A 52935-nucleotide genomic window follows, 5' to 3' on the forward strand; every position below is an offset into this window, starting at 1 on the left:
CCACCCCCCCCCACCACCCCCCCCCCCCCCACCCCCCCCCCCCCCCCCCCCCCCCCCCCCCCCCCCCCCCCCCCCCCCCCCCCCCCCCCCCCCCCCGCTTCGTCTGTCCCCGCGAGCGCGGCGGACCTCGGCATCACGGATTCCGCGAAGATGTACAACTTCGGTCGCAGTGGCTGTTGTTCGAGTAGAGAGGGGAGCCTGAAGCGCCGTTCGTCATCGTCTTCCAGTAGGACGCGAGTACACCTCAATCGCACTAGTCTCGCTTGCTCAAGCCGAACATCTTGTGGGATGGAGAGCATATGAACGGCAGGACGAAGAGGCTTGGCGGCATGGCTTCGGCGGTGGGTCTGCTGGCGGCCGGTGTGATGCTGGGCGTCGCTCCGACGGCGAACGCGGCGGTCGGGCCTTCGGGATGCAGCGCGTATGTGTCGCACACCAACGAACATGTGGCCGTGGGCTGGTGTTCGCACGGCAACGGAACCTGGTACGTACAGGCCAAGTGCGGCGGCCCCGGCAGGGTGAACGGCCCGTACAAGGGGGACCAGGGGTACCGCAAGCTCAGCAGGGAGAAGGCGTCGACGCTCAACTGCGGCACGTCCGGCTACCCGCTGGAGATGAAGGTCGTCGACGTCAAGGCGTGAGGCGACGGCCCGGGCCCGACCGGGAGCCCCCGCGTGTGCCGCCGGATCGCGGCACACGCGGGATTCTCTCTCACGAACTCAGGAGGTCTCGGGTCTCCCTGTCTGGGCGTCGGTGCGGAGGGTGGCCGCTCCCGGCGTGGCGAGTCGGGTCCAGCCTTCGTCCCAGACGAAGGTCGTGCCATTGGTGTCGCCGTGGGTCTGGTAGACCCTGCCCGCTGTGGTGACCACCTTGATCCAGGTGTCGTTGCCCTGCGACGAGATGGAGATCGCACAGGCGTTGGCGGGGTATCTGGGGTTGTCGGCGTCGGTCAGGTCCTGCCAGACGATCGCGCCTCCCGGGGGAGCCTGCCGGCCGGCGAACGCCTTCCCGTTGACGAGCGCCGCGCTGAAGTGCTCGGAGTTCGAGGGGGCGTTGCTGTCGATGTCGGAGCACGGCCCGGCGTCGCCCTTCGGGCCGGGTGGGCCCTTGGGGCCCTGTGGCCCGGGGGGACCCTGCCTGCAGCCGTCGTCGCCCCCGGCGGCCGCGCCGGGATCCGCGGCCTTCTTGTCGGGTCCGCGCGATGAGTCGCAGTGGTCGTCCCCGCCTTGCCCGGGATACGTCACCCGGGTTCCGGCTCCCTGCGTCTCGGCAGCCATCGCCGGGCCGGACGCACCGGCCAGCAGCAGGACGAGGGAGGCGGCGGCGCTTCCGGCGAGCCACTTGCCTCGGCGGGGCAGCGGACCGAGCGGAGAGACCGGCCTGTGTTCAGAGTTCATGTTGTTTGCTTCCTCTTCGAGGAGGTCTGGTGCGTTCTGTCAACGCATTCGCATGCCTTCCCGTTTTGCTCGGGATCGTTTGCACTCAGGCCGGTAAACACGCCCGACATTCGCCGGATCGGACCAGTCGCGCCACCCGGTTGGGTCACCCGCCGTCACCCCAACCGCTCAATCGCCACCATCGCGGCGTCGTCCCCCAGGCAGTGCCCCGCCGCATGGGTGAGCAGGTCGTCGCAGAGGTGGTCGAGCAGGGCGTGGGGGCCCGTGCCCGACCAGGCGGCCAGGCGCTCCGCCAGGGGATAGAACGTCCCCGTCTTGTCGCGTGCCTCGATGACGCCGTCCGTGTAGAGCAGCATGATGTCGCCCTCCTCGAAGGCGAAGGTCTCCGCGGCGAAGGTCTGCGCCGCGATGCCGGACCCGATGAGCTCCGAGAGGCCGAGCGGCGGTGCCGGATGGGCCACGTCGAGGCGGATGACCCGGCCGCCGCGCAGGAGCAGGGGCGGCGGGTGCCCGCAGCTGACCAGGCCGAGCGTCTGCCGGTCGTCGGGTACGTCGAGCACCGCCGCGGTGATGAACGCCTCGCCCGGGTCGTCGGCGCGGTCGGCGTCGCCCACGGAGACGTCGTCCAGGTCCGGGGTGACGGCGCCTTCCAGATAGGCCACGAGGCCGGACAGTTCGGCCTCCTGGTGGGCCGAGGCCCGGAAGGCGCCCAGGACGACGGCCGCGTCCCCCACGGCCTGCAGGCCCTTGCCGCGTACGTCCCCGATGAGCAGCCGGGTCCCGTGGGCGGTGCGGGCGGCGGCGTAGAGGTCACCGCCGATCTGCGCCTCCGCTTCCGCCGCCAGGTACACCGACGCCATGAGCAGCGGGCCGATCCGCTCCCGCAGCGGGCGCAGCACCACCTGCTGGGCGGCCTCCGCCACCGAGCGCAGCTGGACGAGCTCCTTCTCGCGCACCTCGCGCAGATGGGCGAAGAGCGTCACGAACACCGAGATCAGGATCAGCGAGACGATCTGGACCGAGTGGTTGAGGTCGGTGGCGCTGCTGCGCACCACCGCCACCGCGACCTGCGCGACGACGGCGACGGCACCGACGAACCCCGTGGTCCGGGGCCCGGCGAAGGATGCGGTGAGGGCGGGCGCGGCCACCAGGAACGGCCCGAGGTGGACATCGGGCGGAGCCCGGATGTCGCCCACCGTGACGAACGCGATCAGCGCGAACGGCGCCGCGAGCAGTGCGTGGCGCAGTCGGCGGTACGGGTAGCGCCGCGCGCTCAGTGCCCGGAGATCCATGACTCCTGCTTACACCGCACCGCTGCCCGGATCTCCCAAGCCCGGCCGACGCGACCGGGAAGTCCTGCGAGGGAGAAGTGGATGCGAAGGGGGCGGGCACCGTACGTACCGCGTCGCTCCCTCACACCACGAGACCCTCTCGCGCCGGACGTCACCAGCGCGTGGCCTCCCCGATGAAGTCGGGGATCTCGACGGCGCTGCCCCGGCGCCGGGCTTCGCCGAGGAGGTGGTGGCCGACCGCCAGGTCGAGTATGCCGAGGCCGAAGGGGGAGAAGACGGTGGGCTTGGCAGGCGCGAGCGTCACCTCGCCCTGGAGGAGCGCCCCGAGCGTTCCCGTGATGAAGTCGCGCCCGCCGGTGAGCTGTTCGGTCAGGTGCGGCGACGTCTGCGCCTTGAGGCAGTGGTCGACGTCGTCCACCACGTTGTTGCTCTTCAGCAGCAGCTCGGGCGCCAGGTCGCGCAGCGACACATTGAGCAGGACCTGGCCGGGGCGCAGCGGGGTGTCGCCGCTCACATAGGGCGTGGCGGCCGTGGTGGCGAAGACGACGAGGTCCCGGGTGAGGGCCTCCTGCAGGCTGCCCGTGGCGACCGGGACGCCGAGGCGCTCGGCGGTGTGCGCGGTGAGGTGGCCCGCGCTGGTGGCGTCCAGGTCGTGGACGAGGACGTCCGCGACGGTGACGTCGTTCGCGTGGAGGTAGTCGAGGATGGTGCGGGCGATGACTCCGGCCCCTACGAAGGAGACCCGTACGGGCTGCTCGGCGGCGACCAGTGCGGCGGCGGCGACCGCGGCGGACGCGGCGGTACGGGCCGCGCTGATACTGGCGGCTTCGAGGCAGGCCACCGGGTACCCGGTGGAGTAGTCGTTGAGCAGCAGGGTGGCCGAGGCGCGCGGCAGCCCCTGTTGGAGGTTGTCGGGGAAACTGGCGATCCACTTGATGCCGATGGTGTCCACCTTGCCGCCGAGGTAGGAAGGCAGCGCGATGACACGGGCGTTGGGCTTCTCGGGGAAGCGCAGGAAGCAGCCGTCCGGGTTGACCGACTGGCCCTGCTCGTGGGCGATGTAGGTTTCGGCGACGATGCGCAGGACGTCCTTGTGCGAGTCGGCGAGGATGGCGGACACTGCGGCGCCGGGTACGACGGTGAAGCCGGCCATGGGGTGTCTCCTGTTCTGAGGGTGCGACTGCGGTGGACTGTGGGTGGGGCGCCGGGTGTGTCGCATGGTCGTGATCCGTTGGTCGCGATCCGTCCGAGCGCGGCCAGGTCGGGGTTCTCGGTGTAGCGCTCGACTTCTTCCAGCCCGGTGTCCAACGCTGACGTCACCTGAGACTTCCCCCGTGGCCATCTCGTTGGGTGCGCCCACGCCACAGGAGGGCATGCCAGACGAGGGGATGCCGCCGAGCCGAGATTTCCCGGTGGGATCCCTGGGATCGCGCTGTGGAAGGAGTCGGTCAGCGCCGTCCGGCGCACCACTCCAGAACGGCCATCGCCGCGTACATCTTGTTCTCCGCCTGATCGAAGGCGAGGCTGTGCGGCCCGTCGAGGACCTCGGCCGTGACGTCCTCGCCGCGGTGCGCCGGGAGGTCGTGCAGGAAGACGGCGTCCGGGCTGCTGTCCCACAGAGCGGTGCTGATCTGGAAGGGCGCGAAGATCCGGCGCCAGTCGGGGTCCGGCTTGCTGGTGCCGGTCGTCTGCCAGCGCGTCGTGTAGATGACGTCGAAGCCCTGCGGGCGGCTGTCCATGGAGTGCAGCTCCACCACGCTCGCCCCACTGGCGGCGGCGTTGGCGGCCACACGCTTGAGAGTGGCGGGATCCAGGCCGTAACCGGGGGGCGTCCGCAGCTCCAGGTGGACGCCCTTGAAGCGGCTCAGCGTCAGCGCCAGCGCGGCCGCCGTGTTGTTGCCCTCGCCGATGTAGCAGATCTGTAGATCCTCGATCCGGCCGAAGCGGCACAGGATCGTGGTCAGGTCGGCGATCGCCTGAGTGGGGTGCTCGTCGGCGGTCATCGCGTTGACCACGGCCATGCGCGGCTGCGACGCGAAGGTGCGCAGGTCGGCCGGGTCTCCGGCGGAGCGCACCACGAGGATGTCGAGCATCCGCGACAGGACCTCGGCGGTGTCCTCCAGCGTCTCGCCGGTGTTGGTCTGGAGGTCGTCCGGCCCAAGCGAGATGATTTTCGCGCCGAGCCGCAGGGCGGCGGCGGAGAACGACGTACGGGTCCGCGTGGAGGTCTTGAGGAAGTGGATGCCGGCGACCAGGCCGGTCAGCTGCTCACCGGAGCGGACCGATCCGTTCGAGAACTCCGCACCCCGTTCGACGAGGGCTCTGAGCTCGGCGTCGGTCAGGTCGTTCGTGGAAATCAGATGCCGTACGGCACCCGTGCCGGTCCCGTCCGTCGCGGTCGCACGTGGTTCGCGGCTGGCTTCGGTTCTCAACGTGCACTCCCCTCGCTGATGGATCACGCAAGCGGTCGCGGCCGCCTCCCTCGGCGGCCCGTCAGTCGACGGCGGCGTCCATGCGGCGGCGAAGCCCGGCCGGGCGTATGTCGGTCCACCCCCTTCGCCCCGTGCCGCGCACTCCTGCAGGGTCCCTTCGAACCCTTCGGCGCGCCAGCCCGCGGGGAGTTCCAGATCGGCCGGCCATCGAGTACTGAGCCTCGTCATTGCACCACCGGCAGCGTCGCCGAGGCCGCCACGGCGAACAGGCCGCCCGCAGGATCCGGTTGCGGCGCTCCCCAGTAGACGATCAGCCCGGTCAGGACGAGCGGCCCGGTCAACTCGGCGACCGTCGTGCCGGCCGGCACGCGAGGCGGTCCGGGCGGGGGGACCAGGCCCTTGATCTCGTTTCTCCTTGCGGCCCGTACACGCGGGCCGCGTTCGCAGGAAGGCGGCAGGGCCGCGAAAGGGAGGGCACGGGCCGTCCGTGGCAGGTGGGTTCGGGCGCCGGAGGGTGGGTTCGCGCGTCGGCGGTGAGGGAGTCGGGCGCCGCGGCCCGACGGCTCCGGCCGTCGGCCCCTCCGGTGCGGCGGCGCGAACCGGGCGCGTCCGCTGTGGCGGCATACCGTGCCACGGGCGCCGCGAGGCCATATGTGATCACCTCGGAGGGCAACAAGGTGCTCTCGGCGTCGGCTTGGCGTGATTCCCCCTGGTCCTCGCTTCCCCGTGGGTGAAGTGGCGTACAGACCTTGACAGTTGATATTGCTACGGAAAAGATCATCGAGGAGAGGGGTTGCCGTGACGGAACACGTGTTGGTGTTCGGCGCCGGGTACGACATACCGGCCCGCATGCGCGCGTTCGGCGAGACGGCCGGACGGAAGGTCACCACGTCCGTCATGTGCTGGCCCGAACACCTCGCGAAGACGGACGACACCGAGGAGCACAGCCGGATCGTCGTCCTGAGCCCCGACGCCTCCGACGAGGAGTGGATCGCGATGGCTCGGGCCATCGACGCCGTCCAGCCGGTGACCCGGATCGGTTCCTTCTACGACGACTGCCGGCCGCAGGCGGCCCTGGTCGCCGAGGTCCTCGGACTCGACACGCACACCCCCGAGATCGTCGAACTCGTCATGAACAAGTACGCGATGAGGCAGCGGCTCGCGCAGGCCGGTGTCGAGGCCACGGCCTGCGCTGTCGTCGACAGCCCCGCCCAGCTGCACTCCTTCGCCGAGGCACACGGCTATCCCTGTGTGGTCAGACCGCTCACGGACGCGGCCGGCAAGGGTGTCTCCGTCGTCGCCGGGGCCGCCGAGGCGGAGTCGGCACTGGAACGCGCCGGCGGTACGGGCGCCGACCCGCGGGCCACCGTCGAGGACTTCCTCGTGGGTGCCCGGTACAGCGTGGAGGCCTTCTCGGAGCGGGGCGAGCACGTGGTCGTCGCCATCACCCGCACGTACTCCGACCCCGTCAGCCTGGTCGAGCTGGGCCATGTGATGCCCGCGCCGCTGGAGTCCGGGCAGACGGAGGCCGTCACCCGGCACGTGATCGCCACGCTGGACGCGCTGGGCGTCGAGTTCGGGCCCACCCACACCGAGGTCGTCCTCACCGAGCGAGGGCCGCGCGTCATCGAGACGCGTCTGCGCACCGGCGGCGACGAACTCTGGAGCATGGTGACCGACGCGACGGGCGTGGACCTGATCGAGTCGCAGCTCCAGCAGGTCCTCGGCGAGAAGGTGCTGCCCGCAATCCGCGCCACGCTCGACGCCCCGGACCGGGCCGGCCGCAGCGAGGCCATCTGGTTCGCGGGCGCACCCGCCCAGGGGACCCTCGTCGAGGTGTCCGGCGCCGACGCCGAGCGCTCCGACGCGGTGACGCTCAACGTCCTGGGGTCACCGGGCACCGAACTGCATGGCCTCCAGAACGGCTTCTCCCGGCTGGCCTGGGCCCGTGCCCACGCCACCACCGCCGAGGAAGCGGTCGCTCTCGCCAGGGAGGCGATCGACGGGCTCGCGTTCATCACGCGCGTACCCGCCGCACACGGCGAACTCCTGTAGCGCGCAAGGAGTTCCTGGCAGGGGCGACATCAGGCCACACCCGCTGGACAATTCCCTTGCGGCGCGCCATACCCGGTGATATCCCACCGGGTATGGAATGTCTCGTGACAGCACGGCTCGTACTCCACCCGATGAGCGTCGCGGAAGCCGTGGTGCTGACCTCGGACGAGCCGGGCAGGAACGCGCGCTGGGCGCCCGGATACCCCACCGAGGCCGACACCGCGGGGGCCCGGCGCTACCTTGAGACCTGCGAGAGCGCCGGAGACCCGCAGCCGTTCGGGACGTACGAGATCCGCCGCCGCGAGGACGGCCGCGCCATCGGCGGTCTCGGCTTCCACGGCGCTCCCGACCTCGACGGCACCGTCACCATCGGCTACGGCCTGGTGCCGGCGGTCCAGGGAAACGGATACGCCACCGAAGCCCTGCGCGCCCTGCTGCTGTTCGCCCGCGCCGAGGGCATCAGCCGCGTCAAGGGCGACACGTCCCACGACAACATCGCTTCCCAGCGGGTGATGACCGCGGCGGGCATGAGCCTCGTCGCGCAGGACGAGCGGCTGAAGTACTACGCGGTGGAGTGGACGGAGGACGGGACGGAGGAGTGGGCGGGCGGTCTGTGAGGCGACGCCCGCGCCCACCCGCGGTGACTCGGCTGACTCAGCCCTTGAGCACTGTCCGTACCACCTCCGCGAACTCCAGGGGCTGCCCGAGGAAACCGCCGTGGTCGCCCGGGAACTCGACCGGCCGCACCGCGAGCCGCTCGGCCAGGGCCATCGAGGTGCGATAGGTGACCAGACCGCCCGAGGCGGCTCCGATGCCGACGACGGTACGGGTCGTGGCGGTCTTCAGTGCGGCGATGTCGGGTACGTAGGCGGCGGTGCCGCGCAGTTCGTGGGCGAAGAAGCGGACGCCGTTGGCGATGTCCCGGGGCGAGGGCTCGAACGCGGGCGGGGCGGTGGCGGCTTCGGCCTGGCCGTCGCCGTCGCCGGAGCACTGGTCGGAGGGCTGGTCGAAGCCGGCGTTGGCCATGAACTTCATCCACGCCGCGGGCTGCCCCTCGCGGTGGAACGTCTCGATGATGTCCTCGGTCGCGGCGCGCTGTTCGGTCGCGTCCGGGAGCAGCTCCATCACGGGAGGCTCGTGCGCGATGAGCGTCCCCACCCGCCCGGGGTGCCGTGCGACCAGCGCGAGCCCGGTCACCGCGCCGCCGCTGCTGCCGAACACGTCGGCGGTCTCGGCCCCCAGGGCGTCGAGCAGGGCGGCGACGTCGTCGGCCCGCAGCTCGGGGGTGGAGTCCTGCCCGGGGTCGTCGAGGGTGCTGCCCGAGATGCCGCGCGGGTCATGGGTGACGACGGTGTAGGTGCTCGCGAGCGCGTCGGCCAGGGGCGCGAACGCACCGGCGTCCATCGGCGCCCCCATGACGAGCAGGAGCGGCCCCGAGCCGCGCACCTCGTAGTGCAGGCGCGCGCCGGGGACGTCGAGGGTGTGGGTGGTGGTCATACGCGGTGGCCCTTCCGTCCGAGTCGTCCGCGGGTGCGGTGACGGAGGGCAGACCGCTGCCCGGGCGGAAACTCATCGCTCGCGGAGGACTTGCGGAGGACTTGCCGAGGAAGGGAGTTGCCGGACCGCCCCCACCTCAAGGAACGTCGTCACCGTCCGCGTGAAACCCTGCGGGTCGTCGAGCCAGGGGTGGTGGCCGGAGCATGGCAGGACGGTGAGTTCCGCCTTCGGGAACAGCTCGGCGATGTCGGCCGCGACGCGGGGAAGCGGGCCGCTGTCCAGTTCGCCCGTGAGCAGCAGGACCGGTGCGTCCAGTGTCTCCATGACGGCGCGCGCAGCGGCAGGCGAGAAGGCGCCGGACGACGCGTACACCTCCGCGGCCTCGGCGTTGGTCTGCTCCACGTCGGCCGCGGCGTGTGCCCGCGCCGCCGCGTCCCAACGGCCGTAGAAGAAGGGGGCGATGGCGTCCCAGTCGGCGTCGGCGTCGGAGCCGGCCCAGATCCGTTCGTAGGCGTCGTACGCGGCTTCGAACCACGGCTCGGCCGTGCGCAGGGCGGCTGCCTCCCGGCGGTGCTCCTCGGTGAAGTCGACGCCGAGGGCACGCGCGCGGGCGGTGACCAGGGTGAGCGTACGGACGCGGCGCGGATGCCGGGCCGCGTACAGCAGGGCGAGATCGCCGCCCGCCGAGTGCGCGAGAAGGTCGACGCGGTCGAGCCCCAGATGGTCGCGGAGGGCTTCGACGTCCGCCACCTGCCGGTCGCAGCGGTACGTCGCCGGGTCGGCGGGGACGCCCGAGTCGCCGGTCCCGCGCAGATCGAGCAGGATCAGCCGGCGCCGCGCCGCCAGCCCGCCGAGGTCCCCCAGGTAGGCGGAGGCGCGCATGGGCCCGCCCGGTACGCAGAGCAGAGGCTCGCCCTCGCCGCGGACGTGGTAGGCGAGTTCGGTCCCGTCGGGCGTGGTGAACGTAGGCATGACGCCATCCTCACGGCCCCACGACGATCACGGCAAGGGAGTTCCCTCAGTGCGCCACGGCCAACTGCACCCGGGTGTGCCCCGGCTCGTCGATCTCGTCCAGTACGGCGAGCGCCAGGTCGGGGTGCGAGATGCGCCCGGGGCCGTCGAGGACGGTGCCGACCGCTGTGCGGTACCGGCCGGTGCGCGGGCCCTCGGCGTCCAGATCGAGGGGCGGCACCACCATCAGCCAGTCGAGCTCGGGCCCCGCCGTGCTCAGCGTCGCGAACTCGGCCACGTGCCCCTGCGAGAACACCCGGTACTGCTCCGGGAACTCCGGCGCGTCCATGATCCGTACGCCCGGCGCCGTCTCCAGCGTCGTGGCGATGCCGAGCACCACGAGCCGGCCCACCCCGGCCGCCGCGAGGCCGCCGGTCATGGCCTCGGCGGCGGAGACGAAGTACTCCTCCGAGGGCACGTCAAGGCGCACCGAGGCGTTCACCGCCGCGTCATGGCCGGCCGCCGCGGCGGCCACCGAGGCGGCGTCGGTGGCGTCGCCGCGTAGGACGGTCACGGCGTCGGAGCCGAGGCCGGGATACTTCGCGGGGTCGCGCACCACGGCCGTCACGGAGTGGCCGCGTGCCACCGCCTCGGCCACCACGGCCCGCCCCACCCGCCCGCCCGCGCCGAAAACGGCGATGCGCTTGGGAGAGTTGGCGGAGTCGGTGGAGCGGGCGGGGTTCACGGAGGGCGCGGAATTCGCGTTCGGCGAGGTCATGACGGGAACGTTAGGACGGGCACCCCTGGTTACCGCAAAGGTACTGGGCTAGCGTCGGCCCCATGAGCGACCGCCCCACCCCCGCACCCCTGCCCGCCGACCTCTTCGACCGCCCCGACTGTGCGGGCGGTCTGGTGCCCTTCCGCGTCGGCGACAAATGGACCGGTGTGGTCCTGCGCTGCCTGGAGGACGGCCCGCGCAGGTTCTCCGAACTGCGGGTGCCGCTGCACTGGATCAGCGCGAAGGTGCTGACCGAGACCTTGCGCGCGATGGAGCGCGACGGCTTCCTCACTCGTACCGCGTACGACGAGAACCCACCCCGTGTCGAGTACGAACTCACCGCGCTCGGACGCTCGTTGATCGATCCCCTCAACGCCACGTGCGAGTGGTCCCGGACGCACTTGGCCGAGGTCACGGACGCCCGCGAGCAGTACACGGGCCGGTAGCCGGACGCGTGGGAACGTACGGCGGCGAGGCCGGGCCCGCGCGTGCCCGGCCTGCCGGATGCAGGGTGGTCAGTGGCTACCGCGGCGGGGCGTCAGTGGTTGGTGCCCGACGCCCACACGGCCCGGCTGCCGTCGTAGACGACCACGTTGCCGTCGTCCTGGACGGCGAGGCGCGAGCCCGGGTGGCCGTCGGTGTTGGAGGCCCACACCGGGCGGTTGGAGCGGGTGTAGACGACGAAGTTGCCGTCCGTCTGCAAGCGGGCGGTCCAGCCCCGGCCGACGGTGTTCGAGGCCCAGCGGGCCCGGTTGAACTCGTCGTAGATGACGAGGTTGCCGTCGGACTGCATGACCAGCCGCGCCGTGTTCGAGCTCACCGACTGGTTGTGGTTGAGGGTGAACGGCGCATACCGCGTCTGGGTCGAATCCACGCGCGCCGCCGCCGACTTGGCGGTGGTGGGCGACGGGGTGTGGTGCGAGGGTGTCGCGCTCGCCTGCCCGACGAGGGCCATGGTGGCGAGGGTGGCGGTGGCCAGAAGTGTGGTGACTCTCTTCCCCACGGGAAAACTCCTTGGGTCAGGTAGTTCATCCATGGGCGCCCGGTCCGGGCGCCGCACTCGGACTCTGACACCACGGCCGCACCGGAAGGGCCCCCTCCGGCCCGGGTGACGTGTTTCCTGTCCCTCTTCGACCTGAAACGACAGGGCCAAACGTCAGGGTTGCACCAGACAAGTGATCCCTACACGAGTCACCTCTGGTTCACTGCCCGGCGTAGAGCAGATCCACGTTCCGCTCGGCCCAGTCGCGCATCTGCGCCAGCGGCTCGGCGGCGCTGTGGCCGAGCTCGGTGAGGGCGTACTCGACGTGCGGGGGCACGGCGGGGTAGACCGTGCGGGAGACCAGTCCCGCCTCCTCCAGGCGGCGCAGGGTCTGGGTGAGGACCTTGGGGCTGACACCCTGGAGTACGCGCTGCAGCGCCCCGAACCGTACGGGACCGTCCTCCATGGCGCCTATCGCCAGCGCGCTCCACTTGTTCGCCAGGAGTTCGAGCACGTTCCGGCAGGGGCACAGGGCCGCGTAGACGTCGTGCTTGTCGTGGCTGCCGGTGGTGCAGTTCCTGCTCATGTGCGGTTCCTCGGCGATTCCTCCGCGCGGGGGAGCGCGGTCGAGTAGATACTATCCAAAAGATAGTAGGTGCCCTTGCGGGTTACTACTACCCTTCCCATAGCTTGGCCGCATCGTTCACCGCGCGGGCGCAGCCGCCCCGCATTCGAGGAGTAACGCATGTCTCACACCACCCCCACGATGCGCGCCGTCACCCAGTCCGCCTTCGGCGGCCCGGAGGTCCTCCGGGTCACCGAGGCGCCGCGCCCCGTGCCGCTGCCGACGGAGGTCCTGGTACGGGTCGTCTCCGCCGGGGTCAACCCGGTCGACGTGAAGACGCGTGAGGGCCACGGGATGGCGGGCGTCCTCGGGGAGCCGCCGTTCGTCCTCGGGTGGGATGTCGCCGGAGTGGTCGAAGAGCTCGGCTTCGGCGTGCACACCCTGGAGGTGGGGGACGAGGTGTACGGCATGCCGTGGTTCCCCCGCGCCGCCGGGGGTTACGCCGAGTACGTCACCGCTCCCGCCCGGCAGTTCGCCCGCAAGCCCGCGTCCCTGAACCACGACGAGGCCGCGGCCGTCCCGCTCGCCGCGCTCACCGCCTGGCAGATCCTGGTGGACACGGCCGATGTGCGCCCGGGGCAGCGCGTGCTCGTCCACGCCGCCGCGGGTGGCGTCGGTCACTTCGCCGTCCAGATCGCCAAGCACCTCGGGGCCCACGTCATCGCCACCGCCAGCGCGGGCAAGCACGCCTGGCTGCGGGAGCTCGGCGCCGACGAGGTCGTCGACTACACCGCCACCCGCTTCGAGAAGGAGCTGTCCGGCGTCGATGTGGTCGTCGACCTCGTCGGTGACGAGATCGACAGCACCAGCACGCGCTCCCTCGCCGTGCTGCGCCCGGGAGGCCTGCTCGTCGCCGTCCCCTCCGGTGTGTCGGACGAGCTCGCCGCGAAGGCCGCCGCGGCCGGTGTGCGGGCCAGGCCGTTCCTGGTGGAGCCGGACGGTACCGCCCTGACCGCCCTGGCCGGTCTGATCGACGCCGGCGCGATCAAGGTCGAGGTGGCTGCGGTGCTGCCGCTGGAGCAGGCCGCCGAGGCCCACCGCCGGCAGGCCTCGGGCCGCACCCGGGGCAAGATCGTCCTGCGGGTGGCCGAGTGATGCGGGAGGGGTAGGGGCGGTGCGGCCCCGGTGTCACGGCGTCCCGTCCCCGGTCCCGGCCGGGGGCGGGGCGTCCGGCGTGAACAGCCGGCCGTACCCCGTGATCGCGGCGGTGTCGCTCCGGGCCGCGCGCAGTGCCGCCCACAGCAGCACCTGATTGGCGGTCAGTACGGGCCGCCCGAGGGTGGCTTCGAGGCTCTCCACCATCCCCACGGCCCGGAAGCCGTTGCCTCCCACGACGACGGCCTCCGCCTCCTCGGGGATGCGAGGGGCCACCCAGTCGTGCAGCTCGCCCGGCCGGATGAGGGCCTGCCCGCTGGGGAGGTCGCAGGGTGCGGAGAACCGTACGTCGAATCCGGCGGCCTCGTAGTAGGCCCGGCCGAGGTCGTTGAGCGCGGTGTCGAACCACGGCGGATCGACCAGGCAGATCCGGGTGGCGCCCACGGCGTGCAGGGCCTCCACCGTCGAGGCGCAGGTGGCGACCACCGGCAGGCCGTGGGCGCGGGCCGAGAGGCGGGTGAGCATCGCCGCCTCCTCGTCCGCGCCGATGACGTACGCGGAGCTGGTGAACGCGTAGGCGAGGGCCGCCACGGGCGCGGCGGCGAGCTGCGCGGCGGCCTCGTCGACGTACGGAGGCTCGGCGAAGGCCCGCACGGGGGCGAGCGGGATCGTGGAGTCCATGGCTCCGCCCCGGCGCATGGCCCCGAACGGCACCCGGGCGGCGTGCACGCCCACGTCGGGCGGCGCCATCGCGCGGAACTCCGACTCGGGGCCCACATCGGCGTGCGGGGTGAGCACGCCGATGCGCACCCGTACGTCCCAGCCATCAGGTCGCCACATCGCTCTCGCACCTCCACGCGGACGGTTCCTCTGCGGACTGGTTACTTCCGCTTGTCCATCGTGCGTGCTCAACGTCACCCCCGCGACAGGCCGACGCCATCCGGGTGTGCCCGGCCGCGACCGCTGTGACCTGCGCTCTTCGCTCTCCGGCGAGTTGAGCGCCGCACGACCAACACCTGTGCACTATGCCGCAGTTGACCGGTGTCCTTGGATCGAACGACCTCACCATGGCTATCTTCCCGATGTGAGGAACGACAACCAGCAGCCAACCGCCCCTTTCCCCGGAAGTCGTTCCGTACCGCCCGCGGGACCGCTCGGTCAAGACGACAGGAGAGTGTTGGTATGAGGAGTGGCGTTCCCAGGACGCTGTGCATAGTCGGCGCCGGACCGCGCGGTCTGTCGGTGCTGGAGCGGCTGTGTGCCAACGAGCGTGCGCAGCCGACGCACTCCGCGGTGACCGTGCACGTCGTCGAGCCGTGCGAGCCCGGCGCCGGTGCGGTGTGGCGCACCGACCAGTCCCGTCTGCTGCTGATGAACACGGTGTCGTCCCAGATCACGGTCCACACCGACGACAGTTCGTGCATCGACGGGCCCATCGAGCCCGGCCCGACCCTGGAGGAGTGGGCCAGGGAGCTCGCCGCGTCCGGCGGGCGCGCCGGGCACGACGAGCAGACGCTCGCCGAGGCCCGCGACCTGGGGCCGAACACCTATCCCACACGCGCGTTCTACGGCAGCTACCTCTCCGCGATGTTCCAGCAGGTCGTCCGGGGCGCCCCCGCGCACGTCACGATCGAGGTCCACCGCTCGCGCGCCGTCGCCCTCACGGACAGCCACGGAGAGGCCGACTGCGAGCAGGCCGTCGGCCTCTCCGACGGCACCTGGCTCAGCGGTCTGGACGCCGTCGTCCTCGCCCAGGGCCACGTCCCGGTGCGGCCGACCGCCCACGAGGAGCGGACCGCCAGCCTCGCCCGGGTGCACGGCCTGCGCTACCTCCAGCCCGCGAACCCCGCTGACCTCGACCTGAGCGTGGTCAAGGCGGGCGAGCCGGTCCTGCTGCGCGGCCTCGGCCTCAACTTCTTCGACCACATGACCCTGCTCACCCAGGGGCGCGGCGGTTCCTTCGAGCGCGTCGACGGCCGCTTGGTGTACCGGCCCTCGGGCCAGGAGCCGGTGATGTACGCCACCTCCCGCCGAGGCGTTCCGTACCACGCACGCGGCGAGAACGAGAAGGGCGCCTCGGAGCGCTACTACCCCCGTCTGCTCACCCCCGAGCACGTCGAGACCCTGCGCAAGCGGGCCGACGACGGCGAACGGATCGGTCTGCGCGACGAGCTGTGGCCGCTGATCACCCGCGAGGTGGAGAGCGTCTACTACGGCACCTGGCTCACCGCCCACGGCCGCGACGCCGAGCGCATGGACCTGGTGGACCGCTTCCTGGCCTGCGAGAGCGCCGAGGACCGGAGCGGGCTGCTCGACGCGGCCGGCATACCCGAGGCGGAGCGCTGGAGTTGGGAGCGGCTGTCGCGCCCGTACGGAGACCAGGAGTTCGGCGACCGGGCCGCGTTCCGCGACTGGCTGCTCCAGTACCTGCGCGACGACGTGCGCGAGGCCAAGCACGGCAACCTCAGCGGCCCGCTCAAGTCCGCCCTCGACGTCCTGCGCGACCTGCGCAACGAGATCCGGCTCGCGGTCGACCACAGCGGTCTGCACGGCGACTCGCACCGCGACGAACTCGACGGCTGGTACACGCCGTTGAACGCCTTCCTCTCCATCGGCCCGCCCACCTCGCGCATCGAGGAGATGATCGCGCTCATCGAGGCGGGCATCCTCGAACTCACCGGCCCGCAGACCGAGATACGCATCGACACCGTCAACCCCGCCTTCGTCGCCCAGTCCCGGGCCGTACCCGGGCCGCCCCTGCGGGCCCACGTACTGATCGAGGCGCGACTGCCCGAGGCGGATCTGCGGCGCGCCGCCGACCCGCTGCTCCAGCACCTGGTCGCCACCGGGCAGGCCGTGAACCACCGGGTGCCGAACGCGGGCAGGGCCGGGTACGAGACCGGCGGCCTCGCCGTCGCCGAGCGCCCCTACCGCGTCCGCGACGCCCGGGGCCGGGCGCACCCGCGCCGGTTCGCCTACGGTGTGCCCACGGAGGCCGTGCACTGGGTGACCGCGGCCGGGATCCGGCCGGGGGTGGACTCGGTGACCCTGGCCGACTCCGACGCCATCGCCCGTGCGGTGCTGGCCCTCGCACCCCGCCCCACCACCTCGGTCGCCGCCCCCGACCGGCTGCAAGGAGCACTCGTATGACCAGCCGCCCCGACAGCCTGCTCGACTCCGGCCTGCTCTCGCCGGTCCGCGCCGGCACTCCCGTCGAGGAGGCCGTCGGCGACCTGGCGTGGCTGCAGGGGATGCTCGACGCCGAGGCCGCCCTCGCCCGGGCGCAGGCCCGGCTCGGCACCCTGCCGCAGCGGGCCGCCGAGGTCATCGGCGCACAGGCCCGCGCCGAGCACCTCGACCTGAGGGAGCTGGCGCTGGCCTCGCGGGAGACCGCCAACCCGGTCGTGGGCCTGGTGCGGGCGTTGAGCCGGCGCGTCGCCGCCGTGGACCCGGCGGCCGCCGAGTATGTGCACCGCGGCTCCACCAGCCAGGACATCTTCGACACCGGCGCGATGCTCGTCGCCCAGCGGGCGCTGCGGCTGATGCGCGCCGACCTCGCCAGGTCCGCCGACGCCCTGGCCGCTCTCGCCCGGCGGCACCGCGACACCACCATGGCGGGCCGCACCCTGGCCCTGCACGCCGTCCCCACCACGTTCGGGCTGAAGGCGGCGGGCTGGCGCAAGCTGGTGCTCGACGCCGACCTGCGCCTGGAGCGCGTCCTGGACGGGGGGCTGCCCGTCTCCCTCGGAGGGGCGGCGGGAACGCTCGCCGGATATCTGGAGTACGCACGGTTCGACGGCGAAGGCCCACTGGACCCGGGCGAGTACGCGGCACGGCTCACCGACACGTTCGCGCAGGAGACGGATCTTGCCACGGCGGAACTGCCCTGGCACACCCTGCGTACGCCCATCGCCGACCTCGCCGCCGCCCTCGCCTTCACGGCCGCAGCCCTCGGCAAGATCGCGGTGGACGTGCAGTCGCTGACCCGCACCGAGGTCGCGGAGGTCGCGGAGCCCGCGGTCACCGGGCGCGGCAGCTCCTCGGCCATGCCGCACAAGCGCAACCCGGTCCTGGCGACGCTGCTGCGCAGCGCGGCCCTCCAGGTGCCCGTCCTGGCCGCGGGCGTCACCCAGTGCATGCTCTCCGAGGACGAGCGCTCCGCCGGGGCCTGGCACGCGGAGTGGCAGCTGTTGCGCGAGTGTCTGCGGCTGACCGGCGGCGCCACCCACACCCTGGTCGAACTGGCCGAGGGGCTCGAAGTGCGGCCGGAGCGGATGGCCGAGAACCTGGCGCTGACCGGCGGCCAGATCGTCTCCGAGCGCATCGCCGCCGTACTGGCACCGCGGCTCGGCAAGGCCGAGGCCAAGCAGGCGCTCACCAGGGCCTCGCACACCGCACAGCGGTCCGGCCGCCCGCTCGGGGAGGTGCTCGCCGCGTCCGAGGAGCTGCGCGGCCACTTCACCGCCGGGGAACTGGCCGAGCTCTGCGACCCGGCCCGGTACACGGGCGGGGCGGCGGCGCTCGTGGACCGGGCGGTGGGCGAGCCGCACTGAGGTCGCGCCCTGCCGGTCCGGGGATACCCCCGATCGGCCCTGCCGTCTGCGTGGCTGACGATCACTCAGCGCCAAAGGTGCTGCCCTGTGACAGGGGGTCACGCGACGACAGGAGATTCATGCGTACCGCACTGCTGCGCAACGGGGTCAGGACGGCGGCTGCCGCCCTGGCCTTCGCCACCGCCCTCGCCGGCGCCACCACCGCCGGCGCCACCGTCCGCGGGGAGTACGGCCGCCACGGCCGCCACCCCGTAGAGGTGGCGATCGGGCGCTCGGGCATTCACGCACCGGCCACCGCCCAGGCCGGTCTGGTCGCCTTCCATGTGAAGACCGACGACCCGAACGGCCGTTTCCTCCAGGCCTTCCGGCCGCACCGCGGTGTCACCGTGCGCAAGGTGCTCGCCGACCTGGCCAAGGCCGTCGACAGGAACGTGCCCGCCACTGCCGCGCAGGGCATCTCGGCGGTGCGTGACGAGGCGGACGCGCTCGGTGGCGCCCAGGTCACCCCGTCCGTGTCGGAGACCTTCACCACCCCGATCGGCGCGGGCCCCGTCGTCCTCCTGGACTTCACCGCCTTCCTGGCCGACCCGGCCCATCCGGTCACCCGTGCGCTCAACCTGCGCGGGAGCAGGCGCGGCGGCTCGTCCGAGGACCTCGCGGCCTTCCCCGACAGCATCGTGATCACCCGCGAGACGTCGGCCGGCCCCCGCTTCGACGTCAACGGCCTGCACAAGGCCGCGGACAACATCCTGGTCCACAACGCCTCGGACGAGCTCCACGAGATGGAGCTCCAGCCCGTCAAGCGCGGGACCACCGACGCCCAGATCCAGGCGTTCTTCGGCGGCACCGCCTCCTGGCCGCCGCCCTTCTTCACCGGCCCCTCCCTCGGCCTCGGCGTCGTCTCCCCGGGCCGCACCGCGCTGCTTGAGACCCACCACCTGCCGCCGGGCACGTACGCGCTGCTCTGCTTCGTACCGGACGACAAGACCGGGCGTCCGCACGTCGCCGAGGGCATGCACAAGGTCGTGGTGCTGACCTGACGCTTCGAGTCGCCCGTCGGGCCGGTGTGCGGCAGCTCCACCGCCGCCGCCGGCCCGACGGCGTCGAGGAGAGGCAGTCGGCCAAATCCGGCCTGCCGGGCCGGGAAACGGCCGGAAAACACCGCACCTCGGACCAGTCCAACCGGTGCGGAACGGCAGCAAAAGGATCTTCGCGTTCGGGCGATTGTGACAGGCTGTTGGTCTGTCACATGTGTAAGAGCGAACGAGAAGAGAGACGTTCATGACCACAGTGCTCGGAACCTCCGTGGACATCCCCACGCAGGACGGCACCGCCGACGCCTATCTCGTCCACCCCGACGACAACTCCCCGCACCCCGCGGTCCTGTTCTACATGGACGCCTTCGGGCTCCGCCCCCACCTCAGGGGGATGGCCGACCGCATCGCGGCGGCCGGTTACACCGTCCTGGTCCCCAATGTGTTCTACCGCGTGGGGCGGGCGCCGATCGTCGAGCTGCCGGACTTCATCGACCCCCAGCAGCGGCCGGACATCTTCGAGGCCATCGGCCCGCACATATTCGCCCTCACCTCCGAGCTGGTCGTGCGTGACGCCGACGCGTATCTGCGCTGGCTGGCCGACTCCCCGCTGGTCACGGACGGCCCGGTGGGCGTGACGGGCTACTGCATGGGCGCGGGCCTGGCCCTGCGCACCGCCGGGTCGTTCCCGGAGCGGGTCGCGGCAGCGGCCGGCTTCCACGGCGGCCGGATGGCGACCGACGCCCCGGACAGCCCCCACCTGCTCGCCGAACACATCACCGCGGAGCTGTACTTCGGCCACGCCGACCAGGACGCGGGCATGCCCCCCGAGCAGATCGACCGCCTGAACAAGGCCCTCTCGGCAGCCGGGGTCCGCCACGAGACCGAGGTCTACGCGGGCGCCCAGCACGGTTTCACCCAGGCCGACACCGCCGCGTACAACGCCGAAGGTGACGCCCGTCACTGGGAGGCCCTGCTCGCCCTGCTGAACCGCACGCTCTGACGGCGTGCGCGCGCGTACACAAAGGAAGAGGCCCGCATCCCAGGGGATGCGGGCCTCTTCGTACAGTAGCGGGGACAGGATTTGAACCTGCGACCTCTGGGTTATGAGCCCAGCGAGCTACCGAGCTGCTCCACCCCGCGTCGGTGAAAACAACTGTACGCCACTTCGCGGACCCCATTGACCAACCGTCCCCGCCACCCCTCCAGACGCCAGGTCGTGCCGCCCGCCATCGCCGGCGCGGGCCGGAGGTGGACGAACACGTCGTTGTGGGGCGGGGGATTGTCGCCCCACCGGCCCTTGCAGGACTCGTCCTGCCACGGCCCGCGCCGGGGCCGAACATGTTGCGGCCCATGATGGTCGCGCCGATCTTCCGCTCGCTGCGCTCGATGAAGTCGACGTCGATCCCCGCCCTGGCGTCGGCGCGATCCCGCATGGCGGCGAGCATCCACTTTGTGCAGGCCGTCGATGCCGTCCCCGAAAGGCGCTTCAAGACGCTGGTGGGGACCGGCGGCGAAGCCGTCCAGGGAGGTGGTCGGACTGTGTACGCGAAGCTTGGCCACGGCGGTCCCGTAGTGCGCATCGACGGCGGCCGACACGAGTGCCCGAGGCGGGTGTGCGCGGCCGGAGTGCGGGGTCGATCCCGCCCTCATCCGTACGTCGAACCGGGATCCGGCGGGATCGACACCTGCTCCGGAAAATCTTGAGCGCATCGGCCGGGGCGGCCACCGGGGCAGCCGTCCGGCCGCCCCGGTGCGGGGTTCAGCCCGCGTACAGCTGCGACGCCGGGACCACCTGCTGGTCCTGGCCCGGGCTGGACCACAGCAGCTTCATATGAGCCTCCCCGGTCTGCTCCGCGTACTCCACCCTGATCGTGTGACGCTTGCCCGCGGTGAGGACCACCTCGCCCTTGTCGACGCGCGGCCCGTGCGGCGACCAGGAGTCGATCACGAGCCTGCCGTCGATCCAGACGCGCGCCATGTCGTCCGAGACGGTGGTGAGCGTGTACGTCTCGGAGCGGCGCGGCTCGATCGTGCCGCTCCACCGGATGCTGAACCAGTCCGCCGGGACGGCCTTGTCGGGCGAACCGCCGAACCTCCAGGCGTGGTTCACGGTGGGATCGGTGCGCGTGACCTTCGGGGCGCCGCTGAGGTCACCGTTGTCGAAGATCTCCTGCCTGAGCCCGTGGCCGGTTCCGGCGGGGGAGGTGGGGCCGGGGTTCACGGTCAGCTCGACGACCGTGGCGACGGCGTTGGTCGCGGCGCCCGACGGCCTGATGTCGAACCCGTCACCGGTCTTGGTGACGCGCACCTGCTGGCCGCTGCCCAGTACTCGCGCCGCCTTCACGTCGAAGGCCGTACGTGCCTTCAGATGCAGGGCCGTGCCGCTCGACGGCCACTGGGTGACCGCCGCGTACAGCTTGTCGCCCTTGCGGCTGACCGAACCCCAGGCGGGCTCGTCGACCAGGCCGCCGTAGCGGGCGCCGTAGACGGCCTCGCCCTGACCCGAGGCGCGCAGCCAGTCGCCCATCTGCCGCAGGCGGTCGACGGAGGGCTGCGGGATACGGCCGTGTGCGTCGGGGCCGACGTTCAGGAGGTAGTTGCCGCTGCGGGAGGTGGTGGCGAGGAGGTTGCGCACCAGCGTGGTGCTGGACTTCCAGTTCTGGTCGTAACGGGCGTACCCCCAGTGGTCGTTGAGCGTCATGCACGACTCCCAGAGCTGGCCGTCGACCGGCGCGGCGGGGATCTCCTGCTCGGGGGTGCCGTAGTCGCCGTCGACGACGCGGCGCTTGCCGACCCGGTTGTTGACGACGAGGTCCGGGCTGAGGCCGTGCAGATAGGACTCCAGGCGTTCGCCGTCCCGCTCGGTCCACGGGTTGTGGGGGTTCTCGGTCGACCACTCGCCGTCGAACCACAGCAGGTCGGGGTGGTAGCCGTCGACGAGCTCCTTGAGCTGCGCGTACATGCGCTGCTCGTATTTGGGGAAGGTCGCCGGGTTCGCGAAGTCAGGGTCGTGCCAGTCCCAGATCGAGTAGTAGAAGCCGAGCTTGATGCCCGCCTCGGTGGTGGCCCGCTTGAGTTCCGCGAGGATGTCGCGGTTCTTTTCGAAGGCCGAATGGTCGCGCAGGTTCCAGGAGTTGACCTTTGTGGGCCACATCGCATAGCCCTCGTGGTGCTTGGACGTGATGACGATGTAGCGCATCCCGGCGTCCTTGGCCGCCTTGACGACGGCCTTGGCATCGAAGTCGGCGGGATTGAAGGTCGCGGCCTGTTTCTCGTACGCGTCCATGGGGATGCCGCACTCCCGCTTGATCCACTCGGCGTTGCGGCAGACGGTGCCGTCGGGGCGGCGGTACTCGCCCTCCCAGTTGGAGTACGAGCCGAAGTGGATGAACATGCCGAAGCGGTCCTGGCGGAACCAGTTGGTGCGGGCGGAGGCGAACGGGTCGTCGGCGGCGTAGTCCGTGCCGGGGCCCGCGACCTGGCCGGTCCGCGTGGCCGGGGCGACCGGGGCCGGCGCGGCGGCGGGCGGATCCGCGGCGCTCGCGGCAGCCGCGGGAGCCACCGAGGCTCCCAGGGCGGAGGCGAGGAACACGGCGAGCCCGGCGACTGTGCGCCCGGTGCGAGTGCGCAAGGTGTGCATGGGGCGACTCCCTGGTGTGAGGGTTCGCCCGGGAAACGTAGAGACGAATACATCGGATGTCAATGTGTCCAACGCTCTTATGCTGGCGGCAACTTGGTCCACACCTTGCGCAATTGGCCACCAGTGGTCCGATGACTATGGGTTTGGTTGACTGAGGGTATGAGTGATCTCTTCGTCAAGATCTGCGGTCTGCGGACCGAGCGCGATGTGGACGCGGCCGTGGAGGCGGGGGCCGACGCGGTGGGTTTCGTCTTCGCGGCCGGCCCGCGCACGGTGGACACCGAAACCGCCCGGAGGCTGGCCCGGCGGGTGCCGGAGCACGTCCTGACGGTCGGTGTCTTCCGGGGCCAGTCGGTGGACGAGGTCCGGCGGCTGACGGAGGAGAGCGGCATCCGTGCCGTCCAGTTCCACGGCGACGAGGGGCCGGAGTACTACGAGGCCCTGCGCGCGCCGGGCCGCACCCTGATCCGGGCCACCGCCGCCACCGAGGTCCCGGTCCGCTGCGGAGAGCCGGCCGAGGACATGCTGCTGCTCGACGCCCCCGACCCGGGGTCGGGCAAGCCGTGGAACTGGGCCTCGCCCGGGTTCACCGCCCCCGAGGGCCGCTGGCTGCTCGCGGGGGGTCTGCATCCGGACAACGTCCGGCAGGCGGTCGAGGCCACCGGCGCGTGGGGTGTGGACGTCTCCAGCGGTGTGGAGAGTGAACGCGGGGTGAAGTCGGAGCGGCTGATCCGGGCGTTCGTGGCGGCGGCGCGGCGGTAGGCCGCCTGCCGGGGGTGCTACTGGATGATCCCCTTGAGGGGATCGCCGAAGGGGAGGCTGTCGAGGACCCAGACGTCGGCGGGAGCGCCCAGGAGCCCCTCCACCCTTGCGCGGGTCCGCGCGAAGGTGGGCGTGGCGGAGTGGACCGCGAGGTCCTCGTGGGTGGTCCAGCGCTCGACAACGAAGATCGACGTCTGGTCGGTGTGCAGGGCGAACAGCTCGCACCCCGGTTCCTCGTGGACGTGCGGAACGGCCTCCGCGTACACGTCCAACACCTCTTGCAGACGGCCGGGCTTGGGGTGGACGCGGGCGATGACGACGGGCATGGGGTGACCCTATCGCGGCGCCGAGCGCATACAGGGCGGGGCCTCCCCCTGGCCGAGCAGGGTCGATTCCGGAAGGGGCGCGGCGGGGGAGGGCGAGGCGATGAGTACGGCAGACGGAGCGGGGCGGCCGAGGGACGTACGGGCGTGGCTGCGCGGCCTGGAGGCGTTCGCCGGATCACCGGCCGCCTTCGGCCCGGGCACGGCCCCGGGCGAGCCGGCCGCGCTGTTCCTGGACTGGCTGACGGAGGACGTCGAGGCCGGACTGCCCGACCCGCACTCCATGACCGTGTCGACCGTCGACGAGCACGGGGACCCCTGGGCCCGGGTGCTGATCCTGAAGAACGTGGACGCCGACGGCCGGCAGTTCGCCGCGCACGCCGACAGCCCCAAGGGGCGGCAGCTGGCCGTGCGCCCCAGTGCGGCGCTCACGTTCTACTGGCCCGCCCTGGGGCGTCACGTTACGGATACGGGCCCGGTGGTCCTGGAGCCCGCCGAGCGCGGAGCGGCGGACTACCTGGCCCGTTCGGCATCGGCGCGTGCGGAGGCGCTGGTGGGACGGCAGAGTCGGCACCTGGACAGCCCCGCCGAGCGCGGCCGGGATCATCGCGGAGGCGCCGGCCCGCGTCGAGCGGGAGCCGGGCCTGGTGGCCGAGGCGAGGAACCTGTACACCGCCGCCCCGCTCACGGTGGAGTTACGGCAGGCGGACGAGAGCCGCGTCCACACCCGGCTCCGCTACGAGCGCGAGGCCGCCGACGCACCCTCGGAGCAGCACCTGCTGTGGCCCTGAGCCGGGGCCCCGGCTCCGCCCCGAGAGCCCGCCCGGATGCGGAGTGGCGGGGGAAGGGGTGATCCTGGGGTGCGGGGGCTGTTCCTAGGAGGACTCGACATGTCCGTGATGGACAAGCTCAAGCAAATGCTCAAGGGGCACGAGGACCAGGCGGGCCAGGGTGTCGACCGCGCCGGTGACTTCGCCGACGGCAAGACCCAGAGCAAGTACAGCAGCCAGGTCGACACGGCCCAGGACAAGCTCAAGGGGCAGCTGGGAGCGGACCGCCGTGAGGAGCGTGAGGACCCGCCCATGTGAGCCACCCGAGCGTACGGTCGCCGCCCCCGGCACGTGCCGGGGCCGGCGACCGTACGCTCACGCTCCCGCGATCGCCGCCCCGGCCTCCCGGCACACGGGGCAGCGGTCCTTCCCGTCCCACCTGGCCCATCCGAAGGCCGCGGGTGTGAGGGACTGGCCCTCCAACTCCTCGCGCACGGCGACCCGGTAGGCCCACACCGCCGCGATGTAGGGGTGGTACGCCTCGTGGAAGACGGGTGACTCCGCCCCGGCGCCGGCGGCCACCGCCCTGCGCAGCGCGCGCAGTTGCTCGAACATGCCCTGCCCCGCGCCGACGACGCTCGTGCCGGCCTCGATGAACAGCCGCTCGCGCACCTCCTGGATCCCGCTCTCGCGAAGCGCCACCCGTGTGGCCGCCTCCAAGTCGGGCTCCTCACCGGGCGTTTGCGCGAGGTGACGCAACCGCGTGAAGCACGCCTCGGCAGCGGTGATGAACTCCAGATACACCGCACGCCGCCGCGCCCCGACCCCGCGCTCGCCCTCCCGGCGATGCCGCAGATGGTCGGCCAGCACGGTCCCGGAAATCGCGATCGACCCACCACTGAACGTCGCGACGAGCGTGCCCCAGTCCACGTCTGCCTCCCCACCAGCCCTGCGGCCGCGCTCAGCCCCCGACAGCCGCCTGGTACTGCTCCGCCGTGAGGAGGTCGTCCGTCGGCTCGTCCCGGGCCGGGGCCAGCTTGAAGAGCCAGACTCCGTACGGGTCGGTGTTGACCGTCTGCGGGGTGGCGACGGCGTCCGCGTTGGTGGCGACGATCTCACCTGCGAGCGGCGCGTAGATGTCGTTCGCCGCCTTCACCGATTCCACCGTGCCGACGGCCTCCTTGCGGGAAACGGACTTTCCGGCGTCGGGCAGTTCCAGGAACTCGATGTCGCCCAGGGCCTGCCGTGCGTAGTCGGTGAGGCCCACCGCGAGGACGCCGTCGCCCTCGTCTCGGACCCACTGGTGGAACAGGGTGTAGCGCAGGTCGGTGGGAATGTTCGACATGCTCGGGCTCCATTCGGCACACGCGGCACACTCGGCGCACGTACGTACCGTCCACGGCGGACGATCACTGGAGCAGCTTGCCTGTCCGGCGGCCGTTGGGAGACGGTTTTTGGACACCGGGGAGATGTGAAGAAACACACCGTCACAGGTTGCGGGCGATCGTGCTGATGACCTCGTCCAGGGCGATCTCCTTGAGCCCCGTGCCCGCCACCGAGGGGACGAACAGGGTCTTGTCCCAGGTCTCCGCGATGTCGCGCCACGGTTTCTGCTCCGGCGCGAAGATCAGCAGTCGTTTGGCGGACTGGTCCATCACGGCGCCGTCCTGGCCCTCGCGGCCCCACTGGTCGTGGAGTTCGTCCAGGCTGCGCGGGTAGACGTCGACGTCCTCGGGGGAGGCGGACGCTCCGGCCCTGCGTCGGGACGACCACCACGGCGGCCGGGCCGAGGGGGACTTGGCGGTGCGCCGGCGAGGGGTGTGTCTGCCCAGGGGGTGGGCCGGCGCGTCGGTGAAGAGGACGACGATGTGCCGCCGTTTGTCGTTCGACTCGTTCCGCGCCGACCAGGGCGACCGGACCGCGAGCGCGAGCGCCTCCAGGCCCGACTCGGGGACGTCGCCCCCGCCGGTCGCCTTGAGCCCCGCGATGAACTCCGCGAACTCCGCGTCCTGTTCGGGCAGATCGAGGAACGAGGTGCGCTCGATGGCGCGGTCGCGGTCCGCGCCGAAGTCGCGGAAGGCGATCACCCGTAACCGCATGCGGCCGATGCCCGTCCCGCGCCGGGCCATCACGGCCTTCAGCCGCCCGTGGAAGGACAGCGCCCCTTCCTTCACCTGTTTCAGGACCGGGGACATGCTGCCCGTCACATCGATGCAGAGCACGATGTCCACGGCCCAGCCGTCTGTCGCCGGAGCGTCCGGCATCGCCCCACCCCCGCCGCCGAGTTGCCCGCGCCGTTGCGCGGACATCAGGCTAAAAGGGTGTGGGAGGCGGCGGCGGTTTGGGAAGGGTGTGTGCCCAACGCGGTTGCCCGACGGGGTGGGGGGGGGGGGGGGGGGGGGGGGGGGGGGGGGGGTTGCGGGGGGGGGGGGGGGGGGGTTCCCCCCCCCCCCCCCCCCCCCCCCCCCCCCCCCCCCACCCCGTCACGCGCGCTGTGCTCAGCAGGCCCCCAGGTCCTGCCAGACACCCCACTCACCGGTGGTGCCGGGCTCCTCGCCCTGCGTCCACCACTTGGCCTTCCAGTTGTGGCCCTTGTGCGACACCTGCGTACCGCCCGTGTAGACGGACGTGGCGTTCCACGGGGTGGCCGTGCACTGGTGGCCGTTTCCGCCGGTGATGGTCAGGGTGTACGTGGCCGAGTGAGCGGCGGAGGCGTTGGAGCCGGTCACGGTGAGGGTGTACGTGCCCGACACGGCCGCCGAGGTCGTCGACACCGTCAGCGTGGACGAGCCGCCCGCCGTCACCGAGGTGGGGCTGAGTGAGGCGGTGACACCGGCCGGGGCGCCGCTGACGGTGAGGTTCACGGACTGCGCCTGGCCCGCCGTGACCGCCGTCTTGACCGTGGTGGTGGCCGAACTGCCCGCTGCCACCGAGCCGCTGGCGGGCGCGGCCGTCACCGAGAAGTCATGGGAAGGAGCAGTGGTACCCGAGGTGAAGGGCTCGAAGATGTGGCTGAAGTCCCAGGTGTTCTGCTGGATACCGGAGCAGTTGTCCGCGGCCGCGCCGCCGGGGCAGCCGCCGTTGTCGCGCTGGAGCGCCCAGAAGGAGAGGGTGTTGACGCCCTTGGAGACCGCCCAGTTGTAGACCTGGGTGGCGTTGGCCAGGGTGAACGTCTCGGCGGGCCCGAAGTCGTCGACGCCCGGCATCTCGGTGATGCCGATCATTCCCCACAGCTGGGCCGAGGTCTTGCCCGGGTACAGCTGGGCGAGCTGGTCGTACAGCCCCTGGGCGGCCGTCTGGGTGTCGTTGGCCATGTTGTGGGAGGCGTTGTCGTAGTAGTCGAACGTCATGATGTTGGCGACGTCGACACGCGCCCCGTTGCTCACCGCGTTGCGGAGCACGGCGAGGCCGCTTGAGGCGAGACCCGAGGTGGTGGTGGGGAGGGTGTACGAGATCTCGACCTTGCGGCCGTTGGCCGCCGCCCAGTCCTGGACCTGCTTGATCGCCTTGTTGCGCCGGTCGATGCCGGCGCTGTTGTCCAGCGAGTCGACCTCGATGTCCATGTCGAGGCGGGAGAGGTCGTAGGTCGTGATGACCTTCTCGTACGCGGCGGCGATCTGGCCGACGTCGGTGCAGCTGTCGGCGATCTCGGTGCCGGTGGTGTCCGCGGTGTAGCCGCCGAAGGAGGGGATGACGTCCCCGCCGTCGGCCTGGATGGTCCTGATGTCGCTGCCGAAGGTGGACGAGGCGATCGGCATACCGCTGTTGCCGTTCCAGTACGGCGTGCAGGAGCCCTTGGACGCCGTCTGGATGAACGCCATCGTCAGGTGCTTCGCGCCGGACTGGGCGGCCAGCGCGGCGGGGCTCTCGCCGGTCCAGGCTTCGAAGTAGGGGGCGAAGACATGGGCCGGCAGAGGGGTCGCGGCCTGGGCGGAGCCGCCGCCGAGCACGGCGAGGCCCGCCGTGGCCACGGCGGTGACGGTCGCGGTCAGGACCGCGCGGAGGGTACGCATGCGTCTCATGTCCGTCCAAGGTGTGAGGGGGGCGTCCGCCAATTCCCGTGGGGTGCAGCGGTGTTGGATATGGGATATCTCCGCGATCAGAGACATGTCAATGGACTGGACCAAAACAGGACTAGACCAATTTCGGGGGATGGGCGGCTGCGGCGTTGGTCACCGGGGATGCGGCGCGCTGGACCACTGGCCGTGGGAATTTCGGGGGAGCGAGCTGGTGCGGGGCGGCGCGGTGCCCCGGCGGCGTCACCCGTACGCCCCATGCCGTTCGCAGCCCTCCGCCGCCGTGGGTACGTTCGGACCGTCGATCGTTCACACCCGCCCGCCGCCCAAGGAGAAGCACTCATGGCCGGTCTCGTACGGAAGAGTTTCGATGCGCCGGAGGAGGTCCGTCCGTTCGAGGACGGCAAGGGGCGCCTGGAGCTGGTCAATGTGGGCGGGGGGCAGGTCGGCCGGGCCACGTTCGAGTCGGGCTGGAAATGGTCCGAGCACGTCAAGCCGATCGCGCAGACAGACAGCTGTCTGGTCGCCCACGCGGGCTATGTCGTCTCCGGCCGCATGAAAGTCGTCATGAACGACGGCCAGGAAGAGGACTTCGGCCCCGGCGACTACATGAACGTCGCGCCCGGCCACGACGCCTGGGTCCTCGGCGACGCCCCGTGCGTCGTCGTCGACTGGATGGGCTTCTCGGACTACGCGAAGAGGTAGCCGCACGCACCCACCCCCACACGCATACGCACCGCGCCCCCCTCCACCAGAAGGGGGGCGCGGTGCGTCGCGGGTGCCGTGCGAACGGCCGGTTTCCGTCTGTCCGTTACGCCTTGGCCTCGCGGCGGAACAGTGCGGTCCACAGGAACGGCTCACCGAAGCGCGGGGAGTCCGGTGGCTCGTTGCGCATGCGGCGCAGTTCGACCTCCGCGAGGTCGGAGAAGATCCAGCGCAGGGACTCCGGGGTGTAGGCGAGGCCGCCATGGAGGCCGTTCTGGCGGTAGAAGTCGCCGTCGGGGAGTTCGGATCCCATCTCCCCGGACGCGAAACAGCTGAGGGCGAGGTGGCCGCCGGGCGCCAGCGTCCGGTCGAGCAGGTCGAGATAGCTGATGCGCCGGTGCGGTGGCAGATGGTGGAAGCAGCCGGAGTCGTAGATCAGGTCGTACGGGCCGGCCGGCACCGTGTCGGCGAGCGTGAACGCGTCACCGCGGTGGAACCGTATGTCGGCCCCCGCCTCCTTGGCGCGCTCCTCGGCCCAGTCGATGGCCCCGGGGGAGAGGTCGACCGCGTCCACCTCGAAGCCCAGCGAGGCGAGGTGGAGTGCGTTGCGGCCCGGCCCGCAGCCCAGATCGAGCACCCGGCCCGGAGTGATCAGCCCTCGGTCGAGATACGAGACGAGGTTCTCGTCCGGCTTCGCCACGAAGAACGGCACCGGCTTGGTGTGGTCCGCGTAGAACTCGTCCCACCAGGTCGCCGCACCGGTCGTCCAGCGGTCGGCCTCGGGTGCGAACAGGCCGTCCATGAGCTTGAGCACGTCGTCGATGGTGCGGATGTTCCGGTCCATCCGGTCCCCCTCTCCCTGTCCCGTGATCGTAGGTATGACGGATAAGGAAGGCCAGATCAGGCGGGGTGTGGGGAGGTCATGGGCGGCCACTTGAAGGCCTTTCGTGATCACGGAAAGGGTCCCACCCGCGGGTGGGGGTGCAACACCGCCCCAGAGCCTTCCCGCGGCCTTCTCGGGGGGATTGTCGAGGCGGTTGGGCGGGGTTTCTCAAAACCAGTTGGCCGGTGTTCGGGGTGAGCCGATACTGGCGCGATGTTCTCGGACGACGATGCCGCCGCACTCTACGACCTGCTCAGTCCCTGGGACCCCGCACGATGGCCCGCCGACGCGTACTACGCCGGGCTCGTCATGGCCGCGGGTTCGGTCCTGGACGTCGGCTGCGGTACCGGCGCGATGCTGCACCGGGCGCGCGAACACGGCCACACCGGGCGCCTGGTGGGCCTCGACCCGGACCGGGCCGCGCTCGCCCGGGCCCGGCTCCGTACCGACGTCGAGTGGGTCGAGGGAACGGCGGCGGACGCCCGGTGGGAGAGGGAGTTCGACCTCGTGACCATGGTCAGCCACGCCTTCCAGTGCCTCGTGGGCGACGACGACCTGCGGGCCTCGCTCACGGCGATCCACGCGGCGCTGCGCCCCGGGGGGCGCTTCGCCTTCGAGACCCGCCACCCCCGGGCACGCGCGTGGGAGGAGTGGAACCCGGCGAACGCGACCGAGGTCGTCGACGCCGCCGGGCGCGCGCTGCGCGTCTGGTACGAGGTCGAAGCCGTCGTCGGGGACCTCGTCACCTTCACCGGGACGACGGCCGGGGCCGACAGCACGGTGATGCGCGTCGACCGTACGACCCTGCGCTTCCTCGACGCCACGACGCTCGACGCCCTCCTCGACGACGCGGGGTTCGACATCGAGGCCCGCTACGGAGACTGGCACGGCGGCCCCGTGACCGACTCCAGCCGCGAGCTCGTCACCGTGGCCCGCCGTAGGTGGACGGGACCGGTGGCGGGCGGCACCGTCAGCGGTTCAGCGGCCGGGACCGGTGCCCCGATGCCTCGTCTATCTCGATGTGGGCCTTCTGCAACAGCTGGGACGCGAGGTCCATCAGGACCCGCGAGCCCGCGATCTCTTCTCCGACCCGCAGCTGCTCGGGGTCCGAGGGGTGGCGCATGGCGTAGCCGTGCCCCTTCACCTCGGTGCCGTCACCGAGTCTGACCAGGCCCACCGCGCTGGTGCGGTCCCCGACCTCGGAGAACTCCAGCTCCACATGCCACCCGACGAGTGTGGTCATGACGGTCACCTCCAGGACTCGCCCGTACCTCCAGGGTCCCTCCACGGCGCCCCGGCCGCGACGCGGAGCCGGGGTGCGGCGGCCGCCAGGCGTTCCTACCATGGATGCCAGACCCCGGAGGACGCGATGACCAGCGAGCCCGACCCGCATCTGGCCATGATCCGCGACGTGGTGCCCCGGACCCCGGAAGGCTGCGAGGACTGTATGCGCCTGGGCTCCCCCTGGGTCCATCTGCGGCTCTGCCTCATCTGCGGCCACGTCGGCTGCTGCGACTCCTCCCCGCTGCGCCACGCCCGCGCGCACGCCGCGAGCGAGGAGCACCCCGTCGTGCGCTCCTTCGAACCCGGCGAGGACTGGCGCTGGTGCTTCGTCCACGACGCCCTGGTCTGACGTCGGGGCGCGGGCCGTCGACCATCCCACCCCCTGAACAACGTGCCGCGCCATACCCGACGTTGGGGATTCCGGGCGCCCGGCACCTGGTTCGACGATGGACGGGAGTCACGGCGACGGGGGGCAGTGGAGTACGGACGAGACCGGTTCGGCCCGGGGGAGACGGTGGCGCGGTGGGGCGAGCGGTGCTGGAGGGCGCGTTCTCACTGCTGGAGGCGCTGGCGCGGGTGGGGGAAGGGGGACTGCGCGAGCCGGCGGCCAGCGCGGGGCTGCCCAAGACCACCGTGCACCGCATGCTCGACCAGCTCGTCGTGGTGCTGGACGCGGTGGAGTGCCGGCCGGGCCGGTACCGCATGGGGCCGGTGATCGTCCGGCTGGGGCGGGCCTGGAGCCCCGACCGGTCGCTGCGCACGGCCGCCGCCGTCCGCCGCGGCACCTCGCTGCGGCCACCCGCGCCGGCGTCAGCGTGACGGCGCCGGGCACCGGGAGCCCGCTGGTGGTGGCCGCGCTGCCCGGCGAAGTGGACGGCGTCCTCCCGTTGCGGTCCGGCGCGGTCCTGCCGCCCGGAGGCGCCGCCGAGGTGGTCCTGGTGGCAGGCGGACCGGCCGCGGCGCCGTCCGAGGGCCACCGCGCCGCTCGCTGGCGGCGACGGATCGAGGTGGCGCGCGGGCAGGGCACGGCCGTCGACCATGACGAGGCCGACGTGCTGGTGGCCTGGCTGGCGGCGCCCGTCCGCGCCCCGTCGGGGCAGGTCGTCGCCGCGCTCGCCGTGTCCGTCCTCGACCGCCGTCTGCTCGCCGGCGCGGGCGAACCGCCGCGCGGCCCGTATGATCGGCGCGAATCCGGCACGGATGCCGCAGGCGTGGCAACTCTGAGGAGCGGGCACGGTCGCCGCCGAAAACGGCCGCCGCCGAAAATCGTGGGGGGCTCGGCCCCGGACCGTGTTTCCATGACGCGGTGAAGAGCGAGAACACCGACCAGTCCGGCGCCCGCCCGGCCCCGTACGTACGCCCCCGAACGGATCACGACCTCGACGCGTGCGTCCACGCGCTCGCCGCCGTCCACGAGCGCGACGGCTACCCGGTGAACTGGCCCGACCGCCCCGGCGACTGGCTCGCCCAGCCGTCGCTCCTCTCGGCCTGGGTGGCGGAGCTGGACGGCCGAGTCGCCGGTCATGTCGGTCTGTCGCTCAGCGGTACGGGGGATGTGGCGCCCGGTCTTTGGAGCGCGCGCACGGGGGTGAGCCGCGACGCGACCGCCGTGGTCAGCCGGCTGTTCGTTGCTCCCGAGGCGCGCGGCCACGGGATCGGACGGCTGCTTCTGGCCCGGGCGGTGAGCGAGGCCCGGGCCCGCGGTCTGCATCCGGTGCTCGACGTGGTGGCCTCCGACACCGCGGCGACGGCACTGTACGAACGCCTGGGCTGGGAGCTGCTGGCCGAGGTCGAGCAGGAGTGGGGGCCCCGGCAGACCGTGGCCGTCCGCTGCTATGCGGCGGGCGTCTGACTGCGCTGGGGTCCCCGCCCGCGCTCAGACCCCCGCGTGCGTCTCGCTCAGGAAGCCGACGAGTACGCGGTTCACCTCGTCGGGGCGCTCCAGGCTGGGCAGATGGCCCGCCCAGGGGAGTTCGAGGTGGCGGGCATCGGCGAGCAGAGTGCTGAGGTGGACGGCGATCTGCCGGAAGTCCGCGAAGTCGTGGTCGCCGGAGACGAGCAGGGTGGGGGCGGTGATCGCGGAGAGGTCGGGCTCGGTCTTGATCTGGCCGAACTCCTCTTCGGCGGCCAGTTGGACGTCGAAGGCGTTGCGCTGCATTCGGCGTACCAGCTCGCGGGCGGCCGCGTCGGCGGCGGGGCCCACCCAGGCGTCCACGTTGAGGTCGGTCGCCCCGGCGACGTCACCGGCCTCGATCAGCGCGTCCTCGCGGTCGCCGAACGCCCGCAGTTCGGCACTGGGTTCGTGTCCGACCAGCGCGGTGCAGAGCAGCGCCAGCGAGGTGACCCGCTCGGGCCGGCGGGCCGCGACCTCCAGCGCGACCCGGCCGCCGCCGGAAGACCCGATCAGCGCCGTGCGCTCGATGCCGAGCGAGTCCAGCAGGGCGACGACGTCCTCTGCGTTGTTGTAGGGCCGGTCGGGCATCGGCGTCTCGCCGAAGCCCCGGAAGTCGCAGCGCACCACCTGGTAGCCGGCACCGACCAGCGTGGGCACCTGCGGGTCCCACATCCGCCGGTCGCAGACGGTGGAGTGGAGCAGGAGCACTGCGGGGCCGCTTCCGGCCACATCATGGGAAAGAGTCACCGCGCCACCATAGAGATCCGGCTCGCTTCGCGCACCCGGGTTTCCCGGCCGCGGGGGAGCCGGTCAGGATTCTGCGCCTGTGAACCGTCGGATGCGGCGGCCGGCAGTGTGGCGATGGGCCACCAGAAGTCATCCCGGCTGCCGTCCTCGGTGGGGGTGTCGGTCTCCGGCTGTTCGCCGGTCGGGCGTCGAGTCATACGGTCAAGTGTGGTCGGTGAGGCGCCCGTTGAGGAGTCGATTTCTAGAACAGTTTTCTACAGATTGCTACGCTAGGGTTGCCGTCATGGCAGACAGCATCCCGATCGGTGCCCCCTGGGTCACCCCAAGCGCCCGAGGTCGACGCGGCGGGCACGGTACGCACCGAGCGGGGCACGGTCATGTCGCCTAGGCAGCAACGCGGTGAGGCCACCATCGACCGCCTGCTGACCGCCGGGTTGCGGGTGTTCGCCGAGTCGGGCCAGCAGGGATTCACCGTCAGTGCCGTCACGCGCGCCAGCGGGGTGAGCCTCGGCAGCCTCTACCACCACTTCGGCAGCTTCGACGGTCTCGCCGCCGCTCTCTACACCCGGTGCATGGAGCAGCTGTTCGACGAGATGACCGCCGTGCTCACCCGGGCGCGTACCGCTCGTACCGGCATCCGCGCGCTCGTCCAGTGCTATCTGCGCTTCACCGAGGAGCACCCGGACGTCGCCCTCTTCCTGCACGCCTCCGCCTACTCCGGCTACCTCGCCGCCCACGCCGACGAGATCCGCAGGGCCAAGGCGAACAAGCTGGCCGCCATCGCCGCCTGGCTGGGCCCCCGAGTCGAGGCCGGCGAGATCGCGCCCCTCCCCTCGCCCCTGATCGACGTCCTCATTCTCGGACCCCCGGCCGAAACCGCACGCCGCTGGCTGTCCAGCACGTACGACATCGACCTCGCCCAGGCGTACCGGATCCTGCCCGACCGGGTCTGGCGCTCGCTTCAGCCGGACTGACCGGAGGGGACCCGGGCGGGGGCCGGGGCGGCGGGGGCCGCCCGGCGCGCGCTCCTGAGCGTCGCGGGGCCCATCGCGTACGAGGCCACCAGGATCATCCCGCCGAGCAGCAGCCATCCCGGGCTGCCCCAGTCCACCAGGAGCGCGGTCAGCAGGAGCGGGCCCAGGGTGCGGGCGACGGTGACGCCCGTGCCGAACAGGCCCTGGTATTCGCCGATCCGGTCGGCCGGTGCCAGGTCGAAGCCGATCTGCCAGGAGCCCGCCGAGTGCAGCATCTCGGCGACCACCAGGAGCACCGAGCCGCCGATGAGCGCCGCGGCCGCCACCCACGGTTGGTCGCCCGTGGCCGACAGGGCGAAGACCGCGCAGGCCGCCAGCATCACCGCGCCGGAACGGCGCACGGCCCGCAGGGCGCTCTCAAGTCCCTTGACGTTCCGGGCTGTTCGCACCTGGAAGAGCATCACCGCACCGGTGTTGAGCACGAACAGCGCCGATACCAGCCACGCCGGTGCGGCCGTGCGCTGAGTGATCCACAGTGGAATCCCCAGGCTGAGCAGCGGCATCCGCAGGAGCAGCACGGTGTTGAGGAGCGCGACGACGACGTACGGGCGGTCCCTGAGGACCGTCGGGCCGCCGCGCCCGCCGGTGGGGGACGGCACGGGCGCGACCCGGGGAAGCCGTGCAAGCAGCAGCGCGCACACCAGGAAGCTCGCCGCGTCCAGGGCGAAGACCGTGAGGTACGCGCCGGTCGTGCCGGAGTGCAGGGCCACGCCCCCGAGCGCCGCGCCCACGGCGAGCCCCGCGTTGAGGGTGGCCTGGAGGCGCGCCAGTGTCGCGGTCCGATCCCCCTCGGCCACCAGCCCGGCGAGAAGCGACTGACGGGCCGCCGACAGCCCCGACTGGGCCGTGGCGTAGAGGCAGGCGGCCAGGAGGAACGGTACGAAGGAGCGTACGACCAGGAACGACGCCACCGCCGCGCTGGTAGCCAGCGCGAGCAGCACCGCTGTCCCCCGCGGCCCGCGCCGGTCCGCGAGCCGTCCGAGCGGTACGCCCGCGACCGAGCCGACCGCCCAGGCGAGGGTCAGCCCCAGGCCGATGCGCGCCGGGGCGAGGCCGACGACGCGCGTGAAGTACAGGGCGGAGGTGACGAGGTACGCGCCGTCGCCGACGGAATTGGTCAGTTGGGCCAGCGCGAGAAGGCGCCGGGGGCCTGCGGGGGACACCGCTCTGGTCGTCATGTACTGGACACTATTGCCCTGGTGGCCCCTTCTTCTGGTCCATTTCCCGTGGGTGTGAGTGGGCCATTTGCCGACCGTCGGGGGGTCGGTGGATCACGCCGCGTCCCGGGGCCTGCGGCGGTGGCGGGCGGCGGGGCCGTGTTCGGTGTGCGGCGTAAGCCGCGGGGGCAGGGCCTTGGTGTTGCCCTTCGGTACGGCGTGCAGATGGCGCCCGCGCTTTCGTACCGCCTCGGGGTCGCCGAACATGCGTTCCTCGTAGCGCGCGAGGGCGAGCAGCGCGCCCAGCATCAGGGGCGGGATCAGTACGGCCACGATGACCACGACGACTCCTCACAGGCGGACGGGTCTGCTGGACCGCGTAGCCCCGGACGCGCATCGAAAACATCGAGGTGGCGGGGAGGGGAGGGCGACGAGAGTGATGTTTTCGATGAGAGGAGCCAGGTAATGGGTGACGCATGGTGCAAATCGGCTACACGATGATGACCGAGCAGACCGGCCCCCGCGCGCTCGTCTCCGATCTGGTCGCCGCGGAGCGCGCGGGCTTCGACTTCTCCGTCACCTCCGACCACTACTTCCCCTGGCTGGAATCCCAGGGACACGCGTCCTATGCGTGGAGCGTGCTCGGCGCGGCAGCCCAGGCCACCACGCGGATTCCGCTGATGACGTACGTGACCTGCCCGACGGTCCGCTACCACCCCGTCGTCGTCGCGCAGAAGGCGGCGACGATGCAGCTGCTGTCCCAGGGGAGGTTCCGCCTCGGCCTGGGCTCCGGGGAGAACCTCAACGAGCACGTGGTGGGATCCGGCTGGCCCTCTCCGCAGGTCCGCCTGGAGATGCTGGACGAGGCCGTCGACGTCATCCGCGCCCTCTTCGAAGGCGGCAACGTCAACCACCAGGGCGCCTTCTTCGACGTGGCGAACGCACGGCTGTGGGATCTGCCGGACGAGCTGCCGCCCATCGGGATCGCCGTCTCCGGCGAACGCTCCTGCGCCCTGGCGGGCCGCTCCGCCGACCTCGTCATCGCCACCGAGCCCAAGTCGGAGCTGCTCGACTCCTTCGACCGGCATGGCGGCAGCGGAAAGCCCCGTGTGGGCCAGCTGCCGGTCTGCTACGACACCGACCGGGACGCGGCGATCGCCCGCGCGCACGACCAGTTCCGCTGGTTCGGCTCCGGCTGGCCGGTGAACTCGGAGCTCCCGGGGCCGTCGGGCTTCGAGGGCGCCACCCGGTTCGTCACCCCGCAGGACGTGGCGAAGGCCATCCCGTGCGGCGATGACGTCACCGCCTTCGTCGAGGCGGTACGCCCGTTCGTCGACGCGGGCTTCACCGAGGTCGCCCTCGTCCAGATCGGCGGGGAGCACCAACTCCCCTTCATCCACTGGGCCGAGACGAAGCTACTGCCCGCCCTGCGCGAGCTGTGACGCCGCTACTCGGGGTCCTCGGCCGAGGCGATCCGGGCGGCGTACACGCCGAGCCCGCGAGCAGCGCGAGCCCGTTCGCTGCGGCCACCGCACGCCGGTGCCCTCCCAGTACCGAGCCGACCGCGCCGCAGGCGGTAAGGGTGCGGGCTGCCCGGAGGAGGGCCCCGGCCCGGCCCTCGCGCCAGGTCTCGGCGACCATGCCGAGGCGTCGCTGGGCCGCCCGGGTCGCGGCCGTCTCGGCGAGCGCCGCCGTGCACCACACCGCGCGCCCGGTCGCCCCGGCTCCTCCGGGCGAGCGGGTACCCGGCGGTCCGCCGGGCAATCCCCCGGAAGGCGGTGCCACAGCTTCGTGAGGACCGGGAGGGGCACCCGGCTCCACGACACAACCGGGGCCGGGGCGGAGCATGCCGCGGCCCGTGCGCCGTGCGGCCCATGTGGCCGGATGCCCGGCGGTCGGAGATGCTCGGTCAAGAGACGGCAGACGACCGGGGCCGCATCCGCGCGCGGTGCGATGGGAAGGGAGCGCACGCCATGCAGGTGGCATTTCTCGTGGCGCCGGAGGGCGTCGAACAGGTGGAACTGACCGAGCCGTGGGAGGCCGTCACCAAGGCGGGCCACACCGCCAAGCTGGTGTCCACCGACAGCGGGCGCGTGCAGGCCTTCGATCATTTGGACAAAGCCGACACGTTCGCCGTCGATCTCACGGCCGGCTCGGCCCGGCCGGACGACTTCGCCGCACTGGTCCTGCCCGGCGGGGTCGCCAACCCCGACGCGCTGCGCATGGACGAGGACGCCGTCGCCTTCGCGAAGGCGTTCTTCGACCAGGGCAAGCCGGTGGCGGCCATCTGCCACGCGCCCTGGACGCTGGTGGAGGCCGATGTGCTGAGCGGGCGGACCCTCACCTCGTGGCCGAGCCTGCGCACCGACATCACCAACGCGGGCGGCGCCTGGGTCGACGAGCCGGTGCGGATCTGCACCGGCGGCCCCAACACCCTCATCACCAGCCGCAAGCCGGACGACCTCAAGGTCTTCTGCGACACGGTCCTGCGGACCCTGCGAGAAGGCACCGATTGAACCCGCGGGTGCGCGATGACATCCATGGGAACTGACGGCGAGGACGGCCGCGAGCCGGATCAGTCGGCCTCCGCAGAACCGGGACCGACGGGCGGCCGTGCCCGGGGCGTGAGCAGGAAGGGCGTCGGCGGCCGGTCCTGGTTCGCCGTCGGCTTCTCGCTGGGCCTGGGAGCGACGCTGGCGTGGCTGACGGTGCAGACCGTCCTGGAGGTCGGCAGCCTGCTCACACTTCTGCTGCTCGCCGTGTTCCTCGCGTTCGCCCTCGAACCCGTCGTCGTGTGGTTCACCCGCCACCGGATGCGCCGGGGCTGGGCCGTAGCGGTCGTCCTGGTCCTGCTGCTCGCGCTGTTCGCCGGGTTCCTGGCACTGGTCGTACCCCCGGCAGCCGACGAGATCAACGCGCTGGTGAATGCCGTTCCCGGCTGGCTGCGGGACCTGCACGACCACAACTCCACGCTGGGCCGCTTGGAGGACCGCTACCACCTGGTGGACAAGGCCAAGCAGCAGTTCTCCTCCGGTGGAGCGGCCGGGCTCGCCGGCGGGCTGCTCGGTGCCGGGAGGTTCGTGATCGGCGCGATCACCTCGGCCGCCATCGTCATCGTCGTGACGGTGTACGTGATGGCCTTCCTGCCCTCGCTCAAACGGTTCTGTCTGCGCTTCGTGGCGGCCCGCAAACGCCCGCACGCCCAGGAGGTCACCGAGGAGATCCTCAACCGGGTGGGGCGCTACATGCTCGGCAACGTGGCCACCTCGGTGATCGCCGGTGCGGCCACCTTCGTCTGGTGCGCGGTCCTCGGCGTGCCCTACCCCGCGGCTCTCGGCGTCTTCATCGCCCTGATGGACCTCATCCCCATCGTCGGCACCACCATCGGCGGCTTCGTCGTCAGCCTGGTGGCCCTGTCGGTGTCCCTGCCGGTCGCCCTGGCCACCGCGGGCTTCTACGTCGGTTTCCGGCTGGCCGAGGACTATCTGATCGTGCCCCGGGTCATGAAGTTCGCCGTCGACGTCCACCCGCTCGTCACGGTCGTGGGCGTACTGATCGGCGGGGCGCTGCTCGGCATCATCGGCGCCCTGGTCGCCATCCCGGCCGCCGTCGCCATCGGCATCGTCCTGGACGAGCACGTCTTCTCCAGGACGGACGCGTCCTGACGCGCCTGCCGTACGAGGGGAACCCTGGTACGGGACGTCGGCGGTGAGGCCGATGCCGTGCGCGGAAGACACGGGTGAAGCCGAACCGCGGGTAGTGCGCGGGTTCGTGGGTTCGTGGGTTCGTGCGGGAGAACACCTCGCGAGCTCACGCTCTCAGCGAGGCGGGGGCGACCGGGTCAGACCGTCGCCCGGGACGAGAGGGCGGTCCGTGCGCTGCTCTTCGCAGTGGCCTTGAACGTGGTCATCAGCCCCACCTCCCTTTCATCCTCAATGTGAAACGCCATGAACCCTTGGAATGTGCCACCTTGCCAAGAATGTGTCCTTGGAATTCATGGGTGGCTGCCGTGCGCTAGCTGGTCGGCGACGACGGGGGAGCGGCCGGGGCGAAGGGAGGGCGGGGCGCCGGGCGGCCGCGGCTGAGGTACCGCTCGGCGGCGTGCACCGCCTCGCGTGCCGTGCGCTCTCCCATGAGCACGCAGAGCGTGTAGGCGGTGTCCTCGAAGCGTCTGCGCAGGGCGGGCTCATGGGGCTGTGCCAGGACCGCGCGTTCGTGCGCCCGGTAGTGCGAGAGCAGCCGTGCGAGTGTCTGTTTGTCGGGCAGCAGCATCATGTCCTCCTGCACATGGGCGGGCCCCAGCCCACCCATCCTGACGGGGTCCGGGGACCTGCGCGAGCCGTAGTGCTGCGCTCCGTGACGACCCGCCGAAACGGGGCCCGGCGGAGTGACTCCGCCAGGCCCCGCAGTGCCGGAAACCGCTTACTTCCTGAACGCGTCCTTGGCCTTCTCCTTGGCCTGCCGAAGGTCGCCCTTCGACTTCTCGGCACGGCCTTCGGCCGCCTTGCTCTCATTGCCCACCGCGCGGGCCGCAGTCTCCTTGGCCTTTCCCTTGGCCTGCTCGACCTTGGCCTTGGCCTTTTCATTCTTTGCGGTCACGGTACTCACACCCTGATCTTTTCCGAAGTCGGTGGTCACGTCCGATTCTGACCGTTCAGCGGATTCTCAAACGTCTGCTTCGCGCGCCGAGAATTCCTTGGGTACCGCATTCACCACCGGTACCAGCGGCTCCGGCGTCCGCCGCCGGCGGGACGCGCGACGAAGCCCACCAGCCACAGGACGAGTACGGCAACGGCGACCCACCACAGAACCTGGACCGCGAAACCGGCGCCGAAGAGAAGCAGTGCGAGCAGCAGAACGACAAGAAGGGGAACCATGTTATGCACCTCCACAAAAGCGGGTTCCCCTGTAGGGCCGTGTCATGCACGGTGAATTCCGGACAGGGGGCCTGTGCCGGCAATTCCGGGCGGGGGAGTGCCCCTTCACGGTGTACGGCTCAGTCACCGCCCGGGCGTACGGGCAGCGGCCGTCGCCGCGTCCGTGACGTCCAGGAACACCTGGTCGGCGTCGGGCCAGATGTTGGCCACCGAGTCCTTGATGCGCTCGCAGACCAGCTCGGTCTCCTCGCTCTCCAGCCCCGGCGCCAGGTCGATACGGGCTGCGACCAGCGCCGAGTCGGTGCCGAGCCGCATGGTGAGCAGGGCCTCCACACTGTCGATCTCCGGCTGCGCGTCCAGCAACGCCCGGATGCGGTCGCGCATTTCGGGGTCGACAGCCTCCCCGATGAGCTGGTCGCGGGCGTCCTTGCCGAGCCGGTACGCCACGTACCCGAGGAGCACGCCGATGGCCAGCGAGGCCGAGCCCTCCCACACCGCCTGACCGGTCGCCATGTGCAGGGCCATCCCGGCGATCGCGAGGGCGACGCCGAGCACGGCCGTCCCGTCCTCCGCGACCACCGTGCGCAGCGCGGGATCGCGTCCGATGCCGCTGCCCGGCTGCCCGCGCACCTGGTGCAGGGCCCGCAGCAGGGAACCGCCCTCGGCGAGGAGGGCGACCCCGAGCACGACGAGCCCGGCGATGTACCCGGAGTGCGACTCGTTCGCGCCGGAGCGCAGCGCCTCGATGCCCTGGAAGACGGAGAAGCAGCCGCCCATCACGAAGATGCCCACCGCCGCTAGCAGGGACCAGAAGAAGCGTTCCTTGCCGTAGCCGAAGGGGTGGCGGCGGTCCGGCGGGCGGCGGCTGCGGCGCAGCGCGGCCAGCAGGAAGACCTCGTTGAAGCTGTCCGCGACGGAGTGGGCCGCCTCGGAGAGCAGCGCCGGCGAACCGGCGAAGACCCCGCCGACCGCCTTCGCCACGGCGATGAGCAGATTCGCGCCGAGCGCGACGAGGATGGTGAGCCGGGTGCCCGCGTCCTTGCTGCCGCTCTTCTCCGGTGCCGTGCCGTCGGTGTTCCCGCTCACCGTCCGCGCTCCTCGTGGGGGCCGCGCGCGGAGGGCTCGGTGGGCAGCAGCGGGCCGAGCGGTCCGAGGTCGATGTTGAGGTCTTCGGGACGGAGCCCGAACTTCGACCGCAGCTCGCCCATCCGGTCCTCCAGGAGCATCAGGGTGAGCCCGATCCGCTCCTCCTGCTCGCCCGTGAGCTCGCCGGTCTCGACGCGGCGCAGGGCCTGACGTTCCATCAGCTGACGGAGAAGCTCTACCACGGTCAGGACCAGCCGGGCGAGATCGCGCTCCACCGTGTCGGCGTCGAGCTCCACGCGCCGTCGCCCGCTCATGTGCCCTCCCCCAACAGGCCGTACGGGCTTGCCGACAGCGCGGCCCCGTCACTCTCGTACGCGCTCTCGAACGGCGAGGGGACCTCCGCGCTCACCGAGCTGACCAGCGCGTTGAGATCGACCCTGACCAGGTCCACGTCCGCGATGCGCAGGGTCAGATCGCCGGCGATGACCACGCCTCCCGCGAGGAGCCGGTCGAGCAGATCGACGAGGGCGATCTGCCGCTCGCCGTACCCGCCGTCAGCGGATGCCGTCCGAGTCACCGGCTCCCCCTCCGTCCGCGTCCACGGTGCCCGCGAAGGAGTACGGCGGCCACGGCCCCGTCACCTCGACGCGCACCCCCTCGACCCGCGACCTGTGCGGCTCGACGAGCGCGACGAACTCCGCGCTGCGCTCACGCGGCACCAGATAGGCGGCGTTGAGCACGTTCTCGCCCGGCTGCCCGGAGACCCGCGCGTTCTGCGGCCGGTGCAGCCGGTCCGCCTCGGCGTGCCCGGACAGTTCCTGGTGCAGACTGCGGGAGAGGGCGCCCGCCTGGCGCCAGGTGTCCTCACGGGCCTGGCGCTGCCCCAGCCTGCGGCGCAGATAGTCCCGCCCGCTCGCGGGCTTCGCCTGCGGCGCCGCCGCAGGCTCGGGGTCCCCGGCCTCCGCGTACACCTTGACACCCCATTCGACCCGTCCGTCCAGCCGCTCCAGGGCCGGTACGAAGCTGGCGCGTCCGGAGTCCAGCAGTCGGCGCACCCCGCTCGTATCCCGGCACACCGTGGCGAGCCGCAGGGGAATCGCGCAGGTCACCGAGGACAGTGCGGCCACCACCGCCTGATGGGCGCGGGCGGTGGTGGCGAGCCAGTCCAGCTCCTCCAGATGGGCGCGGAGCGGGACGGCGTCGAAGTCCCCGGCGGGCACCGGGCTCGCCGCCGCGCACAGACCGTCGTGGACGATCAGCCGCGGCGGCTCGCCGTCCAGGCCGCTCACGCCCTCGGGCAGCACCCCGTCGAAAGGCCGCACCACCGCGTAGACGTACCACAGCGACTCATTCATCACGTACCACCTCCGCGTGCGCGTCCCGGGAATCGTCGTGACGGCTCTCCAGTTCGGCGATCCGGGCCTGCAATTGCTCGTTCTCGCGGGCGAGTTCACGTCGGCGGGCCGCGCCGGAGAGGGCCGGGTCGTCCTCCCACCAGTCGATGCCCATTTCCTTTGCCTTGTCCAAGGAGGCGACGATGAGGCGGAGCTTGATGGTGAGCAGTTCGATGTCGAGGAGATTGATGCGAATGTCCCCGGCGATGACGATTCCCTTGTCGAGGACGCGTTCGAGAATATCGGCGAGATTCGCGCTGCCGCCGTCCGACGCATACGGATCGGAGAGCCGTCCCGGGGTCGTCATCAGCGCCTCCGCGAGCCGGACTTGACGTGTCGGCGCCCGGATTCCTCAGGCTCGGGCTCCTCGGCCGCATCCTCTTCCCATTCGTCGTCATATTCGACGGCGCCGTTTTCCTCGGAGTCCTCGGGAATGTCCTCGTCCCCCTCCGGCTCCTCCTCGTACTCGCCCTCCAACGGCTCCTCGTCCTCAGGGGCCTCGTCGTAGATGTCCTGGGAAGTCTTCTCGTCGTCGTACACATCCTGGTCGCGCGTCTTCTCCTCGTGCGCCAGCGCGTCCTCGTGGCTCAGGACGACCTCGCCGTCGCGGATCTCGCCGCGCCAGCCGTCCGGGGCCTCGCCGCGCAGGGCGATGTGCCGGGCGAAGTTCTTCAGGTCGAGCCGGGCCCGGCGGCCCTGGGCGCGCCAGATGTTGCCGGTCCGCTCGAACAGGCCCTTCGGGTAGTACTCGACCACCAGCAGCACCCGGGTGAGGGAGCCGCCCAGCGGGTGGAAGGTGACCACGCCCTTGGTGGTGCCCTTGGCGCCCTCCGAGGTCCACGCGATGCGCGCGTCGGGGACCTGCTCGGTGGTGTGCGCCTTCCAGCTGCGGCTCGACCAGAAGACCTTCAGCTTCCAGTCGGAAGTCGTGTCGTCGGCGCTGTTCGCGCTGCGGACACCCTTGGTGAAGTGGGAGAACTCCTGGTATTGGGTCCACTGGTCGTACGCGTCGCGGACCGGTACGCCGACGTCCACCGACTCCATGATGACGGTGGGCTTGCGGCCGCCGCCGCCCTTGCCCCGCTTGCCGCCCAGGTTCTTGAGCGTGTCGGTGACGTTCTCCTTGAGGTGGCCGGCGCCGAGCTCCAGGGTGGTACGGACCGGCCCCTTGCCCTCGGTGAGCTTGCGGCCGCCCTTCAGCGCCAGCGCGGCGAACCCGGGGCTGCGCCCCTCGGCGATGTCGTTCAACTTCCCCGTGGATTCTCCGAGTTTGCGCCCGATGCCGGTCAGCGCCCGCTCCAACTGGGCGAGCGCGAGGGCCTGCAGCTCGGACTTGAGGCGCTCCGTGACCGCGCTGTCGACCAGACCCGTCGCCTGTTTCGTCTCAGTCACGGGAACGGCTCCCCTTCACCTCGGCGCGCTCCGAGGAGCGGCTCTTGGTGCCCGGGGCCCGGCGTGCCGCGGTCTTCTTCGCGGTGACGGCACGGCGTGCCGGCTCGGACTTCTTCGCCGCCTCCGCCTCCGCCTTCTTCGCGGGCGCGGACCGCTTCGCCCGATCGGTCGTCTTCCTGGCGGGGGCGGTGGCCTTGTCGGCCGCCTCGGCCCCGCTCTCCGCGTCCGGCACCACCCCGGCGATACGGTCCTGCACATCGAGGGTGCGGTCGTGCAGCCGGTCCGCGATCCCTTCGAGCTGCCGGTTGACCAGGGCGCCGGTGGCCGCCTTGCCCACCCCGCGCAGGTCCTCGCGCAGTTGGTCGCCGATCTCCTTGAACTGGGGGTTGCTCTCCAGCTGCCCGGCCGCGAACTCCGCGAGCGCCCCGGGGCTCAGCTTGAGCCGCTTGCCGAGCACCATGGTGCCGATACCGAACGCGAGCTTGGCCTTCTTGGTGCGGCCGAGCACATAGCCCGCGCCTACCGCGAGCCCTATTGCCAACCGGTTGTTCATCGTGAGGGATTCCTGTTCTCCAGCCGGTCGAGAAGCTCGTCCTCGCGGCGGTCGAACTCGGCCTCGTCGATCTCACCCGCCATCAACTGCTCGTCCAGCAGGGCGAGTTCCTCGCGAATGGCCGAGGGGTCGTAGTACTGCTGCTCCGCCTGCGCGACCACCTGCTCCAGCACCCAGAAGGTGCCGCGCACAGGGGCCGCGGGAAGCAGCAGCAGTTCTTTGAGCAGGCCCACGCGGAGCCTCCCGTCGTTGCGTACGTCAGTCGTCGTTGCGTACGTCAGTCCGTGAAGCTGTACGGGGGCAGCGGGCCGTGCACCTGGACGATGAGGTACGGCGTCTGCTTGCGCAGCATCTCCACGGACGCCACGAACTCGTCGGCGCGTTCGCGCGCCACCAGGTACGAGAGGTTGGCCAGCCAGCCGGTGGACTGCGGCCCGGGCCGCTCGTCCTCGGCGGCGCGTTCCAGCGCCCGCTGGATCAGCACCGCGTCCCGCGCCTCGCGCTGCTGGACCTCGGCGGCGATCCGCTCGCCGAGGTGCAGCTTCTGCTCGTAGGTGCCGCCGCCCGCCCGTCGGTTGGCGTCGCTCATGGCGCGCAACTCCGGGCTGTCCGCGAGCACTTGGTGCAGCACGGCCTCCTCGTCGTGGGCGGCCTTGATGTTGTACTCGACCTTGCCCTCAAGAGCTTCGAGGCGCTCCAGATACCGTTCGCCGTGCTCGGCGAGCGCGGCCTTCACGGCCTCGTCGTCGGGTGAGACGCCGCCGAACCGCATCGGCAGGACCGGGCCGCCCGCGCCCGCCTCGGCGAGCACGCTCTGATGGGCCAGCAGATCGCGCCGCTTGGGCCGCAGGTCGTCGGGCGCGTCGCTGACCAGCGCCACCAGCTCGCCCTGGGCGACGGTCCGCACCGGGCGCGGCGGATCCCCGACGCCGCCCATCTCCTCGGGCAGGTGGGCGTGGGCGCGGTGCGCGATCCCGTAGACATACGTGGTCATTCCTGCTCCTCCTTGCGCCGCGCGGCGGTACGCCGGGTGCGGGGACGCTGCTCGGGTTCGGATTCCTCGCGGGCCTGCTGGAAGGCGTCGGAGATGGTCTGGGCGGCGCCGGAGAGCGCGCCCTTGGACTTGCCGCGCGCACCGGACTCGGTGATCTCCCCGACCAGGTCGGGCAGTCCGGGACTCTTGCGCGGCCCGGCCTCCAGGTCGAGCCGGTTGCACGCCTCGGCGAAGCGCAGATAGGTGTCGACGCTCGCGACGACCACCCGTACGTCGATCTTGAGTATCTCGATGCCGACGAGGGAGACGCGCACGAACGCGTCGATCACGAGCCCCCGGTCGAGCACCAGCTCCAGGACGTCGTAGAGACCACTGGTCCCGCCGCTGCCGCCTTGTTGTGCCGGGACAACCGTCATGGTGTCCGGACCTCCTTGTCTGTGAAGTCGTCTGTGAACTCGTGTCTCAGGGGTTGCGGTCGGCCCGCCCCCGCTCGTACCGGCGCAGTTGCCGGTACCCGGTCAGCTCGCCGCGCCGGTCCAGCTCCACCTCGTACGAGGCGAGCAGGCTCATGGTGTCCGGGACCCGGGCGAGTTCGAGGACCTCGATGCGCAGCACCCAGCCGTCCTCGGCGCGTTCGAAGGACGAGACCGACTCCGCCGTCATACCGGTGAGTTCGGCGAGCTGGGCCCGTGCGCCGCGCAGCACGTCCATCGCGCCGGGCAGCTCCTCCTGGGACTTGCGCTTGTTGCCGGACGGGTTCTCTGATGTGTTCGCCATGTCACCTCGCATCTGAGACCTTCCGGGTAGCCCCGCGCGGGCGGGGCAAACCCGTTGGATCAGCTCGTGACGACCCGCTCGTACAGCACCCGGACCGTCGCCGTGATGGACGCCGCGTCGATCCCGGCCTCGGCCAGTTGCTCCTCGGGGGCCGCGGAGCCGGGCATGTTCTCGACGGCGAGCCTGACGAGGCGGGGCATGGGGCGGCCGTCGGCGAAGCACTCGGCGACCGCGTCGCCGATGCCGCCCTGCGTGCGGTGGTCCTCGACGGTGACCAGACACCCCGTCAGCGCCGCCGCCTCCTGGAGCACCCGCTCGTCGACCGGCTTCACCGAGTACAGGTCGATGACCCGCACCGGGATGCCGCCCTCCTCCAGCGCGTCGGCCGCGACCAGCGCCTCGTGGACGGTGACGCCCGCCGCGACCAGGGTCACCTTGTCGTGCGGCGAGGACCGCAGTACCTTGGCGCCGCCGACCGGGAACTCCTCGTCGGGCCCGTAGAGGACCGGGGTGTCGCCCCGGGTGGTGCGCAGATAACGGATGCCCTCGCCGTCCGCGGTCGCCGCCACGAGCTTCGCCGTCTGGTTGGCGTCGCAGGGGTAGAGCACCGTACTGCCGTGCACCGCCCGGAACATCGCCAGGTCCTCCAGTCCCATCTGCGAGGGCCCGTCCTGCCCGATGGCGACCCCGGCGTGCGAGCCCGCCACGATGAGCGAGGCCCGGCTGATCGCGGCCATCCGCACGAAGTCGTGGGCGCGGGTCAGGAACGCGGCGAACGTGGCGGCGTACGGCGTCCAGCCCCGGGCCGCCAGACCCACGGCGGCGGCCAGCATCTGCTGCTCCGCGATGTAGCACTCGAAGTAGCGCTCGGGGTGCTCCTTCGCGAACAGCTCCGCCTTCGTCGAGTCGCCCACCTCGCCGTCGAGCACCACGACGTCGCCGCGCGCCGCGCCGAGCGCGGCGAGCGCCTGCCCGTACGCCGTGCGGGTGGCGACCTTCTCGCCCACCTCGTAGCGGGGCAGCTCAGGACGGCCGGACGATACGGGCCGGGGCGCTCGGGCGGCGGGCGGTGCGGTGACGCCGACGCGGATGAAGCGGGGGCCGCCGAGCTCGACGACGGCGGCCTCCGCGTCCGGGAGCGGCTTGCCGTGCAGGCCCTCGCGGTCCTCGACGGAGGCGACGCCCTTGCCCTTCACCGTGCCCGCGAGGATCGCGGTGGGCCGGCGCGGCGTGGCCGCCGCCTCCCGGTACGCCGCGTCGATCGCCTCGACGTCATGGCCGTCGACCTCGACGGTGTGCCAGTCGAAGGCGCGGAACCTGCGCGCGTACGCGGCCAGGTCGCGCTGGTGGCGGGTCGGGCCGCGCTGGCCGAGCCGGTTGACGTCGACGATCAGCGTCAGATTGTCCAGGTGCTGGTCCCCGGCGTGCTCGGCCGCCTCCCACACCGAGCCCTCCGCCAGCTCGCTGTCGCCGCACAGCACCCAGACGCGGTACGGAAGGTGGTCGAGGTGTTTGCCCGCCAGTGCCATGCCCACCCCGACCGGCAGCCCCTGGCCGAGCGAGCCGGTGGCCACGTCCACCCACGGCAGCCGAGGCGTCGGATGCCCCTCCAGGCGGCTGCCCTGCCTCCGGAAGGTGAGCAGCTCCTCGTCGTCGACCACCCCGGCCGCGCGGTACATGGCGTACAGCAGCGGCGAGGCGTGCCCCTTGGAGAGGATCAGCCGGTCGTTGGCGGGGTGCTCGGGCCGCTCGAAGTCGTACCGCAGATGACCGGCCAGGAGCACGGCGGCCAGGTCGGCCGCGGACATCGAAGAGGTGGGGTGGCCGGACCCGGCGGCGTCGGCGGCGCGGACCGCGTCGACCCTCAACTGCTGTCCCAGTCCGGTCAGTTCGGTGCGGTCGGCGGTGCGGGCGCTCTTCATGGTCAGTCCTTTCGGGTCGTGGGTGCGGGGCCGCCCGGGATGCGGGCCTGCTCCGGGGTCGCCGTGTCCAGTGGCACCGACCAGGACCGCACAAGGCCCAGCTGGACGCCCTGGCGGGGGAGTACGGCGTCGAGCAGCCAGTCGGCCGCCACACGCACCCGGTTGCCGGGCATGGCGGCGAGGTGGTAGCCGCGGGTGACTGCGCCGGCGAGGATGCCCGAGAGCGGTACGCCGAGCGGGTTGGCCGCGGCCTGCACCCCGCCGAGGTCCACGACGAACCCCAAGTCGTGGTGTTTGTACGGTTGTTGGGTGCCGAAGCCGAGCGAGGCGGCGACGTTGAGCGCGGCCGTCTTTCCCTGCCGGGAGGCGTGCTGCGCGGTCATCGGGGTGAACTCGCCCGGCCGGGTGAGGTCGGGCACGGCCGCCGCGTCGCCGCAGGCGAACACCTCGGGGCGGCCCGGCACGCTCAGCTGCGGCTCCACCAGCAGCCGTCCGCGCTCCACGGACAGACCGAGCTCCGAGACCAGCGGATCCGGCCGCACGCCCACGCACCAGATGAGGGTGCGGGTCGGGATGAACTCGCCGTCGTCCAGGTGCACCCCGTCGTCGGTCGCCTCCTTCACCGAGGTGCCCGTGCGTACGTCGACACCCCGGCGGCGCAGCACCCGGTCGGCCGTGGTGGACAGCCTGCGGTCGAGTTCGGGCAGCAGCCGGTCGGCGATGTCGAGCAGGATCCAGCGCGCCGGTTCGCGCCGGTCGAGGGCGTCGGTGAACAGCTTTCCGTGCGCGGCCACCTCGGTGCCGGTGTAGCCGCCGCCGACCACCACGAAGGTGCGCCGCGCGGCCCGTTCCTCCGGCGTGTCGGTGCCCTGCGCGGCCAGTTCCATCTGCCGGGTGACGTGGTCGCGCAGATACAGCGCCTCGGGCATCCCACGGAAGCCGTGTGCGTGCTCGGTGACCCCGGGCACCGGAAGCAGCTTGTTGACGCTGCCCACGGCGAGCACCAGCCGGTCGTACACCAGCTCGCCCGCCACCCCCTCCGGCCCCGTGTAGTGCACCTTCGAGGCATCCAGATCGACGTTTCCGGCCTCACCGAGGACGAGCCGCACCCCGGGAAGCGTCCCGGTCAGGGAGACGGTGACCCGGCGCGGCTCCAGGATCCCGGCGGAGACCTGGGGGAGCAGCGGGAGATAGAGGAAGTAGTCCGTGGGGTTGAGCAGGGTGATCCGGGCGCGGCCGCGCATACGGCGGGAGAGGGTGCGGGCGGCCTGGTATCCGGCGAATCCGGCCCCGACGACGACGATGCGGGGACGGTCCGGAGTCTGGGTGGTCACGTTCGGCTCCCGGTGGCTGGGGGCAGGCGGACAGGCTTCCCGCGTGCCCTCGGCGGGCGGGGCCAAACACGGGGCGGGCGCTTCGGCGGGCGTCGGACGGCCGTGTCGGACGGCCGTGTCGGACGCCGGTGGTCATGACCGTCCGACGTCGAGGTCGTACCGATCCCGGTGGACGACCTGTGGGCCAGGGACACGGTCCCGGTGTTCGTGGAGGACGGCGGGGAGGTGCGCGGCGTCGGCCTCGACTTCAGCGGCCGGGACGGCAAGCAGCGGCACGCCGACGACGCCGGGGTCGCCCGCGCGGTGCTCGCGAAGTGCGGCATCCCTCGCGAGCGGACCTGGCTCGTGGCCGAGGGCGGCTCGTTCGAGACCGACGGCGCGGGCACGCTGATGGTCACCGAGAACTCGGTGGTCGACGACCACCGCAACCGCGGCAGGTCCCGGCAGCAGATCGGGGACGAGCTGAAGGGGGGCTCGGCGTGGCGAAGGTGATCTGGTTCGACGGCGTGCGCGGCGAGGACATCACCGACGCGCACGTCGACTCGCCGGCCCGTTTCGTCGCGCCCGGAGTCGTCCTCCTGGACCGGGCGTTCCCGGGCGAGCCCGCGGACTCCTGGTCCCGCTCGGCCGATCAGACCAGGCGGGTCCTCAAGGACACCACGGACGCGCGCGGCAAGAAGATCGAGGTCATCGACCTGCCGCAGCCCGACCCCGACCGCATCACCGGCACCGGCCCCGAGATGCTCACCTCGTACGTCAACGTCTACGTCGCCAACGGGACATTGTTCGTACCGGAGTTCGGCGACGCCAAGGCCGACGACCGCCCCAACGGGATCCTGCGCGACCACTTCCCCGGCCGCGAAGTCGTGGCCGTGAAGGTCGACGCCATCGCCTCAGGCGGGGCGCCATCCACTGCTCGACCCACGACCAGCGGGGCAGGCCCGCGGAGTGAGGCGCGGGCGCCCGGTCCGGTGAGGAGGCGGGGCGGTCCGCCGGGAACCCACGCCCTGGATCCTCCGTCTGCCGCGGCAGGAAGTCGGTCCCGGCGCTGTGGCCCGAACGCTTCGATCTCGTCCGGGTGTTCACGCGGCGGGCCGACAGGCGGTCGTCCCGGGCGGTGGCGCGGCATCTCTTGGAGGGCGGCGCCGGGACCTCGTTCAGAACTCGGAGTTGGCGAACCAGCGCTCCAGCAACTCCGCGTCCCCGCTCGTCTCCACCGACCCGGCCGAGCGGTCGAGGCGGCCGTAGACGAGCAACAGGAGGTCGGCGGCGGTTCCCCGGACGGTGGCGTCGGCGGCCGTGCCGTTCGCGTCCGGGACGAGGCCGAAGCCGTCGGGGCGCAGCTGTACGAGCCATTCGCCGTCCGTGTCCGCGCACGCGAAGCGGATGTGCTGGACGGAGCCGGCGCCGCGCAGATTCGCGACCTTGGGTGCGAAGAAAGCGGCGAAGGGGAGGTTGACCAGGAACTCGTCGACGCCGTCCCGGGCGAGCGTGCGGTCGATCTCGGAGTCCAGCCCCAGAGCCCGCTCCGCGTCGAAGCGGTGCACCAGGGTCTCGAACAGCATCCGGCGCACCCAGAAGCGGGCATGGCCGTCCGCGCCCCAGACCCACATCGGCGCGTCGAGGTCCGTGCTCGCGAACGCCTCCGCCGCCTCGGCCGCGCCCGACGCGAGCCAGTCGGCGTAGCCGTCCTCCCGCTCCGGCAGCCGCAGGTCCACGTCGCGGCTCTTGGGCCGCTCCTGGACGCGACCGCGCAGCAGCGCCGTGAACATGCGCTGCGCGCCGCCGGTGTGCTTGATCAGGTCGACCAGGGTCCAGCCCGGGCAGGTGGGTACGGCGAGCGTCAGGTCGGCGCCCTTGACCAGGCCCGCGAACCGGGCGCTCTCCGCGGCGACGGCCGTGCGGTGGTCGAGCGGTTCGGCAGTGTTCATGGTGTCGCGCCTCCTGGCATACCGGTTCTGCTTCACCGGCAGCGTGTCACAGCCGCCCCGGCCGGGTGCAGGCGGGCAGGCGGCTCGCGCGTGAGGTGCGCGCGCTACTTCACCGCGGCACTGGCCAGCACCGCGTCGACCACCCGGCTGTCGGTCGGCTCGGGCGACTCGGTGACGCCGAGCAGGAAGGCCGAGCGGTCGCCGCTCTGCGTGACGATGGTCAGGCGCAGCCGGCCCGCCCTGCCGGTGTCGTCGTGCACGCTCAGCGCCACCGTGTACGCGGGACGGCCGCTCACCGCCGTGGCCCTGGACTCCTCGACCGTCGACTTGCCGTCGGGGTAGAAGAACTCCGCGTTGGACCGGGCCGCCGTCTCCGTACGCTGCTTCAGGGCCGACTCGTCGATCCCCCTGCCCCGCCCGGCGAGTACGGCGGCGCCACCCTGGCCCTCGGGCCCCTTGGTGGTGATCGAGGAAGTGAAGGCCTGGATCAGATCCTTGCCGTCGTTGCGCTTCCAGCCCTCGGGCACGGCGTACGAGAGCCCGGCCGAGGCATCCGTCACACGCGGCCGCCCGGCCAGCGGGGAGCTGTCCTCGTCCAGGGTCAGCCACCACACCGCCGCCCCGGCGACGAGCACCAGGACCAGCGCGCCGACGAGGACGCCGACGATCCGGGCGCGCCGGGTGCGCGGCTGTCCGGGCTGGACCGGAGCCATCGGCTGAAGGGGCGGCGGGCTGACGGAGGGCGGTGTTGTCATGGCCCCAGCTT

General features: G+C 71.8%; 64 protein-coding genes, 1 tRNA gene and 3 pseudogenes. 26 read left to right on the forward strand and 42 right to left on the reverse strand.

All coding sequences use genetic code 11. From position 1 onward, the window contains the following. The first annotated feature begins 329 nt into the window (after window positions 1-329). Complete coding sequence (locus ACZ499_RS34130) at window positions 330-641, forward strand: hypothetical protein (protein WP_468680291.1); 312 nt, start codon at window positions 330-332, stop codon at window positions 639-641. Between the two features lie 78 nt (window positions 642-719). Here ACZ499_RS34130 and ACZ499_RS34135 read toward each other — a convergent pair whose 3' ends face one another. From ACZ499_RS34135 to ACZ499_RS34155, 5 genes are all read right to left on the reverse strand, one after another. Beyond that, window positions 720-1397: a hypothetical protein gene (locus ACZ499_RS34135; RefSeq protein ID WP_468680293.1), complete on the reverse strand. Its 678-nt coding sequence runs from the start codon at window positions 1395-1397 to the stop codon at window positions 720-722. A gap of 155 nt (window positions 1398-1552) precedes the next feature. Then, a complete protein-coding gene (locus tag ACZ499_RS34140; RefSeq protein WP_468680295.1) occupies window positions 1553-2689 on the reverse strand; it encodes a PP2C family protein-serine/threonine phosphatase in 1137 nt (378 codons plus the stop codon). 151 nt (window positions 2690-2840) lie between these two features. Then, window positions 2841-3842: a 2,3-diaminopropionate biosynthesis protein SbnB gene (gene sbnB, locus ACZ499_RS34145; protein WP_468680297.1), complete on the reverse strand. Its 1002-nt coding sequence runs from the start codon at window positions 3840-3842 to the stop codon at window positions 2841-2843. Window positions 3843-4137: 295 nt separating this feature from the next. Then, window positions 4138-5049: an ornithine carbamoyltransferase gene (locus tag ACZ499_RS34150; RefSeq protein WP_468680403.1), complete on the reverse strand. Its 912-nt coding sequence runs from the start codon at window positions 5047-5049 to the stop codon at window positions 4138-4140. A gap of 296 nt (window positions 5050-5345) precedes the next feature. Further along, complete coding sequence (locus tag ACZ499_RS34155) at window positions 5346-5489, reverse strand: hypothetical protein (RefSeq protein ID WP_468680299.1); 144 nt, start codon at window positions 5487-5489, stop codon at window positions 5346-5348. Between the two features lie 430 nt (window positions 5490-5919). On the opposite strand from ACZ499_RS34155, the gene ACZ499_RS34160 reads away from it, so the two are divergent. Both ACZ499_RS34160 and ACZ499_RS34165 read left to right on the forward strand, forming a co-directional pair. Then, window positions 5920-7176, forward strand: coding sequence for an ATP-grasp domain-containing protein (locus ACZ499_RS34160; RefSeq protein WP_468680301.1), 1257 nt, complete (start codon window positions 5920-5922; stop codon window positions 7174-7176). A gap of 92 nt (window positions 7177-7268) precedes the next feature. After that, on the forward strand, window positions 7269-7793 hold the full coding sequence (locus ACZ499_RS34165; RefSeq protein WP_468680303.1) for a GNAT family N-acetyltransferase: 525 nt from the start codon (window positions 7269-7271) through the stop codon (window positions 7791-7793). A 37-nt stretch (window positions 7794-7830) separates the two neighbouring features. Here ACZ499_RS34165 and ACZ499_RS34170 read toward each other — a convergent pair whose 3' ends face one another. From ACZ499_RS34170 to ACZ499_RS34180, 3 genes are all read right to left on the reverse strand, one after another. Next, window positions 7831-8673, reverse strand: coding sequence for an alpha/beta fold hydrolase (locus tag ACZ499_RS34170; protein WP_468680305.1), 843 nt, complete (start codon window positions 8671-8673; stop codon window positions 7831-7833). A 72-nt stretch (window positions 8674-8745) separates the two neighbouring features. Then, window positions 8746-9645: an alpha/beta fold hydrolase gene (locus ACZ499_RS34175; RefSeq protein ID WP_468680307.1), complete on the reverse strand. Its 900-nt coding sequence runs from the start codon at window positions 9643-9645 to the stop codon at window positions 8746-8748. 46 nt (window positions 9646-9691) lie between these two features. Then, window positions 9692-10402 carry an NAD(P)-dependent oxidoreductase gene (locus ACZ499_RS34180; RefSeq protein WP_468680309.1) on the reverse strand — a complete coding sequence of 237 codons (711 nt, stop codon included), beginning with the start codon at window positions 10400-10402 and terminating at the stop codon, window positions 9692-9694. 62 nt (window positions 10403-10464) lie between these two features. Between ACZ499_RS34180 and ACZ499_RS34185 the strand changes: the two genes are divergently transcribed. Beyond that, window positions 10465-10848, forward strand: coding sequence for a winged helix-turn-helix transcriptional regulator (locus ACZ499_RS34185; protein ID WP_468680311.1), 384 nt, complete (start codon window positions 10465-10467; stop codon window positions 10846-10848). 92 nt (window positions 10849-10940) lie between these two features. On the opposite strand, the gene ACZ499_RS34190 is transcribed toward ACZ499_RS34185, so the two are convergent. Together ACZ499_RS34190 and ACZ499_RS34195 are read right to left on the reverse strand one after the other, a co-directional pair. Further along, on the reverse strand, window positions 10941-11405 hold the full coding sequence (locus ACZ499_RS34190; RefSeq protein WP_468680313.1) for a hypothetical protein: 465 nt from the start codon (window positions 11403-11405) through the stop codon (window positions 10941-10943). A gap of 199 nt (window positions 11406-11604) precedes the next feature. Further along, complete coding sequence (locus ACZ499_RS34195; RefSeq protein WP_468404285.1) at window positions 11605-11970, reverse strand: winged helix-turn-helix transcriptional regulator; 366 nt, start codon at window positions 11968-11970, stop codon at window positions 11605-11607. 159 nt (window positions 11971-12129) lie between these two features. On the opposite strand from ACZ499_RS34195, the gene ACZ499_RS34200 reads away from it, so the two are divergent. Next, window positions 12130-13104 (forward strand): NADP-dependent oxidoreductase, encoded by a 975-nt coding sequence (locus ACZ499_RS34200; protein ID WP_468680316.1) that lies wholly within the window; start codon window positions 12130-12132, stop codon window positions 13102-13104. 33 nt (window positions 13105-13137) lie between these two features. Here the strand turns inward: ACZ499_RS34200 and ACZ499_RS34205 are convergent, their stop codons facing one another. Next, on the reverse strand, window positions 13138-13944 hold the full coding sequence (locus tag ACZ499_RS34205; protein ID WP_468680318.1) for a maleate cis-trans isomerase family protein: 807 nt from the start codon (window positions 13942-13944) through the stop codon (window positions 13138-13140). A 342-nt stretch (window positions 13945-14286) separates the two neighbouring features. Here ACZ499_RS34205 and ACZ499_RS34210 point away from each other — a divergent pair, with 342 nt between their 5' ends. From ACZ499_RS34210 to ACZ499_RS34225, 4 genes are all read left to right on the forward strand, one after another. Continuing rightward, window positions 14287-16254: an FAD/NAD(P)-binding protein gene (locus ACZ499_RS34210; protein WP_468680320.1), complete on the forward strand. Its 1968-nt coding sequence runs from the start codon at window positions 14287-14289 to the stop codon at window positions 16252-16254. Beyond that, window positions 16251-17657, forward strand: coding sequence for a nitrosuccinate lyase (locus ACZ499_RS34215; protein ID WP_468680322.1), 1407 nt, complete (start codon window positions 16251-16253; stop codon window positions 17655-17657). The genes ACZ499_RS34210 and ACZ499_RS34215 overlap by 4 nt, the downstream gene beginning before the upstream one ends. A 119-nt stretch (window positions 17658-17776) precedes the next feature. Beyond that, window positions 17777-18697, forward strand: a complete 921-nt coding sequence (locus ACZ499_RS34220; protein WP_468680324.1) for a hypothetical protein — start codon at window positions 17777-17779, stop codon at window positions 18695-18697. A 241-nt stretch (window positions 18698-18938) separates the two neighbouring features. Further along, the gene (locus tag ACZ499_RS34225; RefSeq protein WP_468680326.1) at window positions 18939-19694 is read left to right on the forward strand and encodes a dienelactone hydrolase family protein; all 756 of its coding nucleotides are present in this window, start codon (window positions 18939-18941) and stop codon (window positions 19692-19694) included. Window positions 19695-19760: 66 nt separating this feature from the next. Here the strand turns inward: ACZ499_RS34225 and ACZ499_RS34230 are convergent. Beyond that, window positions 19761-19834: transfer RNA gene (locus ACZ499_RS34230), tRNA-Met, on the reverse strand. A 210-nt stretch (window positions 19835-20044) separates the two neighbouring features. Here ACZ499_RS34230 and ACZ499_RS34235 point away from each other — a divergent pair. Beyond that, entirely contained in the window at window positions 20045-20398 is a 354-nt protein-coding gene (locus ACZ499_RS34235) for a hypothetical protein (protein ID WP_468680328.1), read from the forward strand. A 55-nt stretch (window positions 20399-20453) separates the two neighbouring features. Here ACZ499_RS34235 and ACZ499_RS34240 read toward each other — a convergent pair whose 3' ends face one another. Then, window positions 20454-22334 carry an alpha-L-fucosidase gene (locus ACZ499_RS34240; protein ID WP_468680330.1) on the reverse strand — a complete coding sequence of 627 codons (1881 nt, stop codon included), beginning with the start codon at window positions 22332-22334 and terminating at the stop codon, window positions 20454-20456. A gap of 159 nt (window positions 22335-22493) precedes the next feature. Between ACZ499_RS34240 and ACZ499_RS34245 the strand changes: the two genes are divergently transcribed. Then, window positions 22494-23096 carry a phosphoribosylanthranilate isomerase gene (locus ACZ499_RS34245; RefSeq protein ID WP_468680332.1) on the forward strand — a complete coding sequence of 201 codons (603 nt, stop codon included), beginning with the start codon at window positions 22494-22496 and terminating at the stop codon, window positions 23094-23096. 17 nt (window positions 23097-23113) lie between these two features. Here the strand turns inward: ACZ499_RS34245 and ACZ499_RS34250 are convergent, their stop codons facing one another. Continuing rightward, window positions 23114-23422: a putative quinol monooxygenase gene (locus tag ACZ499_RS34250; RefSeq protein ID WP_385547375.1), complete on the reverse strand. Its 309-nt coding sequence runs from the start codon at window positions 23420-23422 to the stop codon at window positions 23114-23116. A gap of 280 nt (window positions 23423-23702) precedes the next feature. Here ACZ499_RS34250 and ACZ499_RS34255 point away from each other — a divergent pair. The 3 genes and pseudogenes from ACZ499_RS34255 to ACZ499_RS34265 all read left to right on the forward strand — a co-directional run. Next, window positions 23703-23933 (forward strand): annotated as a pseudogene (locus ACZ499_RS34255) (pyridoxamine 5'-phosphate oxidase family protein); the annotation flags it as partial. A 25-nt stretch (window positions 23934-23958) separates the two neighbouring features. Further along, on the forward strand, window positions 23959-24210 hold the full coding sequence (locus ACZ499_RS34260) for a hypothetical protein (RefSeq protein WP_468680405.1): 252 nt from the start codon (window positions 23959-23961) through the stop codon (window positions 24208-24210). 99 nt (window positions 24211-24309) lie between these two features. Continuing rightward, window positions 24310-24507: an antitoxin gene (locus ACZ499_RS34265; protein ID WP_468680334.1), complete on the forward strand. Its 198-nt coding sequence runs from the start codon at window positions 24310-24312 to the stop codon at window positions 24505-24507. A 57-nt stretch (window positions 24508-24564) separates the two neighbouring features. Here the strand turns inward: ACZ499_RS34265 and ACZ499_RS34270 are convergent, their stop codons facing one another. From ACZ499_RS34270 to ACZ499_RS34285, 4 genes are all read right to left on the reverse strand, one after another. Beyond that, complete coding sequence (locus ACZ499_RS34270; RefSeq protein ID WP_468680336.1) at window positions 24565-25119, reverse strand: CchlQ; 555 nt, start codon at window positions 25117-25119, stop codon at window positions 24565-24567. Window positions 25120-25150: 31 nt separating this feature from the next. After that, on the reverse strand, window positions 25151-25534 hold the full coding sequence (gene gcvH / locus ACZ499_RS34275) for a glycine cleavage system protein GcvH (RefSeq protein WP_468680337.1): 384 nt from the start codon (window positions 25532-25534) through the stop codon (window positions 25151-25153). A 142-nt stretch (window positions 25535-25676) separates the two neighbouring features. After that, window positions 25677-26453, reverse strand: a complete 777-nt coding sequence (locus tag ACZ499_RS34280; protein ID WP_468680339.1) for a vWA domain-containing protein — start codon at window positions 26451-26453, stop codon at window positions 25677-25679. 234 nt (window positions 26454-26687) lie between these two features. Continuing rightward, the gene (locus tag ACZ499_RS34285) at window positions 26688-28211 is read right to left on the reverse strand and encodes a chitinase (RefSeq protein ID WP_468680341.1); all 1524 of its coding nucleotides are present in this window, start codon (window positions 28209-28211) and stop codon (window positions 26688-26690) included. A 336-nt stretch (window positions 28212-28547) separates the two neighbouring features. On the opposite strand from ACZ499_RS34285, the gene ACZ499_RS34290 reads away from it, so the two are divergent. Then, window positions 28548-28910: a cupin domain-containing protein gene (locus tag ACZ499_RS34290; protein WP_468680342.1), complete on the forward strand. Its 363-nt coding sequence runs from the start codon at window positions 28548-28550 to the stop codon at window positions 28908-28910. Between the two features lie 106 nt (window positions 28911-29016). Here the strand turns inward: ACZ499_RS34290 and ACZ499_RS34295 are convergent, their stop codons facing one another. Continuing rightward, window positions 29017-29754: a class I SAM-dependent methyltransferase gene (locus ACZ499_RS34295; protein WP_468680344.1), complete on the reverse strand. Its 738-nt coding sequence runs from the start codon at window positions 29752-29754 to the stop codon at window positions 29017-29019. A gap of 348 nt (window positions 29755-30102) precedes the next feature. Between ACZ499_RS34295 and ACZ499_RS34300 the strand changes: the two are divergent. Then, window positions 30103-30648: pseudogene (locus ACZ499_RS34300) on the forward strand (class I SAM-dependent methyltransferase); the annotation flags it as partial. Window positions 30649-30763: 115 nt separating this feature from the next. Here the strand turns inward: ACZ499_RS34300 and ACZ499_RS34305 are convergent. Further along, window positions 30764-31036 (reverse strand): DUF1876 domain-containing protein, encoded by a 273-nt coding sequence (locus ACZ499_RS34305; RefSeq protein ID WP_385541455.1) that lies wholly within the window; start codon window positions 31034-31036, stop codon window positions 30764-30766. Between the two features lie 126 nt (window positions 31037-31162). Here ACZ499_RS34305 and ACZ499_RS34310 point away from each other — a divergent pair, with 126 nt between their 5' ends. The 4 genes from ACZ499_RS34310 to ACZ499_RS34325 all read left to right on the forward strand — a co-directional run bounded on the left by ACZ499_RS34310 (window position 31163) and on the right by ACZ499_RS34325 (window position 32929). Beyond that, on the forward strand, window positions 31163-31426 hold the full coding sequence (locus tag ACZ499_RS34310; protein WP_385541457.1) for a UBP-type zinc finger domain-containing protein: 264 nt from the start codon (window positions 31163-31165) through the stop codon (window positions 31424-31426). A gap of 173 nt (window positions 31427-31599) precedes the next feature. After that, a complete protein-coding gene (locus ACZ499_RS34315; protein ID WP_468680346.1) occupies window positions 31600-31896 on the forward strand; it encodes a helix-turn-helix domain-containing protein in 297 nt (98 codons plus the stop codon). Further along, window positions 31893-32387 (forward strand): IclR family transcriptional regulator domain-containing protein, encoded by a 495-nt coding sequence (locus ACZ499_RS34320; protein ID WP_468680348.1) that lies wholly within the window; start codon window positions 31893-31895, stop codon window positions 32385-32387. Before ACZ499_RS34315 ends, ACZ499_RS34320 begins: the two co-directional genes overlap by 4 nt. Beyond that, entirely contained in the window at window positions 32384-32929 is a 546-nt protein-coding gene (locus tag ACZ499_RS34325; RefSeq protein WP_468680350.1) for a GNAT family N-acetyltransferase, read from the forward strand. Before ACZ499_RS34320 ends, ACZ499_RS34325 begins: the two co-directional genes overlap by 4 nt. 24 nt (window positions 32930-32953) lie before the next feature. Here the strand turns inward: ACZ499_RS34325 and ACZ499_RS34330 are convergent, their stop codons facing one another. Both ACZ499_RS34330 and ACZ499_RS34335 read right to left on the reverse strand, forming a co-directional pair. After that, window positions 32954-33718 (reverse strand): alpha/beta fold hydrolase, encoded by a 765-nt coding sequence (locus ACZ499_RS34330; protein WP_468680352.1) that lies wholly within the window; start codon window positions 33716-33718, stop codon window positions 32954-32956. Further along, window positions 33715-33915, reverse strand: coding sequence for a hypothetical protein (locus ACZ499_RS34335; protein ID WP_468680354.1), 201 nt, complete (start codon window positions 33913-33915; stop codon window positions 33715-33717). Before ACZ499_RS34335 ends, ACZ499_RS34330 begins: the two co-directional genes overlap by 4 nt. 180 nt (window positions 33916-34095) lie before the next feature. Here ACZ499_RS34335 and ACZ499_RS34340 point away from each other — a divergent pair, with 180 nt between their 5' ends. Next, window positions 34096-34692 (forward strand): TetR/AcrR family transcriptional regulator, encoded by a 597-nt coding sequence (locus ACZ499_RS34340; RefSeq protein WP_468404836.1) that lies wholly within the window; start codon window positions 34096-34098, stop codon window positions 34690-34692. On the opposite strand, the gene ACZ499_RS34345 is transcribed toward ACZ499_RS34340, so the two are convergent. Continuing rightward, on the reverse strand, window positions 34680-35930 hold the full coding sequence (locus ACZ499_RS34345) for an MFS transporter (protein WP_468680356.1): 1251 nt from the start codon (window positions 35928-35930) through the stop codon (window positions 34680-34682). The two genes, ACZ499_RS34340 and ACZ499_RS34345, sit on opposite strands and share 13 nt — an antisense overlap. Before the next feature lie 93 nt (window positions 35931-36023). Beyond that, a complete protein-coding gene (locus tag ACZ499_RS34350) occupies window positions 36024-36251 on the reverse strand; it encodes a hypothetical protein (protein ID WP_468680358.1) in 228 nt (75 codons plus the stop codon). A 134-nt stretch (window positions 36252-36385) separates the two neighbouring features. On the opposite strand from ACZ499_RS34350, the gene ACZ499_RS34355 reads away from it, so the two are divergent. From ACZ499_RS34355 to ACZ499_RS34365, 3 genes are all read left to right on the forward strand, one after another. After that, window positions 36386-37351: an LLM class F420-dependent oxidoreductase gene (locus ACZ499_RS34355; protein WP_468404232.1), complete on the forward strand. Its 966-nt coding sequence runs from the start codon at window positions 36386-36388 to the stop codon at window positions 37349-37351. A gap of 531 nt (window positions 37352-37882) precedes the next feature. Then, the gene (locus ACZ499_RS34360) at window positions 37883-38425 is read left to right on the forward strand and encodes a type 1 glutamine amidotransferase domain-containing protein (protein ID WP_468680360.1); all 543 of its coding nucleotides are present in this window, start codon (window positions 37883-37885) and stop codon (window positions 38423-38425) included. A gap of 24 nt (window positions 38426-38449) precedes the next feature. Continuing rightward, window positions 38450-39574, forward strand: a complete 1125-nt coding sequence (locus ACZ499_RS34365) for an AI-2E family transporter (protein WP_468680362.1) — start codon at window positions 38450-38452, stop codon at window positions 39572-39574. A 349-nt stretch (window positions 39575-39923) separates the two neighbouring features. On the opposite strand, the gene ACZ499_RS34370 is transcribed toward ACZ499_RS34365, so the two are convergent. The 16 genes from ACZ499_RS34370 to ACZ499_RS34445 form a co-directional block, all read right to left on the reverse strand. Continuing rightward, window positions 39924-40220, reverse strand: coding sequence for a DUF5133 domain-containing protein (locus ACZ499_RS34370; protein WP_468680363.1), 297 nt, complete (start codon window positions 40218-40220; stop codon window positions 39924-39926). 111 nt (window positions 40221-40331) lie between these two features. Continuing rightward, window positions 40332-40508 (reverse strand): CsbD family protein, encoded by a 177-nt coding sequence (locus tag ACZ499_RS34375; protein ID WP_385541484.1) that lies wholly within the window; start codon window positions 40506-40508, stop codon window positions 40332-40334. 110 nt (window positions 40509-40618) lie between these two features. Continuing rightward, window positions 40619-40786, reverse strand: a complete 168-nt coding sequence (locus ACZ499_RS34380; RefSeq protein WP_468680365.1) for a hydrophobic protein — start codon at window positions 40784-40786, stop codon at window positions 40619-40621. A gap of 123 nt (window positions 40787-40909) precedes the next feature. Beyond that, complete coding sequence (locus ACZ499_RS34385) at window positions 40910-41872, reverse strand: cation diffusion facilitator family transporter (protein WP_468680367.1); 963 nt, start codon at window positions 41870-41872, stop codon at window positions 40910-40912. After that, a complete protein-coding gene (locus tag ACZ499_RS34390; RefSeq protein WP_468680368.1) occupies window positions 41869-42186 on the reverse strand; it encodes a gas vesicle protein K in 318 nt (105 codons plus the stop codon). Before ACZ499_RS34390 ends, ACZ499_RS34385 begins: the two co-directional genes overlap by 4 nt. Beyond that, the gene (locus tag ACZ499_RS34395; RefSeq protein WP_468680370.1) at window positions 42183-42449 is read right to left on the reverse strand and encodes a gas vesicle protein; all 267 of its coding nucleotides are present in this window, start codon (window positions 42447-42449) and stop codon (window positions 42183-42185) included. Before ACZ499_RS34395 ends, ACZ499_RS34390 begins: the two co-directional genes overlap by 4 nt. Beyond that, window positions 42427-43227: a GvpL/GvpF family gas vesicle protein gene (locus ACZ499_RS34400; RefSeq protein WP_468680372.1), complete on the reverse strand. Its 801-nt coding sequence runs from the start codon at window positions 43225-43227 to the stop codon at window positions 42427-42429. Before ACZ499_RS34400 ends, ACZ499_RS34395 begins: the two co-directional genes overlap by 23 nt. Then, window positions 43220-43573 carry a gas vesicle protein gene (locus ACZ499_RS34405; protein WP_371649893.1) on the reverse strand — a complete coding sequence of 118 codons (354 nt, stop codon included), beginning with the start codon at window positions 43571-43573 and terminating at the stop codon, window positions 43220-43222. Before ACZ499_RS34405 ends, ACZ499_RS34400 begins: the two co-directional genes overlap by 8 nt. Further along, window positions 43573-44658: an SRPBCC family protein gene (locus ACZ499_RS34410; RefSeq protein WP_468680374.1), complete on the reverse strand. Its 1086-nt coding sequence runs from the start codon at window positions 44656-44658 to the stop codon at window positions 43573-43575. The genes ACZ499_RS34405 and ACZ499_RS34410 overlap by 1 nt, the downstream gene beginning before the upstream one ends. Next, window positions 44651-45211 (reverse strand): DNA primase, encoded by a 561-nt coding sequence (locus tag ACZ499_RS34415; protein ID WP_468680376.1) that lies wholly within the window; start codon window positions 45209-45211, stop codon window positions 44651-44653. Before ACZ499_RS34415 ends, ACZ499_RS34410 begins: the two co-directional genes overlap by 8 nt. Next, window positions 45208-45444: a gas vesicle protein GvpG gene (locus tag ACZ499_RS34420; protein WP_468680377.1), complete on the reverse strand. Its 237-nt coding sequence runs from the start codon at window positions 45442-45444 to the stop codon at window positions 45208-45210. Before ACZ499_RS34420 ends, ACZ499_RS34415 begins: the two co-directional genes overlap by 4 nt. Before the next feature lie 44 nt (window positions 45445-45488). Further along, window positions 45489-46205, reverse strand: a complete 717-nt coding sequence (locus ACZ499_RS34425; protein ID WP_468680380.1) for a GvpL/GvpF family gas vesicle protein — start codon at window positions 46203-46205, stop codon at window positions 45489-45491. Beyond that, a complete protein-coding gene (locus tag ACZ499_RS34430) occupies window positions 46202-46621 on the reverse strand; it encodes a gas vesicle structural protein GvpA (protein WP_385541506.1) in 420 nt (139 codons plus the stop codon). The genes ACZ499_RS34425 and ACZ499_RS34430 overlap by 4 nt, the downstream gene beginning before the upstream one ends. Window positions 46622-46667: 46 nt before the next feature. Then, the gene (locus ACZ499_RS34435) at window positions 46668-46982 is read right to left on the reverse strand and encodes a gas vesicle protein GvpO (RefSeq protein ID WP_468680382.1); all 315 of its coding nucleotides are present in this window, start codon (window positions 46980-46982) and stop codon (window positions 46668-46670) included. A gap of 59 nt (window positions 46983-47041) precedes the next feature. Continuing rightward, entirely contained in the window at window positions 47042-48904 is a 1863-nt protein-coding gene (locus ACZ499_RS34440) for a transketolase (protein WP_468680384.1), read from the reverse strand. 2 nt (window positions 48905-48906) lie between these two features. Next, the gene (locus ACZ499_RS34445; protein WP_468680386.1) at window positions 48907-50238 is read right to left on the reverse strand and encodes an NAD(P)/FAD-dependent oxidoreductase; all 1332 of its coding nucleotides are present in this window, start codon (window positions 50236-50238) and stop codon (window positions 48907-48909) included. Window positions 50239-50406: 168 nt separating this feature from the next. Between ACZ499_RS34445 and ACZ499_RS34450 the strand changes: the two genes are divergently transcribed. Both ACZ499_RS34450 and ACZ499_RS34455 read left to right on the forward strand, forming a co-directional pair. Then, entirely contained in the window at window positions 50407-50730 is a 324-nt protein-coding gene (locus tag ACZ499_RS34450; RefSeq protein ID WP_468680389.1) for an agmatine deiminase family protein, read from the forward strand. A gap of 14 nt (window positions 50731-50744) precedes the next feature. Next, window positions 50745-51080, forward strand: a pseudogene (locus tag ACZ499_RS34455) (agmatine deiminase family protein); the annotation flags it as partial. 315 nt (window positions 51081-51395) lie between these two features. Here ACZ499_RS34455 and ACZ499_RS34460 read toward each other — a convergent pair. Both ACZ499_RS34460 and ACZ499_RS34465 read right to left on the reverse strand, forming a co-directional pair. Beyond that, on the reverse strand, window positions 51396-52169 hold the full coding sequence (locus ACZ499_RS34460) for a maleylpyruvate isomerase family mycothiol-dependent enzyme (RefSeq protein ID WP_468680391.1): 774 nt from the start codon (window positions 52167-52169) through the stop codon (window positions 51396-51398). 104 nt (window positions 52170-52273) lie between these two features. Next, window positions 52274-52924: a hypothetical protein gene (locus ACZ499_RS34465; RefSeq protein WP_468680393.1), complete on the reverse strand. Its 651-nt coding sequence runs from the start codon at window positions 52922-52924 to the stop codon at window positions 52274-52276. Window positions 52925-52935: the final 11 nt, after the last annotated feature.

The organism is Streptomyces sp. NPDC031265 (genome assembly GCF_055570295.1).

Excerpts from the sequence above, each read along its gene's own strand:
- ACZ499_RS34435 (WP_468680382.1), bottom strand. The coding sequence starts at position 46,982 with ATGGCGAACACATCAGAGAACCCGTCCGGCAACAAGCGCAAGTCCCAG.
- sbnB (WP_468680297.1), bottom strand. The coding sequence starts at position 3,842 with ATGGCCGGCTTCACCGTCGTACCCGGCGCCGCAGTGTCCGCCATCCTC.
- ACZ499_RS34405 (WP_371649893.1), bottom strand. The coding sequence starts at position 43,573 with ATGACGACCCCGGGACGGCTCTCCGATCCGTATGCGTCGGACGGCGGC.
- ACZ499_RS34185 (WP_468680311.1), top strand. The coding sequence starts at position 10,465 with ATGAGCGACCGCCCCACCCCCGCACCCCTGCCCGCCGACCTCTTCGAC.
- ACZ499_RS34290 (WP_468680342.1), top strand. The coding sequence starts at position 28,548 with ATGGCCGGTCTCGTACGGAAGAGTTTCGATGCGCCGGAGGAGGTCCGT.
- ACZ499_RS34425 (WP_468680380.1), bottom strand. The coding sequence starts at position 46,205 with ATGACCACGTATGTCTACGGGATCGCGCACCGCGCCCACGCCCACCTG.
- ACZ499_RS34130 (WP_468680291.1), top strand. The coding sequence starts at position 330 with ATGGCTTCGGCGGTGGGTCTGCTGGCGGCCGGTGTGATGCTGGGCGTC.
- ACZ499_RS34245 (WP_468680332.1), top strand. The coding sequence starts at position 22,494 with ATGAGTGATCTCTTCGTCAAGATCTGCGGTCTGCGGACCGAGCGCGAT.
- ACZ499_RS34165 (WP_468680303.1), top strand. The coding sequence starts at position 7,269 with ATGGAATGTCTCGTGACAGCACGGCTCGTACTCCACCCGATGAGCGTC.
- ACZ499_RS34380 (WP_468680365.1), bottom strand. The coding sequence starts at position 40,786 with ATGGTTCCCCTTCTTGTCGTTCTGCTGCTCGCACTGCTTCTCTTCGGC.
- ACZ499_RS34250 (WP_385547375.1), bottom strand. The coding sequence starts at position 23,422 with ATGCCCGTCGTCATCGCCCGCGTCCACCCCAAGCCCGGCCGTCTGCAA.
- ACZ499_RS34175 (WP_468680307.1), bottom strand. The coding sequence starts at position 9,645 with ATGCCTACGTTCACCACGCCCGACGGGACCGAACTCGCCTACCACGTC.
- ACZ499_RS34295 (WP_468680344.1), bottom strand. The coding sequence starts at position 29,754 with ATGGACCGGAACATCCGCACCATCGACGACGTGCTCAAGCTCATGGAC.
- gcvH (WP_468680337.1), bottom strand. The coding sequence starts at position 25,534 with ATGTCGAACATTCCCACCGACCTGCGCTACACCCTGTTCCACCAGTGG.
- ACZ499_RS34305 (WP_385541455.1), bottom strand. The coding sequence starts at position 31,036 with ATGACCACACTCGTCGGGTGGCATGTGGAGCTGGAGTTCTCCGAGGTC.
- ACZ499_RS34390 (WP_468680368.1), bottom strand. The coding sequence starts at position 42,186 with ATGAGCGGGCGACGGCGCGTGGAGCTCGACGCCGACACGGTGGAGCGC.
- ACZ499_RS34180 (WP_468680309.1), bottom strand. The coding sequence starts at position 10,402 with ATGACCTCGCCGAACGCGAATTCCGCGCCCTCCGTGAACCCCGCCCGC.
- ACZ499_RS34370 (WP_468680363.1), bottom strand. The coding sequence starts at position 40,220 with ATGGGTGGGCTGGGGCCCGCCCATGTGCAGGAGGACATGATGCTGCTG.
- ACZ499_RS34210 (WP_468680320.1), top strand. The coding sequence starts at position 14,287 with ATGAGGAGTGGCGTTCCCAGGACGCTGTGCATAGTCGGCGCCGGACCG.
- ACZ499_RS34195 (WP_468404285.1), bottom strand. The coding sequence starts at position 11,970 with ATGAGCAGGAACTGCACCACCGGCAGCCACGACAAGCACGACGTCTAC.
- ACZ499_RS34415 (WP_468680376.1), bottom strand. The coding sequence starts at position 45,211 with ATGAACAACCGGTTGGCAATAGGGCTCGCGGTAGGCGCGGGCTATGTG.
- ACZ499_RS34235 (WP_468680328.1), top strand. The coding sequence starts at position 20,045 with ATGATGGTCGCGCCGATCTTCCGCTCGCTGCGCTCGATGAAGTCGACG.
- ACZ499_RS34400 (WP_468680372.1), bottom strand. The coding sequence starts at position 43,227 with ATGAATGAGTCGCTGTGGTACGTCTACGCGGTGGTGCGGCCTTTCGAC.
- ACZ499_RS34225 (WP_468680326.1), top strand. The coding sequence starts at position 18,939 with ATGACCACAGTGCTCGGAACCTCCGTGGACATCCCCACGCAGGACGGC.
- ACZ499_RS34360 (WP_468680360.1), top strand. The coding sequence starts at position 37,883 with ATGCAGGTGGCATTTCTCGTGGCGCCGGAGGGCGTCGAACAGGTGGAA.
- ACZ499_RS34340 (WP_468404836.1), top strand. The coding sequence starts at position 34,096 with ATGTCGCCTAGGCAGCAACGCGGTGAGGCCACCATCGACCGCCTGCTG.
- ACZ499_RS34200 (WP_468680316.1), top strand. The coding sequence starts at position 12,130 with ATGTCTCACACCACCCCCACGATGCGCGCCGTCACCCAGTCCGCCTTC.
- ACZ499_RS34280 (WP_468680339.1), bottom strand. The coding sequence starts at position 26,453 with ATGCCGGACGCTCCGGCGACAGACGGCTGGGCCGTGGACATCGTGCTC.
- ACZ499_RS34460 (WP_468680391.1), bottom strand. The coding sequence starts at position 52,169 with ATGAACACTGCCGAACCGCTCGACCACCGCACGGCCGTCGCCGCGGAG.
- ACZ499_RS34440 (WP_468680384.1), bottom strand. The coding sequence starts at position 48,904 with ATGAAGAGCGCCCGCACCGCCGACCGCACCGAACTGACCGGACTGGGA.
- ACZ499_RS34285 (WP_468680341.1), bottom strand. The coding sequence starts at position 28,211 with ATGAGACGCATGCGTACCCTCCGCGCGGTCCTGACCGCGACCGTCACC.
- ACZ499_RS34365 (WP_468680362.1), top strand. The coding sequence starts at position 38,450 with ATGGGAACTGACGGCGAGGACGGCCGCGAGCCGGATCAGTCGGCCTCC.
- ACZ499_RS34170 (WP_468680305.1), bottom strand. The coding sequence starts at position 8,673 with ATGACCACCACCCACACCCTCGACGTCCCCGGCGCGCGCCTGCACTAC.
- ACZ499_RS34205 (WP_468680318.1), bottom strand. The coding sequence starts at position 13,944 with ATGTGGCGACCTGATGGCTGGGACGTACGGGTGCGCATCGGCGTGCTC.
- ACZ499_RS34355 (WP_468404232.1), top strand. The coding sequence starts at position 36,386 with ATGGTGCAAATCGGCTACACGATGATGACCGAGCAGACCGGCCCCCGC.
- ACZ499_RS34345 (WP_468680356.1), bottom strand. The coding sequence starts at position 35,930 with ATGACGACCAGAGCGGTGTCCCCCGCAGGCCCCCGGCGCCTTCTCGCG.
- ACZ499_RS34430 (WP_385541506.1), bottom strand. The coding sequence starts at position 46,621 with ATGACGGTTGTCCCGGCACAACAAGGCGGCAGCGGCGGGACCAGTGGT.
- ACZ499_RS34140 (WP_468680295.1), bottom strand. The coding sequence starts at position 2,689 with ATGGATCTCCGGGCACTGAGCGCGCGGCGCTACCCGTACCGCCGACTG.
- ACZ499_RS34310 (WP_385541457.1), top strand. The coding sequence starts at position 31,163 with ATGACCAGCGAGCCCGACCCGCATCTGGCCATGATCCGCGACGTGGTG.
- ACZ499_RS34135 (WP_468680293.1), bottom strand. The coding sequence starts at position 1,397 with ATGAACTCTGAACACAGGCCGGTCTCTCCGCTCGGTCCGCTGCCCCGC.
- ACZ499_RS34265 (WP_468680334.1), top strand. The coding sequence starts at position 24,310 with ATGTCCGTGATGGACAAGCTCAAGCAAATGCTCAAGGGGCACGAGGAC.
- ACZ499_RS34240 (WP_468680330.1), bottom strand. The coding sequence starts at position 22,334 with ATGCACACCTTGCGCACTCGCACCGGGCGCACAGTCGCCGGGCTCGCC.
- ACZ499_RS34465 (WP_468680393.1), bottom strand. The coding sequence starts at position 52,924 with ATGACAACACCGCCCTCCGTCAGCCCGCCGCCCCTTCAGCCGATGGCT.
- ACZ499_RS34215 (WP_468680322.1), top strand. The coding sequence starts at position 16,251 with ATGACCAGCCGCCCCGACAGCCTGCTCGACTCCGGCCTGCTCTCGCCG.
- ACZ499_RS34220 (WP_468680324.1), top strand. The coding sequence starts at position 17,777 with ATGCGTACCGCACTGCTGCGCAACGGGGTCAGGACGGCGGCTGCCGCC.
- ACZ499_RS34335 (WP_468680354.1), bottom strand. The coding sequence starts at position 33,915 with ATGACTCGACGCCCGACCGGCGAACAGCCGGAGACCGACACCCCCACC.